The organism is Burkholderia sp. 4M9327F10, assembly GCF_005503145.1.
Classification (GTDB): Bacteria; Pseudomonadota; Gammaproteobacteria; order Burkholderiales; family Burkholderiaceae; genus Paraburkholderia.
In genome coordinates, this window is sequence record NZ_SCNV01000019.1 from 57,672 (window position 1) to 115,342 (window position 57,671).

Genomic DNA, 57,671 nt, shown 5'->3' on the forward strand with positions numbered 1-57,671 from the left:
GTCTCGCTCGACTGGCGCGGCGAAAAGCTGCGCCTGTACGGCGATTTCCTCTACCAGCGCCAGCGCGTCAACGACGGCCGTCCGACCGTGAACGTCACCGGCGACTTCGTTCCCGAACCGCCGTCGGCCACCTACAACTACGCGCAGACCTGGAGCTACAGCTCGCTCGAAGACACGATCGGCCTGCTGCGCGCCGAGTACGACTTCGCCCCGGGCTGGACCGCGTATGTCGCGGGCGGCGCCCGTCATACCGACGAGCACGGCGAATACTCTTCGCCCACCGTCAGCGATACCGGCACGACTGCGACGCGCCTGGGCGTACCGCACAAGGAAGACGCCACCTCGGCAGAAACAGGGGTGCGCGGCCACTTTACGACCGGACCGGTCACGCACTTCGTGACGGCGGGTGCGTCCATCGTGCGGGTCGACTCGCAATCCGCATACACCTTCAGCGGTTCGTACGACACGAGTCTCTACGACACGCCGCAAGCGCCCTTCCCGGCAACGGCGTTCTCAGGCGGCGACCTGGCCGATCCCAAGACCGTCTCGCTCTCGCTGATGCGCAGCGTCGCGGTCTCCGATACGCTAGGATTCCTGGGTGATCGCGTCCTGTTCACGGTGGGCGTGCGCCATCAAGGCATCCACTCGAACAACTTCGACTACAGCGGCAATCAGACCGAGGCCTACAACGACTCCATCACCACGCCGCTGTTCGGCCTCGTGATCAAGCCGTGGCAAAACGTGTCGTTCTTTGCCAACCGTAGCGAAGCGCTCGCCGTCGGCGCGCAGGCGCCTTCGACGGCGCTGAACAGCGGCGTGCTGCTGCCGCCCGAGCGCTCGAAGCAATACGAAGTGGGGGTGAAGTACGACAACCAGAGCTATGGCGCGTCGCTCGCAGCCTTCCAGATCGAAAAGCCTTCGACGTACACAAACTCCGCCAACTACTTTGTTGCCGATGGTGACGAGCGCCACCGCGGCATTGAAGCGTCGATCTACGGCGAGCCGTACAAGGGCGTGCGGCTGATCGCCGGTGCGACCTACATTAACGCGACCTTGCTGAACACCGGCAGCAGCACGACGGACGGCAACCGGCCCATTGGTGTGCCAACTTTCATGTTCAACCTGGGGGCCGAATACGATGTGCCGATGGTGAACGGCCTGACGCTGACCGCGCGCTGGATTCACACCGGCTCGCAGTATCTGAACGCTACCAACACGCTGTCGATCCCGTCGTGGGACCGCTTCGATCTGGGCACGCGTTACGCCACCGTGCTGTTCGGCCGGCCAACCACCTTCCGCGCCAGTGTGCTGAACGTCGCCAACAAGTCGTACTGGGCTTCGACGATCGGCGGTTATCTGACGCAAGGGGCGCCGCGTACCTTCCTGCTCTCCATGACGACGGACTTTTGAGTCGTGCCTGAGCGGCCTGGGTGGCCTGGGTGACTTGAGCGGCTCTGGTGGCCAATCAACCGCTCAGGTGGCGAAACGCTTGCAGCCGGGCCGTGGCGCGTGATGCTCCGCGGCCCGCGTCTGACACTTACTGCGTGACGACTACTGCGCGCCGAGCTTCTTGATCAGCACGTCCAGTTGCGCCAGTTCTTCAGCGGTCAGATCGGTCAGCGGAGCGCGCACCGGACCCGCGTCGTGGCCCACCAGCTTGGCGCCGGCCTTGACGATGCTCACCGCGTAACCTTGGCGGCGATTGCGGATCGCCAGATACGGCAGGAAAAACTCGTCGAGCAGCTTGCCCACCGTGGCGTGATCGTCGGCGGCAATCGCGAGGTAAAACTCCATCGCCGTCTTCGGAATGAAGTTGAACACCGCCGACGAGTACACCGGCACGCCCAATGCCTTATACGCAGCTGCATAAACTTCTGCCGTCGGCAAGCCGCCGAGATACGAGAAGCGGTCGCCGAGACGGCGGCGGATCGTCACCATTGCTTCAATCTCACCCACACCGTCCTTGAAGCCGATCAGGTTCGGGCAGCTATCCGCCAGACGTTCGAGCATGTCCGCATTGAGCTTCGAATTGGCGCGGTTGTAGACGATCACGCCCATGTTCTTGACCGACTTGCACACCTGTTCGACGTGTGCGGCAATGCCTTCCTGCGACGCTTCGGTCAGGTAGTGCGGCATCAGCAGCACACCCTTGGCGCCGAGGCGTTCGGCTTCCTGCGCATATTCGATGGCCACGCGGGTCGGGCCGCCGGCGCCGGCCAGAATCGGCACCTTGCCCTTGCAGGTTTCCGTAGCAGTGCGAATCACATTCGTATAGTCGCTCTTGGTCAGCGAAAAGAACTCGCCAGTGCCGCCCGCCGCGAACAGCGCCGTTGCGCCATACGGCGCGAGCCATTCGAGGCGTGCCGCGTAGGTGTCGGCGCGAAACTCGCCGTTCGCGTCGAAGTCGGTCACGGGGAAGGACAGCAGGCCTTCGGAAACAATCGCTTTGAGTTCTTGAGGGGTCGTCATGATCTGCTCAGGTTCAGGTTTGGCTAAAGTTGAATGGGGTGAACGGCCGCGTGGGGCCGTTGCCGGTTGTCAGGTCTGGGGGTTCGAAGGTTCGAAGGCTCGAAGCGCAATCAGCGCACGAGGCACGGACGCTTGTTGTCGAACTTCCAGTTCGGAATCAGGTACTGCATGGCAATGCCGTCGTCGCGCGCGCCCAGACCGTGCTGCTGATACAGCGCATGCGCCTTTTCCAGCGCGTCCATGTCGAGCTCGACGCCGAGACCCGCCACTTGCGGCACCTTGACCTTGCCGCCGACAATCTGCAGCGGATTGCGCGTCAAATGCTGGCCGTCCTGCCAGATCCAGTGCGTGTCGATGGCGGTAATCTTGCCGGGCGCGGCAGCGGCCACATGCGTGAACATCGCCAGCGAGATATCGAAGTGGTTGTTCGAGTGCGAACCCCAGGTCAGGCCCCAGTCGTTGCACATCTGCGCGACGCGCACCGAGCCTTGCATGGTCCAGAAGTGCGGATCGGCAAGCGGAATATCCACGGACTGCAGTTGAATGGCGTGGCCCATCTGGCGCCAGTCGGTGGCGATCATGTTGGTCGCCGTCGGCAAGCCGGTCGCGCGGCGGAATTCAGCCATCACCTCGCGTCCCGAGTAGCCGTTCTCCGCACCGCACGGGTCTTCCGCATAGGCGAGCACATGGTGCTGATCGCGGCACAGGCGCACGGCCTCCGCCAGCGACCATGCGCCGTTCGGGTCGAGCGTCACGCGTGCATGCGGAAAGCGCTCAGCGAGAGCCGTCACGGCTTCGATCTCGGCGTCGCCGGACAGCACGCCGCCCTTCAGCTTGAAGTCGTTAAAGCCGTAGCGCGCCTGCGCGGCCTCGGCCAAGCGCACCACCGCTTCCGGCGTCATCGCCTCTTCAGTGCGCAGGCGCTCCCACGCGTCGCGGCCTTCAGCGCCGCTCGCATACGGCAGGTCGGTCTTATTGCGGTCGCCGATGTAGAACAGGTAACCGAGCATCTCAACTTCGTCGCGCTGCTGGCCTTCGCCAAGCAAGGCGGCAACCGGTACGCCCAGGTGTTGGCCAAGCAGATCGAGCAGCGCCGCTTCGAGCGCGGTCACGGCGTGAATCGTCGTGCGCAGGTCGAAAGTCTGCAGGCCGCGGCCACCCGCGTCGCGATCCGCGAACTGCGTGCGGGCCCGGTTCAGGATCGCTTGCAGATTGCCGATCGACTGGCCGACGACGAGCGGCCGTGCGTCCTCGATGGTCTTGCGGATACTTTCGCCGCCAGGCACTTCACCGACGCCGGTATGACCGGCGCTGTCGCGCAGGATCACGACGTTGCGGGTGAAGAACGGCGCGTGCGCCCCGCTCAGGTTCAGCAGCATGCTGTCCTGGCCGGCGACCGGCACGACGCGCAGCTCGGTGACGCTCGGCGTGGCGTTCGACTGGATGGATTGCGTAGACATTAAGGTAAGACCCTTCAAGTGATAGAGCCGGCTGGCAAAGTGTGGGGAATGGCGCTTCGCATGCCTAATGGGCCTCGCGATGCAGCGGTTTCAGCAAGCCGTCGCGCGGCACACGGCGGTTGCGGGTCAGGAACGCGGCCGCGGCGGCGATCAGCGACGCCACACCGAGGCCATACAGGCCACCGCTAATCGAGCCGGTGTGCTGCTGCAGATAGCCAAAGGCCGCGGGCGCAAAGAATCCGCCCAGGTTGCCGACCGAGTTGATCAGCGCAATCACCGCGGCAGCCACCCGCGTGTCCAGATAGCCCTGCGGGATCGGCCAGAACAGCGACGAGGCGGCCTTGAAGCCGATCGCCGAAAAGCAGATTGCAACGAACGAGAACACCGGATTGCCCGACGTGGAGGCGAACAGCCCGCACGCCGCAATCACCAGCGCGCCGGCCAGCCACGCCTGCTGGAAGCGCCACCTGGCGGACAGCAGCGCGAAGCAGTACATGGCGACCATCGCGATCAGCCAGGGAATGGTGTTGTACATACCGACCTGGAAATCCGAGAGTCCGCCCATCTTGCGAATGATGGTCGGCAACCAGAAGGTAGCGGCGTAAATGGTCAACTGAATCGCGAAGTACAGAAAACAGAACAGCACGATTTGCGGATCTTTCAGCAGCTTCATGGGTGGCAGGTGGGCGCCGCCGAGTGCCTCGCGCTCCGCCTGCTCTCTCGCGATAGACGCGTGCAGAACCTGCTGTTCTTCGGCGCTCAGCCAGGCGGCGTCGCGAATGCGCGATTTCAGCAGCATCCAGCTCACGCCGCACAGCACGATCGAGAAACCGCCTTCGATCAGGAACATCCATTGCCAGCCTTGCAGGCCGAGTCCACGCACGGACAGCAGGCTGCCGGTGATCGGTCCGGACAGCACCGACGCAAACGCCGAGCCGGAGAGAAACACCGCCACCGCCTTGCCGCGCTCCTTCTGCGGCAGCCATTGCGTGAAGTAAAACACCACGCCCGGAAAGAAACCCGCCTCAGCCACGCCGAGCAGAAAACGCAGCACGTAGAACGAGGTGTCGTTCCACACGAACGCCATCGCGCCCGCCACCAGGCCCCACGTACCCATGATGCGCGTAAGCCATGCCCGCGCGCCGTACTTCTGCATCAGCACATTGGACGGCACTTCGAACAACGCGTAACCGACGAAGAACAGGCCGCTGCCCAGGCCGTAAGCCGCCGCACCGATCCCCAGATCCGACTGCATATGTGCATTGACGAACCCGATGTTCACGCGGTCGATGTAGTTCGCAATGAACATGATCAGGAAGAGCGGCAGGATGTGCCGCTTGACCTTCGAGACCGCGGACTCGAGCGGGTCGGTCGCCGAGGTGGATGCTGATGTCAAGGTTGTCTCCGGTCGAGGGGAGTGAGCGTTTTGAATACTCGCTCCTTCGAGATACGTTGTCTGACGACAGTCTACGTTTTTCATCTGGCGTTTCCAACCAAGTGTTTACCCTGGATTTTCTGTGTGAACGATTGATGAAGAAAGGCTTTCCGGATGCCAGCCAAAGGACAAACGGCACACAACTGCTCAGCCGGGAGGCCGGATTGCGCGATCACAAGGGCATGTTGTACGATGACGGATATCAAAACTGTCCTGATAGGAGACGTCATGCAGATCACCGGCGACATGCTGATAGGCCGCCAGGCTGTTCGTGGCAATGAACAGGCGCTGCGCGCATTCAATCCCGCGACCGGCGAGAATATCCCCTCACCGGTGTTCGGCAGCGGCTCCGAAACGCACGTCAGTCAAGCCTGTGCGCTGGCCGCAGCGGCTTTCGACTCATATCGCAGCCTGCCGCTCGACGTCCGCGCGGCATTCCTTGAACGGATTGCCGACGGCATCGCCGCGCTCGGCGACGCGCTGATCGAGCGCGCCCATGCGGAGTCAGGCTTGCCGAAAGCACGGCTCGAAGGCGAACGTGGTCGTACAACTGGTCAACTGAAGCTGTTCGCCCAGGTCGTCAGATCCGGTCAATGGCTCGCCCCGACGCTCGACTCGCCGCTCCCCGAACGCAAGCCGCTGCCGCGCGCCGATCTGCGCATGCAGAAAATCGCCATCGGACCGGTTGCCGTGTTCGGCGCGAGCAATTTACCGCTGGCGTTTTCGGTTGCCGGCGGCGATACCGCGGCCGCGCTGGCGGCCGGCTGCCCGGTGGTGGTGAAGGCCCATCGGGCCCACCTGGGCACCTCGGAAATGGTCGGCCGTGTGATCCAGCAGGCCGCTGCGGAAATGAACCTGCCTGAGGGCGTGTTCTCGCTGATCGTCGGCGCCGGCAATACGGTTGGCGAAGCGCTTGTCGCGCATCCTGCGATCAAGGCGGTCGGCTTCACGGGGTCGCGCGCTGGCGGAACCTCGCTCATGAAGGTGGCCGCGAATCGCCCCGAGCCGATTCCCGTTTACGCCGAAATGAGCAGCATCAACCCGGTGTTTCTGCTGCCCAACGCGCTTGCGGCACGCGGCGAAAGTATCGCGCGTGGCTTCGTCGATTCGCTTGTCCTGGGCGCGGGGCAGTTCTGTACCAACCCCGGCCTCGCCATTGCGGTAGACGGAGCCGATCTGCAAGCCTTCACAGCGGCAGCCGCGACGGCGCTTGGCAGCAAGCCGGCGCAAACCATGCTGACCTCAGGCATCCATGCGGCGTATCAGGAGGGTGAGACACGTCTTGCCGCCATTGAAGGCGTCGAAGCAGTAGCGCATGGGCTGGCGGCCAGCGGCCCAACCCAGGCCCGCGCCGCGCTGTTCGTCACCGATGCGTCGACCTTCCTTGCGCAACCCGAACTCGAGGACGAGGTGTTCGGTCCGGCATCGACCGTGATCCGCTGCAAGGACGAAGCCGAGCTCCTGGCCGTTGCCGAGCATTTCGCAGGCCAGCTCACGGCCACGATCCAGATGGACCGCGACGATATCGGCACGGCGAGAAAGCTGGTGCCGATTCTCGAACGCAAGGCCGGGCGCCTGCTGGTCAACGGCTTTCCGACCGGTGTGGAAGTGTGTCACGCGATGGTGCACGGCGGACCGTTCCCGGCCACGGCGGACAGCCGTGTGACCTCGGTGGGATCGACGTCGATCGAACGCTTCCTGCGTCCGGTCTGCTACCAGGACTTTCCGGCGGAGCTGCTGCCGCAGGCATTGGCCGACGCCAATCCGCTCGATTTGTGGCGCACGCGGGACGGGCAGATCGTGCGGGGTTGAGGGCGGTTAAGGGCGGTTGAGGGAACCTGAGAGCTGGGGCGCACACCGATGCGCCCCATTTCCCGATGAAGGATGAAAAAAGCGGCCCCAGCAGGGCCGCTTTTGCATGGCACAACGCAAGACGAAGCTTCAGGTTGTGCGTTCCACGCCCTCTTCCGCTGCGGCGCTCAACCGGCGCAGCCGTTCCCGGCTGCTCGAAAGATGCATGCGCATGGCCGCACGCGCGCCTTCGGGATCGCGCCGCACGATGGCGTCGAGAATGCCCTCATGTTCGGTATTGACGCGCGCCATATAAGCGACGGGATCGCTATGGGCGAGGCTCGGCGAGTCGACGCGATGGCGCGGAATCAGCGCCGTGCCCATCTGCGTGAGAATGTCCACGAAATAACGGTTGCCCGTGGCGCCCGCTACCGCGACGTGGAAACGCAAATCCGCCGCGGCGCTGTCGCCACCGGCGCGGCTGGTGGCCTCAATGGCGTCGAGCGCCGCACGAATATTGGCGATGTCGCGCTCGCTCGCGCGCTGCGCGGCAAGGCCTGCACATTCCGTTTCGAGGCTGATGCGCAGCTCCATCACCGACAGCAGATCCGCCAGCGTGGTAGCCGGCACCATCTCGAGTCCGAGCGGTTCGCGGCGCCGTTCGAGCACGAAACTGCCAATACCATGGCGCGTTTCGATCACGGCGTTCGCCTGCAGACGCGAGATGGCTTCGCGCACCACCGTGCGGCTGACGCCGAGCAGCGACATCAACGTGGTCTCGGTGGGCAGCTTGTCGCCGGGCTTCAGCGCATGCGAAGCGACCTGTTCGTTGACGTAGTTCACCACCCGGTCAGCAAGACTTCCGCGCGCGCGCAGCGGCGGCGTGGTGAGAGCGGGGGAAGCGGTCATCGAGGACCTCCTGTTGTATGCTGACCGGTCCATTATACGTTGTCCTACAACGCACAACGGCGCATTTGGGCAGCGGGCAAGGCCGCTCAGCACACATACAGAGCCCTTCACCGGTGGTATGCCGGCGGTAATGCCGGCACCCTTTTAAAGGCCGCTGCGCTCCAGTTCAGGTGGATGACCTGTCTTTCACCGGCACCCAGACTTCCACCGTCCCCGTGCCGGCGAGAGGATCGAAGTCTTCGCTATAGCGCTCGAACTCGGGCGCTTCCGCGGACTCCAGGGGCGAAGCCGGCAACCAGTGGTTGAAGATGTTGTAGAAAGTCTGATGCAGGGTCGAGACATGCCCCTTGTGCTCGAACACGGCATAGCGGTGAGGTTCGACCCTGATCGAGCGGAATGAACTGGGCAGGCCCTCGCCTGTTCTCACTTCCACGCCGGCGATGTATTCGAAACTGCAGTCTTCGCCCGGGTTGCAGCACACACCATAGGTCACGCCGCCCACTTGACCCGGGACGTAACCAATATGCGGACCGAAGGACTGCCACAGTGCGGGGATGCCTTCATTGGTTCCGGGCGTAAAGCGCCCGCTGAAACCCGCGATCACAAACGCGTCGCGAGTCTCGAAGCGCGGCGAAGGCAGATCGACATCTTTTAGCTCTTTCATACGTATAGGCTCCACAAGTGGCAGGTCAGTGAGCACACGTCGGCTTCGCACTTCGTCGGGCGTGACGCCGAACAGATCGTGGAAGGCACGTGTGAACGCCTCGTGAGAACCATAGCCGTTGTCGAGCGCCACGCTGAGGATATCCGGCGCGCCCTCGGCGAGCATCTGCGCCGCCCGGGTCAGGCGGCGCGCCCGAACGTAGCGCATCACCGGCCAGCCCGTGCCGATGGCGAACATGCGCGAAAGTCCAAAGCGTGACAGCTCACAGGTGGCGGCAATCCGATCGAGTGTCAGTTCGCCGCACAACTCGATCTCGATGAACCAGAGCGCTTTCCCAATAGGGTCCATGGTGTTCCTGAAGACGTCGTGCCGGCAATATATGACATCGGCGAAGCGGTCATTTGATCGTTCTTGCGCGGCAGAGTTGGGGGCACGCCGCTCTTCCTGTACGTTTTTGCCCGAGTGTACGAAAAAAACGTACGCCACTCGAAAAACGCACAGGGTCACTTACGCTACCCCCTCACCGCGCCCCGCTATACACTGCTGCCTGACGCAACCCGCATGCAATTATCGGCGCATGCAAATCGCCAGACAAACGAAAGGATCCGGAAAGAATGAGCTTCTCCGCCGCTATTCTTGTTTTCATCTGCGCAGCTTGCTGGGTTGCTGTGGTGTTGGCGCGTTCGGGCGGATTGCGCTCGAAAGGTGGCGCGCAGGAACCGCAAGGGAGGCGGGTGCTGCGCGCAGCGCTGGAGAAACGCGGCGATATACCCGACGTCCGCGACGTGCGAAGCGTGCGGGACGTCCGCAAAGTGAGAAAAATCATCGGCCTGCGAGGCCGGAACCGGCGGGGCTGAGCGCCTCGCCCCAGGAGTGTCTGCGTCTTCGCTAGCAGACAGACACCCCCAGAATTCCCATCAGCCGCTCGTCAAGCGTCCCGGTTCGCGTCGATCACTGTCAACGCCGCCATATTGATGATCCGGCGCACCGTGGAACTCGACGTCAGAATGTGCACCGGCGCATTGGCGCCCAACAGGAACGGCCCCACTGCCACGTTGCTGCCGGCCGCGGTCTTCAGCAGGTTGTAGGCAATGTTGCCCGAGTCGACATTCGGGCACACCAGCAGGTTCGCCGCCCCCTTCAATCGCGACATCGGCAGGATGCGCGAGCGCAGCGCCTCGTCGAGCGCGCAGTCACCGTGCATTTCGCCGTCCACTTCCAGCGTGGGCGCCTGCTGCGTGACCAGTTCGAGCGCACGCCGCATCTTCGCCCCGGAGGCCGAACTGCCCGAGCCGAAGTTCGAGCGCGACAGCAATGCCACCTTCGGCACCAGGTTCAGGCCCTCCATGCTCCGCGCGGCGGCAATCGTGAATTCGGCAATCTGCTCGGCGCTCGGATCGTCGTTCACATGGGTGTCGACCAGCGCGATGGTACGGTCGTCGAGCAGCAGGATGTTCATGGCCGCATAGGTCTGCGCGCCTGCCTTCTTGCCGATCACCTGGTCGACAAAGCGCAGGTGATCGTGGTACGCACCCACGGTGCCGCACACCATGCCGTCCGCGTCGCCGAGCTTCACCATCATTGCGCCGATCAGCGTCAGGCGGCGGCGCATTTCCACGCGCGCCATCTCCTTCGTGATGCCGTCACGGCACATCAGCTCCCAATAGGTCGTCCAGTATTGATGGAACCGCTCGTCATACTCAGGATTGGTCACCTCGACATCCTGGCCGAGGCGCAAGCGCAGGCCGTACTTTTCGATCCGCGCCATCAGCACTTCGGGACGGCCAACCAGAATCGGACGGGCCAACTTTTCATCGACGATCACCTGCACCGCCCGCAATACCCGTTCTTCCTCGCCTTCGGTAAACACGATGCGCGACTTGCCGCCCTCGCGGACAATCTGCCGCGCCGCTGCGAACAGCGGTTTCATGAACGCGCCTGAGCGGTAGACGAACTGCTGCAACTGTTCGGTATAGGCCTCCAGGTCCTGCAGCGGGCGTGTGGCGACGCCGCTTTCCATCGCGGCCTTGGCGACCGCCGGAGCGATACGCACAATCAGGCGCGGATCGAACGGCTTCGGGATGAAGTAGTCGGGGCCGAACGCGACGCCATATGCGCCGTATGCCGCCGCGACCATTTCGTTCTGCTCCTCTTCGGCCAGCGCGGCAATCGCGTAGACCGCCGCCTTTTCCATTTCGGGCGTAATCGTGGTTGCGCCTACATCCAGCGCGCCGCGGAAAATATACGGGAAGCACAGGACGTTGTTGACCTGGTTCGGATAGTCGGAGCGGCCCGTCGCAATCACCGCATCGTCACGCACGGCCTGCACCTCGGCCGGCGAGATTTCCGGCGTGGGGTTGGCGAGCGCGAGAATCAGCGGACGCGCCGCCATGCGCTTCACCATCTCGGGCTTGAGCACGCCGCCCGCGGACAGGCCGAGGAACACGTCGGCCCCCTCGATCACCTCCGCCAGCGTGCGCGCCGCCGTGTTCTGCGCGAAGCGCGCCTTCTGCGGGTCCATCAACGTGGTGCGGCCTTCGTACACCACGCCTTCGATGTCCGTCGCCCAGATATTTTCGATCGGCAAGCCGAGTTCCACCATCAGTTCGAGGCACGCCAGCGCCGCGGCACCCGCGCCCGAGGTCACAACCTTGACCTCCTTGATGCTCTTGCCCACCACCTTCAGGCCATTGATGAAAGCCGCGCTGACGGTGATCGCCGTACCGTGCTGGTCGTCATGGAAAACCGGGATCTTCATCCGCTCGCGCAGTTTGCGCTCGACCGTGAAGCATTCCGGCGCCTTGATGTCCTCCAGATTGATGCCGCCGAAGGTTGCCTCAAGACCGGCGATGATGTCGACCAGCTTGTCCGGATCGGTCTCGTTGATCTCGATGTCGAACACGTCGATGCCGGCGAACTTCTTGAACAGCACCGCTTTGCCTTCCATCACCGGCTTGGAAGCCAGCGCACCAATATTGCCCAGTCCCAGCACCGCGGTGCCGTTCGTGATGACGCCCACCAGATTGCCGCGCCCGGTAAAGCGGAACGCGTTGATCGGATCCGCGGCGATCTCCTCGCAAGCCGCCGCGACGCCAGGCGTGTATGCGAGCGCGAGGTCTCGCTGCGTCACCAGCGGCTTGGTGGCGATCACCGCCGTTTTTCCTGGAACCGGGAATTCGTGGTAGTCGAGTGCGGCCTGGCGATCCGTCGTGTTCATATTCTCAGCTCTATGGTTAGGCGCCTTGCCGGCGCGAATCAGGTGTCAGGCCATTTTATGGACGAGCCATAAGGACAATATTTGGAGTTAATATGCCCCCATCATATTTTTCTAATGACTCGACATCTTCATGGCGGCTTTCGATCCGAATACGGTGGTCCGCAAGCTGGCCTCGCGGCTCAAAATGCGGCACCTCACGTTGCTGCTGCAGATTCAGCAGCACGGCTCGCTGACGCGCGCCGCCGAACACCTGGCAAGCAGCCAGCCGGCCGTCACCAATGCGCTGGCGGAGCTGGAGGACATGTTCGGCGCGCCGCTGTTCGACCGCTCGGCCCGCGGCATGGCGCCCACCGCGCTGGGCCGCGTGGTGCTGGCGAGAGCGCGGGCGATGACCGAAGATCTCGACCATCTGGTGCGGGAAATGGAGGCCGTGGCTTCCGGGCACGCGGCGCATCTGCATATCGGCGTGATCCCGTTTATTCCCGGCCAGATGATGTCGACGGCGATTCAGCGCACCCGCCCGGAAGGCGATCGGCGCTTGACCGTCACGATTCACGAGGGCACGAGCGAACAGTTGCTCGTACAGTTGCGCGAGCACACGGTAGACATCGTGATTGGACGCGCTTCGGCGTCCCTCGATCTGCAGCAGGTCAGCGTCGAAGTGTTGTACCGCCAGCAACCTCGGCTGATCGCCAGCCGCCGCCTCGCGGCCCGTCTTGCGCGCGGCCGGCTGGACTGGCAAAAACTCGTGGAGCTCGACTGGATCCTCGGCGCGCCGAACACACCCATGCGCGAGCAGGTCGCCGATATCTTTCTCAGCGCCGGCTTGACACCGCCGACGCCGATCGTCGAAAGCTATTCGTCCAAGCTGATCGGCGAGATGATCGTTGCGGGCGAGCAAGCGGTTTCCATCGTGCCGGCGGATATTGCAGAGGAACTGGTGCGCATCGCGGGCGTTGCCATCGTGCCTTACTCGTTCGAATGGACTCTGTCGCCGATTGCGCTATTCACTCGCCTGAACGAAGTGCAGCGAATGCCGGCGCAGTTGTTCGCTGCTTCGCTTCGTCAGGTCTGCCAGGAGATTTACTCACGGCCTGTGGCGTCCTAGTGGCGTCCTGAGCGCAACACCTGCACAAGGCAGATCAGCACGGCGTCAAGACGCGAGCACCACAGTGTGAAATAATCCGCACTCGATAAATAATAAGGTGGCCTCTTGAGACGACCCCACATCGTCATACTCATCACGGTGCTTCTGGATGCAATCGGCTTCGGGCTCATCATGCCCATTCTGCCGGGACTGCTGCACAGCCTGAGTACCTCCGACACCGACGTCAGCAGAAACTATGGCGCGCTGCTCGCCGTCTACGCACTGATGCAGTTCCTGTTCTCGCCGGTGCTCGGCGCCCTGAGCGACCGCTTTGGGCGCCGTCCCGTGCTGCTGGCCTCGCTCGCCGGGGCGGCGGCCGACTATCTGCTGATGGCCGCGGCGCCGAATCTTTCCTGGCTCTATGTGGGCCGCGTGCTGGCCGGCATCACCGGTGCAAACATGGCCGTCGCGACCGCCTATCTGACCGACGTTACCCCGGAGCCGGAGCGCGCGGGACGCTTTGGCCAGATGGGCGCCGCGCTTGGCGTGGGCTTCATTGCGGGGCCACTGATCGGCGGCCTGCTCGGTGCATGGCATCTGCGCGCGCCATTCCTCGCGGCGGCGGCAATGAACGGACTGAACCTGCTGCTCGCGTATTACGTCTTGCCGGAGTCGCGCCAGGCGCAAAGCGCAGCATCACCCAGGACCAGCATGAACGCGTTTGCCGCGCTGCATCGTTTGAGCGGCATGCCGAACCTGCTGCCGCTGGTGGGCGTGTATGCGGTGGTCATGCTGGCGTCGCAGGCGCCCGCCACGCTATGGATCATTTACGGCGAAGACCGCTTCGCATGGTCGACCACTATTGCCGGCGTTTCGCTGGCCGCTTATGGCGCATGCCACGCCGTTTCGCAGGCGTTCGCCATCGGGCCACTGGTGGCACGTCTGGGCGAACGCGTGGCGGTGCTGATCGGGCTGGCGGCGGACAGTCTCGGCCTCGCGCTGATGGCTGTTGCCACCCGAGGCTGGATGCCGTTCGCCATCTTGCCGCTGTTCGCGGCGGGCAGCATCACGATACCTGCGCTACAGGCGATGATGGCCCGGCAGGTCGACGATAACCGGCAAGGCGAACTGCAAGGCACGCTCACGAGTATCGCGAGTCTGATCGGCGTGGGTGGACCGCTGGCGGTCAGCGCGCTGTATGCGGCCACTCAGCACACGTGGCCGGGCGTGGTGTGGGGCGCGGGCGTCACGCTTTACCTGCTCGCGCTGCCGATGCTGTTCAATGGGCGGCTCAGGTCGCAGCAACCGGGCGCGGTAGAGACAAGCAGCAGCGAGTAAGGGACGGCGGCGAGCGCGGCCGTTCCGGACAAGTCAGTTCGCGCGCTTGCCGACGATCACCAGCCCGCGCGAAAGACCGCTAACGCTATCGACCGCTTGCGACCCTGCGTACAGTTGCGTAACAGGCACCCACACTGCCGGGTACTTGTACCTTGCAACGTCCAGTACAAGCGCGCTGTCACTAGCCGCGTCGTAGGCGGCTAGCGGCGACCAGTGTCCGCCGCCGGTCTCGCCAATCTCCACGCGTCTGAAGTTCAGCAAGGCGAAGCGGTCGTCATGCTCAGTCGTCTCGCGGATCAGATCGCGGAACTGCGCGAGCGTCAGGTCACCGGAGTGGTATTTCATCACCGCGACCGGGAATCCGCTCAAGACCGCGCCAAGCTGATCGAGCGTCATGCCCTCGCGCGAAACGCGGGCGGCATCCGCAACCTGCGGGTCGACACTGCGGAAAAAGTCCTGCTGGGAGAAGTACGGGAAGTCCGGGTATTGACTCGACTCAGGACGCTTGATACCCAGCGCATTTAACGCCATCACCGAACTCGCCACCGAACAGTACGCTTCGTTTCTCTGCGTTTCGAAGTACTGGGACAGCGGCCAATAGGATTGATTGTCGCCACTGGAGAAAAGGCGCTTCTGCCCTTCCGGCTGCATCAGCGCCACGAGGTTGGGCGGAACGGGTAACGGGCCATCGGCGGAGCGGGCTGCAACTGGCGCAGCCGCATGATTCTCAGTGGCTGGCGATGCACAGCCGGACAACGCACCCGCAACCGCCAATGCAGCGATGGTCCAGGCGAGTACGCTCTTCAATCGGGCAAAACGAAACAATGAGCAGTGGGGCATCGTGACCTTCTCTCGCGAAGAGTTTCGAACGACTGCCGCCCGATGCTGCACGAACATCCCACGGGCGAGCTTCGATTTTTAACACGAAACGAATCGCAGTGCGTGAGAGACGCCCATAGCCTACGGAAGAACGAATTGGAAGCATACGATGGTATGCCCCTGCGTACTCTGTTGCATCCCTGGCCTACGATTACCCGATGCGTATCCGATCGCGCAAAAGTCTTACGAGGCGCGAGCAGGACGTTGTAGACTTGATCTTCGCGGGTCTGCTCGACAAGCAGATTGCGTGGAAACTCCCCATATCGGCGAGGCCACCGTGAAGAAAGATCGGCGGCAGGCTATGCAGAAGCTATCCACCGAATTCTGAGCCACTCCGGGACGGCGCAGTACGTCTATTCCGCTGTGGATAACGCTTCGCTGTCGGCCGCTGCTGCAACGCTCCATCCTGTTGCCTCTGCCCTGGAACAATGGCTACTCACGATTACGGCGAGATGTGCAACGGTCTCCAAACCTTGTGGGAGGATGGCGAGCGCGTCTTCGGCCGGACCCGAAGGCCAGTCAATGGCGGCGGCGAGACGTTACTCATTGCACGGCTCGCCGTCGAGCAGCCCTCAACTGCCAGCCTCGACAGGCTCGCGCACGAATTCCAGCTGAAGGAGGTCATTGATGGCGCGTGGGCGGTGCGGCCGCTGGAGCTGGTGCGCGAAGGCGGGGAAACGCTGCTGCTGCTCGAGGATCCGGGTGGTGAGCCGCTCGAACGGCTGATGGGCGCGCCCATGGCGTTGGGCAGGGCTTTGCGCCTTGCCGTCGGCATTGCCGCGGCGCTGGGCAAGCTTCACCAGCGTGGCCTCGTCCATAAAGACCTGAAGCCTGGGCATATCCTCGTGAACTGCACGGACGGGCGGCCCCGGCTGACCGGCTTTGGCATCTCCTCGCAGCTACGACGCGAGCGGCAGGCGCCTGAACCGCCGGAGACCCTCGCCGGCACGCTTGCCTACATGGCCCCGGAACAGACTGGGCGCATGAACCGCTCGATCGACGCGCGCAGCGACCTCTATGCATTCGGCGTCACGCTCTACCAGATGCTCACGGGTTCGCTGCCGTTCACCGCGACCGATCCGATGGAGTGGGTGCACTGCCATATCGCGCGAAAGCCGCTGCTGCTTGGCGAGCGCTTGAAGGGCGTTCCTGCCCCGGTGTCGGCCATCATCAAGAAGCTGATGGCCAAGACGGCCGAAGAGCGCTACCAGACCGCCGGTGGCGTCGAACGCGATCTGCGGCGCTGCCTCGCCGAGTGGGAAAGCCATGGCTACATCGCCGACTTTGCGCTCGGTCAGCAGGATACGCCCGATCGGCTGCTGATCCCGGAAAGGCTCTACGGACGAGCAACCGAGATCGAGACCTTGCTGGCCACCTTCGATCGCATCGTCAAGAACGGAACGCCGGAGCTGGTGCTGGTTTCCGGCTATTCGGGCATTGGCAAGTCCGCGGTCGTCAACGAATTGCACAGGGTACTGGTGCCGCCGCGGGGACTCTTCGCCGCGGGTAAGTTCGACCAGTACAAGCGTGACATCCCTTATTCGACGCTCGCTCAGGCCTTTCAAAGCCTCGTGCGACCGCTTCTTGGCAAGAGCGACACCGAGCTTGCCGCCTGGCGTGACGACCTTCTGGAGGCCTTGGCCCCGAACGGCCGGCTGATGGTCGATGTCGTCCCCGAACTGAAGCTCATCATCGGAGACCAGCCACCGGTCCCCGAGCTCCCCCCGCAAGACGCGCAACGGCGCTTTCAGCTGGTGTTTCGGCGGTTTATCGGCGTTTTTGCCCGGGAGGAACATCCGTTGGCGCTGTTCCTCGACGATCTGCAGTGGCTCGACGCGGCGACGCTCGATCTCATTGAGGATCTGCTGACGCGCTCGGATCTGCATCATCTGATGCTGATCGGTGCCTATCGCGACAACGAAGTCACTGCCACCCACCCGCTGACACGCATGCTCGACGCCATCAAGGCCGGCGCCGGAAACGTCGCCGAGATCAAGCTTGCGCCGCTCGCCCGCGAACATCTCGGGCAGTTGATTGCGGACGCGCTTCGCTGCGATGGGACGCGCGCCGCACCGCTCGCGCAACTGGTGCACGAAAAAACCGGTGGCAATCCGTTTTTCGCGATTCAGTTCATTTCCGCGCTAGACGAAGAGGGCATGCTCACCTTCGATCATGACGCGGCGTGCTGGTCCTGGGATCTCGAGCGCATTCACGCCAAGGGATACGCCGACAACGTGGTGGACCTGATGGTCGGCAAGCTCAGCCGCCTGCCTGCCGATACGCAGGCGGCGGTACAGCAACTGGCCTGTATCGGCAACGCCGCCGAGATCGCCACACTTTCGATTGCCTTCGGCACGCCGGAGGAGCGAGTCCACGACGCCCTGTCGGAGGCGGTCCTGCTGGAGCTGGTTGAGCGCAGTCAGGGCTCGTACAGGTTTGTCCACGACCGAGTCCAGGAGGCTGCCTATTCACTGACTCCTGAAGCATCGCGTGCCCCGGTGCATCTGCGGATCGGCCGGTTGCTCGCGGCACAGACGCCACCTGAACAGCGCCAGGAAATGATCTTCGAGATCGTCAACCAGCTGAACCGCGGCGCGGCCCTGATCACCGGACAGGATGAGCGTGAACAGCTCGCGGAACTCAACCTGATTGCCGGAAGGCGCGCCAAGGCGTCGACGGCGTACGCATCGGCGCGCACCTATCTTTGCGCCGGGATGGCCGTACTCGGAAGCGAGGGGTGGACAACCCGCTACGAACTCGCTTTCGGCTTGTGGCTCGAACGCGCGGAGTGCGAGTACCTGAACGGGAATTTTGACGAGGCCGAGCAGCTCCTCTCGGACCTGCTGTCGAGAGGCGCGTCGAAGATCGACAAGGCGGCGGCTTACCGTATCAAGATCGACCTCCATCACGTGAAGGCGGAGTATCCGAAAGCCATCGAGAGCGCGCTGGAGTGCCTGCGCCTCTTCGGTATCGAGATACCGCCGCATCCGACGCGCGAAGAGGTTCAGGCCGAATACGAGAACGTGTGGGCCCAACTGGGCGAGCGGCCGATTGGAAGCCTGATCGAGCTGCCACTGAGCTCCGATCCCGAGGTCCATGCCGCGACGGGCATTCTCTCGCTGCTCTATGCCCCATCGCTTTTCACGGATCGCAACCTGTTCCTCCTGCACCTGTGCAAGATGGTGAGCCTTAGCCTGTGCGGCGGCAGCACCGACGCCGCGTCCACCGGGTACGTCTGGTTCGGTGTCGTCCTCGGTCCGGTGTTCCACCGGTATTCGGAGGGCTATGAGTTTGCAAAACTCGCGTGCGATTTTGTCGAAAAGCACGATTTCACCGCTTACAAGGCCAAGGCTTACCTCGCCATGGAAATCGCGGGCCTATGGACGCAGCCCATCGCAAACGGACTTCGCTATCTCGACGCTGCCTTCCGCGCCGGAAGCGAGACCGGCGACCTTACCGTGGCGTGCTACACGCGCAACCACATCGTCACGGACCTTCTTCTCAACGGCAAAGCGCTTGACGACGTGTGGTCGCAATCGGAAGGGTGCCTGGAATTCGTAAGCAAAGCGAAGTTTCGCGATGTGGTCGACATCATCGTGAGCCAGCAGCGCTTCATATTGAACATGCGAGGACAGACGTCGCACTTTTCGAGCTTCAGCGGCGGCGATTTCGATGAAACAGCCTTTGAGGCCGGACTGAACGACGACCGAATGAGCACCATGGTCTGCTGGTACTGGATTCTAAAAATCCAGGCCCGCTTCATTTCCGGTGACTATGACGCAGCTCTCGCGGCCGGCCAAAAGGCAAAGGATCTGCTCTGGGCTTCTATCGGCCATATCCAGGTGCTCGATTATTACTTCTACCTGGCGCTCGCTGCTGCGGCGCTGCTGGAGGATGGCGCCGCACCGGAAACAGAAGCCGCGCTGCGTGACCTGTTGGCGACACATGTCGAGCAGTTGCGCGAATGGGCAGAGAATGGCTCGGCCACGTTCCGCGACAAGTTTGCGCTAGTGGCCGCCGAGTTCGCCCGAATCGAGCGCCGCGACCTCGATGCCATGCACCACTACGAGGACGCTATTCGCTTCGCGGGCGAGAACCGCTTCTCCCAGAACGAAGCGATCGGCAACGAACTCGCCGCACAGTTCTATGCGTCGCGCGGTTTCGAGAAGACGGCTCGCGTATATTTACGGGACGCCCGGCATTGCTATCTGCGCTGGGGAGCCCACGGCAAGGTGCGGCAGCTCGATGAGCTGTACCCGCACCTGCGAGAGGACGAGCCGGTTCGCGGCTCCACGGGGACGATTGGGGCGCCGGTCGAATACCTAGACCTTGTTACGGTAATCAAGGTGTCGCAAGCCGTCTCGAGCGAGATCGTTCTGGACAAACTGCTCGACACACTCATGCGCACGGCGATGGCGCAGGCCGGCGCCGAGCGGGTTCTGTTAATTCTTGCGCGCGGGAGTGCGCTGCGAATCGCCGCAGAGGCCGCGACGAGCGGCGACAGGGTAAGCGTGCACCTGCGCGACGAGGCCGTGGTCGAGACCGCGCTGCCGGAGGCCGTACTCCACTATGTTCTGCGCACCGGGGAAAGCGTCATTCTCGATGATGCCGCGGCCCAGTCTTCGTTTGCCGCCGATCCCTACGTCAAGGAGCGGCAGGCGCGCTCCATACTCTGCCTGCCTCTGCTTGCTCAGGCAAAGCTGATTGGCGCGCTGTATCTCGAGAACAGCCTGGCTGCCGGCGTCTTTGCACCCGCTCACGTCGCGGTACTGAAGCTGCTCGCCTCACAGGCTGCCATCGCGCTGGAGAACGCCAGTTTGTATCGTGACCTCGCTGAACGTGAGGCGAAGATCCGGCGCCTCGTCGACGCGAACATCGTCGGAATCCTGATCTGGGATATCGAAGGCCGCATTCTCGAAGCCAACGACGCGTTTCTCCGTATTGTGGGATACGATCGTAACGACCTTTTATCAGGAGGGTTGCGGTGGACGGACCTTACGCCACCGGAGTGGCTCGAGCGTCACACCCGGGAGTGGATGCCGGAGCTAAGGGCAGCGGGGACCGTGCCGCCCTACGAGAAGGAGTACTTCAGGAAGGACGGTAGCCGCGTGCCGGTACTGGCTGCCAGCGCAATGCTCGAACAGAGTGGGAACCAGGGCGTGGGTTTCGTGCTCGATCTGAGCGAGCGAAAACGGGCGGAAGCGGATCTGCGCAAGGTGCAGATGGAGCTTGCGCACGCGAACCGCGTTACGGCGCTTGGGCAACTCACGGCCTCGATCAGCCACGAAATCAGGCAGCCGATCGAGGCGATCGGAGTCAATGCGTCGGCGGGCCTGCGCTGGCTTGCCCGTGACCCGTCCGATCTGGGAGAAGTTAGCGAAGCGCTTGAGCGCATCGTCCGTGACACCCGGCGTGCAGGCGAGGTAATAAAGCGTATTCATGGTTTTGTAGTGAAGGCCCCGACGTACAATGAGATGCTGCAGATCAACGAGGCCATTAGCGAGGTCATTACCCTAACGTGCAGTGAGGCCGACAGGAACGGCGTTTCTGTACGGATGCAGCTTGCGGAAGACTTGCCGCTCGTTCAAGGCGACCGCGTGCAACTCCAGCAAGTGATGTTGAACCTCTCCATCAACGCCATTGATGCGATGGGCGCAGTTGACGACGGGGCGCGGGAATTGACGATCAGCACGACGATGAATGAACCGGGTGTTGTCCTTGTAACGGTGTGCGATTCTGGGCCAGGCATCCCTTCCGCGGACATTGAGCGCCTCTTTGAGCCGTTTTATACGACAAAGGCTAGCGGCATGGGTATGGGGCTGTCGATCTGCCGCTCAATCGTCGAAGCACACGGTGGCCGGCTGTGGGCGAGCGCAAACGTACCCCGCGGCGCTATCTTTCAGTTCACGGTGCCGGCCCATCCGACCGCTTCATCATAGGCCGGCCTTGGATTGCGCACCGCAAAGACCCAATTCCCGAATGACTTCAATCTGCGAGGCGCAATTCCCGCAACACCTCGAAGCGGTTCGCGCCATCTTTCGCGAGTACGCGGCAAGCCTTGGAATCGACCTGAGCTTCCAGGATTTCGCTGCCGAACTCGCAGACCTGCCCGGAAAATATACGCCACCGCGAGGCTGTGTCCTGCTCGCCTGGCGCGACGCGAACGTGATCGGCTGCGTGGCGATGCGTGCACTCGATGAGACAGTATGCGAAATGAAGCGTCTTTACGTACGTCCCGCGGGGCGAGGTGAACAACTCGGCAAGCGCCTGGCTGAACATGTCTTGCGGTTCGCAAAAGAGACCGGTTACACCAGAATCCGCCTCGATACGCTTCCAACCATGCAGACGGCCCAACATCTCTACGCGTCGCTCGGTTTCGTCGATATTCCGGCCTACGTCTTCAATCCCGTCGAGGGTACGCGGTTTCTCGAACTGGACCTGACGGCGACATAGGACCGCCCGGGCTCGCCACGCGGAGGGCGGATCTGATCCGCCTCGCGCGGCCAGCGTTGCGCAACTCGAACCCTCTCTACCAAGGAAATGGCATGCTGACCGTCCACCATCTCGGAAAATCGCAGTCTGAGCGAATCGTATGGCTTTGCGAAGAACTTGGCATTCCGTACGAACTCAAGCTTTACGCCCGCGACCCCGTCACCCGGCTCGGCCCCCCTGAATACAAGGCGCTGCATCCGTTAGGCACGGCGCCGATCATCACCGACGGCAATCTCGTGCTCGCCGAATCCACGGCAATCATGGAATACATCATGACGAAGTACGGCAACGGCGGCCTCGTCCCAGCCACAACCGATCCCACGTTCGCCGACTATCTGTACTGGTTCCACTTTGCGAACGGCTCGTTGCAGCCCAATCTGGGGCGCAGCATGATCTTGGGCCGGGTCGATCTGCCGGCGGACAATCCGCTGCTGAAGTGGGTCACAGGTCGCCTCGATCTGGCGATGGGGCTCGTCGAGAAGCGCCTGGGTGAGAAAGACTATCTGGCGGGCGATGTGTTTACGGCGGCGGATATTGTCACCGTGTTTTCGCTTACGACGATGCGGCTGTTCCTGCCTATGGATATATCGCCCTTTGCCAACATTCTGGCGTATTTGCAGCGTATCGGCGCCCGTGAGGGTTATCGCCGCGCGATGCAAAAGGGAGATCCTGATCTGACGCCGATGCTGAGTTGAGTGGGTCCGGGGTTGGGGAAAGAGACTTCGATGCCAAATCATATGAGATAGAAAGTTAATAATGTGACAACAGGCAACAATTACTTCATGAACGAAAATTAATCGGAAATTTATCCCCCTCTATCTTTCGCACGCTAACAGCAAGCCAGCCGCAAACCTATCTCTATCTATCTGGCATGAGATATATGCCATAAACGACTGCCCACGGATTCATGTCGAAAATTGATGGGATTCGGTCGTTTTCAGGTATGCGACTGGTATTTCGTATTGGACGATTGCCTAAACGGCCGTATCACTGATAACGGACCGTCAAACAGGCGGTAGAATCGCGCTGGAAAGCCCATGTCACATTGATGACAATAAATATGCAAAAGTAATAAAGGGGTGGGAAATGAGCGCGCAGGACATCGTGAGGGCAATCCAGGGCGGACTGATCCAGCAAGACCGGCTGCTGAAACTCGACACGCCACTGGGAAGCAACACTTTGCTGCCGCAGTGCGCGGTGGGTCGGTCGCGCATTGGCCGGCATTTCGATTTCACTCTCGACGTGCTGTCGATTAACGGCAACATCAAGCTGAAAAAACTGCTCGGCCAGCCCGTTACACTCTGGGTCCTGCAGGCGAATAAATCCTACCTCCCCCATCACGGTTATGTTTATGCGGTTCGGAGACTGGGATCAGAAGGCGGACTGACCAGTTACCAGATCAGCTTCGCGTCGTGGATGAATTTCCTTAAATTCCGCCGCGACCAGCGCATCTGGCAAGACACGCCTGTCGACGAAATCCTGAGCGACGTATTTAACGAACATGCCCAGGCGAAAGGCCAGTTCCGATTTGCACTCTCGAAACCGCTGCCACCACGCTCGTATTGCGTGCAATACGAAGATGACTGGAACTACGTCCACCGGCTGATGGAAGAAGAAGGCCTGTTCGGCATCTGGAGCCAAGGTGCAGATGGCAGATCGCACATGCTGACCGTCACGGATCGCCTGGACACGTGCGAGCCGCTCACCACACAGACGGTTCAGTTTTCCCGCTACGGCACAAACAGCGAAGTCGATGCGCTGGTTCACTGGTCGAGCGTGCGCTCCCTGCATAGCACCGTCCTTGCAACACGAACCTTCGACTATAAGAGCCCCTCGACTGTAGCAAATCCGAAGAGCACCAACGTCCCGACGTTATCGCAGGAGATGCCCGAGCAACTGGAGGTGTACGAGTACACCGGACCCTACACGTACCTTAAGCAGGACCGTGGCGACCATCTGACGAAAATCCGCATGGAGGAATGGGAGTCGCGCGGCAAACGGTTTTATGGTGTCGGCGGTGTACGTGGAATCGATGCAGGCCGGTGGTTCGAATTGGCAGGACACCCGGAGCATGACCGTGATTCCGCCGACAGGCGGCAGTTCGCGGTGATAGAAACAGTGTGGCTGATCGAGAACAACATTCCGGTATCGAATCACCATTCGAACTTTCCGTACAGTCTGCAAGAGCAGGTAGCCGAAGCCCGGGCAGCTCACGAAGGCGATACGAAATTCAAGGTGCTGCATCAGGACGGCTCCGAAGGTTTTTTCCGGGTCGAGATCGAGGCACAGCGCAAGTCAGTGCCCTATCGCAGCCCGTTTGAACACCACAAGCCCGACATGCGCATGCAGACGGCGACCGTCGTCGGGCCGAAAGGCCAGGAGATCTACACGGACGAACTCGGCCGGGTGAAAGTGCAGTTTCACTGGGACCGGATCGGTCAGCGCAACGAGCGTAGCTCGTGCTGGGTACGCGTTGCGCAGCCATGGGCCAGCGGAGGCTTTGGCGGCATTCAGCTACCGAGAATCGGGGATGAAGTGGTCGTGCCGTTCCTCAACGGCGATCCCGACAGGCCACTCATCACGGCCCGCGTAGGCAACGGCACGAACCAGCCGCAGTGGAACCTTCCGGCACAGCAGGCGCTGTCGGGCTTCGTCAGCAAGGAATTCGGCGGGGAGCAAAACAATGTCTGGTTGAAAGACGATACCCAGGGGCAGGTGCAGACGCAGATTCGCAGCGACCACCTCGAATCCGGTTTGCACATGGGGTATATCACGCGCGTGAGCGAGCCGGCCGGCCGAGGCGAGAAACGGGGCGAAGGCGCAGAGCTGCGCACGGACGGCATTGCCGCGGTACGCGGTGCGCGCGGCCTGCTGTTGACGACCCACCCACGCTCAGGCGCAACCGGTGACGCATTCAGCGTTGACGAGGTCAACCTGCAGTTGGCCAACGCCCAGGACACTGCGGCGAGTCTTGCCCAGTCCGCGCAGTCGGCGGGCGCACAGGACGGTGAACAGAAGGCTGTGGCCAGCACCTTGAAAGCCCAGGCGAAAGGCATTCAGGGCGGCGGCACGTTGAAGCAGTTCGAGCAACCCCATCTGGTGCTGTCGAGTCCCTCAGGTGTTGCGGTGAACACGCCGGAACTGATCCACCTTAGCAGCGGCAAGACGACCGCGGTCACGGCCGGCGAGCACGTATCGGTGAGCACAGGCGGCGGTTTCTTCGCCAGCGCGCGCAACGCGCTGCGCCTGTTCGTCTACCAGGCCGGTATGCGACTGATCGCGGCCAGCGGCGACATCGATATCAAGGCGCTCAAGGACAACATCAACCTGCTGGCAAAGCTGAACGTCACGGTGACTGCCAGCAAGATCACGATCAGCGCGCAGCAGGAGGTTGAGATCAACGGTGGCGGCAGCTATACCCGCTGGACTTCGGGGCAAATCAGGAGCGGCACGTCGGGTGGCTTCGAGGTGCATTCGGCAAGCCGGACGTTCACTGGGCCTGACAGTGTCGGTACGCCGAACATTCCGGCACTGCCGCCGGAGAAGGAACAACTGCACTTTGCGCTCCAGCAGTTGCCGGGCGAAGGGCAGCAGGTCGTTAGCGAACCATACGATCTGTATAAGGGCGGCACAAAGATCGGTGAGGGTGTCACGGACGAATTTGGCCGGATAGTTGTGAAGGACCACCAGGCGGGTACTCCAGCCTACACGGCACGACTGAGCAACGGCGCGGAATATAACCTGAACGTGAAAGACGCGCTCGAACCTGATCCCGAGCATGTCGACCAGCTTAGCAATGCGGGCGAGCGGTACATCTGATCGCGATGCTCTCCGCTATTTATCAATGAGGACGCAAACGTGGCAGGCTTCCCACTCAAAACTCACAGGCATGCAAAGGTCGCTATCGATGAGCAGACCAGGCAGGCGAAAAATGCGCTTCAGTTTCTCCTTGAGCATAGAGACATCAAGGAAAGAGGCGGAGACGATACGTGCCCGATTACCAGGGGTAACACCCTGAGCTTTATGATCTGCGGCGAAGACGGGTTTGGGCACATCGCGAAAGACCTGAGGGAAGCCAAGGCCACGGTCGATATAGTCTGCTGGGGGTTTGATCCGGGCATGGAACTGGAGCGCGCAGGCGACACATGGCCGCGCGGCATCCGTTACGGAGAACTGCTCGACGAAATCACGACGCGCAAGGAGAACCCTGTCACCGTTCGATTGCTGATCTGGTATGACGACGACGGGTCCAAGGTCCAGAACAACATGCCCGGACTTACTGACGTTCCAGTTTCCGGCCTGGGACACCCAATTCAACGCTACAAGTTGCAGCAGAACCCACCGTATAAGGATTCGAGTCGCAATCAATACTGCATTGACTGGTGGAAAGCGAATTTACCAGGCGGCCAGAGCGGTAGGAGTGGCGGTGGAACGAACCCACAGTTGCAGGTTGTCCTTCGCAGTGTGTCGAAGGCTGATGCGACGGCCTTGCGGGCAGTCACGCCCGCTGAAGAGGATCAACCCGTCAGTCAGACAGGCTTCACCGATGAAAAAAGCCAGGAGGAAAAATACGGAACGCACCACCAGAAACCGATCCTCATCGACTATGACTGGGACAGCGGCAGCAAGGCGGTGGGCTACGTCATGGGTCTGAATTCAGTAACGGACTACTGGGACCGCACCGCGCATGCGGTCGATGACCCGAAGCGTGAAGTGCTGTCGGACAAACTGATCGGTGACGAACTGGACCACGAGTTGTCAACGCAGCAAGCCCCGAACAATGACAACCTGGCAACCCGGCTCTACCAAGGCGCAAAAGACAGATTTTCGAAGCCAGCAGCACAACACGGCGAAGGTCACGAACACTATGTGCACGGCCGCCCCTATCAGGACTATGCATGCCGGGTCCAAGGGCCAGCGCTTGCGCAACTGCACTTCAATTTCGAGAACGGATGGGCCGATGCACTCGGTCACGAGCTCCCGTACACGACGCCGCCGGAGCCGCCCGCGAAGATTCCAAAGGTGGCGGGAAGTCCAGCGCATCTTGTCCAGATCGTGCGCACGCAGGCCCGCGAGAAGGAAAAATCCATCAAGGAAGTTTATTTCCAGGCAACCAGTAGTGCGCGCAACTATATCTATATCGAAAACCAGTACTTCTTCTACCCGGAGTTTGTGCGGCATCTGATACATCACCGCCAGACGCACGTGAGCGAGTGGACCAGCAAGTCGCAGAAGGGCATCGCAGAGATGCAGAGACTGTATATGTTCATCGTGATTCCGCACCCGGAGCGAGCGGAGATGATGCCGCGTACGTATGATTCGCTAGCCTTACTTGGGGATGGCACATCAACGCCTGAACAGGCGGGTCTGGCCGATCAGGGTAAACTCGATTTTGTCTATGACCAAGGTAAAAGAGGCGATGGCCAGGTACTTGATCGTCCCAGTGCGGATGACCTTGAACGAACCGCGGGTCTGGAAGTGAGCATCGCGCGGTTACGCACGAGCGGGCCTGATGCGGACCACAACATGGCCTATCGCGAAATCTACATTCACTCCAAGTTGATGATCATTGATGACGCCTTCATCACCGTGGGCAGTGCCAATCTCAGTCAGCGCAGCATGTCAGTTGACAGCGAAATCAATATTGCGGCGACGGGATCACTCTATGCCAGCGACCTGCGTCAGCGTGTGTTCGCCTTACATTACGGTGGTGACATCAAATACAGTGGCGATCCGAAAGATCTGCCGGACGCATTCAGCAGTTGGAACCGCCGGATGAGCAAGAACCAGGACATCCAGCAAGCGGGCACGCAAGCGATGACTGGATTCCTCCTGCCTTTCGAAGATCACCGCTCCACCACGACACTGTACGGTTCGATCTCCGTACCATCGACAAGCGATACTGCTGTCTAACCGGACCCTGCATGAAAGCACTCTTCAATGTGTTACGTATTGCTACCACTGCCTTGCTGCTGATAGCTTCAGCTCATGCAGGCGCCCTGACCTCACTGGGTAACAAATTGACCATTGCCATGTCTGACCAGCCACGTTACGAAAAACTGCCGCTCTTTGACCCGCATCGCAAGGACTTCACGTGCATATATGAGGCTCAACAGATACCGTCGCCCGATCCGGAGTCCGAGATGTGGTTTCAGCAGGCATTGACGATGGATGATCCCAATGTACCAATCGATAAGATCGACTATGCGAAGGTGTATCAACTTTACCTGCAGGCAGCAGATCGAAACAACTGGAAAGCAATGCTGAATCTTGCGTCGCTGATTCTGAGTAACCGCGCCGGTGTGCCGGAACATGATCCTGAGGCTGCAATCCAATGGGTCGAGAAGGCGATGAAGCTCGGTATCCCCGATGCATATGACCGGATGGGGGTATATCACCTCAATGGATTGGTCAAAGGTGGGGGGGCCACGAGTGCTTATGCATTTTTCCAGCGAGCAGCGGATATGGGCAGCCCCGCCGCAATGACCTTCTTGGGATACAAGCTGGCAGCAACGTACGACAACCCCAGTGAGGGTTTCTGGGGCAACTTGCCTGTTGGCACGAAGATGCTTGAATGTGCCTTTGCTCAAGGGTACGGAGATGCTGCGGAAAAACTTGGCTTGATTTATGCAAGACCTAATACAAACGAGGCCAAACTCCGGGCGCTTAAAACCTTGCACGAGGGCGTGAAACTCGGAAGTGCAAAGTGCGCCGATAGCCTTGTTCCAGAATTTGATGGCATGGACCTCGACAACGGGACTAACCTGGTTGGCCACATCGACAAGGCGCGTGCGCAACGATATGGCAAGATCCGCGATATCCTGAAGCTCTATGACGGACGCCTCAAACTACCGAACCTGGACAAGGTTCTGCCGCTACCGCCAGCACCGCTACCGAAGTGGGACGGCAACGTGCAGACGTTGATCGATGGTGCGAAGGCAGTGACGTCCCCGCCCAAAGCGAAGCAGAGCGCGGCGCTGCAAGGGCGCGAATTCATCCCGCCAGGCTACGCCGTACCCTCCCTGAACCAAAGCTCGATTGTAGTAACAGGCGACCAGAACGTGCCGCGAGATGGCTACTGGCTCACGATGTATGGCTCGACCACTCCTCCTGGAACCCAACTGATTCCCGCTCGCCGGAACATGCCCGAGCGATATCAGGCAGGCGAGCGCTTCGAGGCGTCGTCATTCGAATGGCTCAGCGCCGATCAGGTGCAGTGGCATTACCTCGGGGAGGCGTTCGCCGTGCCACCGCAGCGGGACGATTTCCTCAGGCATCTGATCGATGTCGGGCTGCTGCGCGAGATTCCTGGATCGGAATCGTCGATACGGCGCAGTGGTCAGCAGCGCTGCCCACAAACCGGGATATGGGAAGGCTGTGTAGCCGAGAATCATCCGTTGGCCCTGCTGTACAACCGCTGGGAGCAGCAGGCATTCGTCGAAGAAGGACATGCCTTCCCGTCCCCCAGTGAACGCCTCATCGACATCACGGTCAGCGATGTACAGTGGACGTATCTAGGCAGTCCAAACGCGGAAACCGGCATGCCCGGCATCTATGCTATCGGCCTGTGAGCGGGTGCTCTGGCACGATGCCGCATTCGACAGGGAGAAATCGATGGTTCGTCAGGTCATAGTAACAGGCGACACACTGACCCCACACGGCGGTACTGTCACGACGGGTTCGAGCGCGGACCTCGTGGATGGCAAACAGATCGCTCGCAAGGGCGACACGGTCGAGTGCAAGGAGCATGGCACGCAGACCATCTCGGAGGGCGACGAGGCCGGCATGGTCGGCGGCAGCCCCGTAGCGTTGCACGGGCATCATGCGAGTTGCGGCTGTACGCTGGTGAGCCGGGCGGCGACGTTGTCCATGCCTTGAGGTGTTCGAGCACGCGTCACCCCCGCCCGGCGCATCCAGAACGCCAGGCGAGCGTTCCCGTCACCACCCCAGGCTCAGTCCGCCTGATACAGCTTGATCACAGCCGAAAAATCCAACCGGCCAGCGCCCTTGGTACTCATCGCCTGATACAGCTGCTGCGCGAGCGCACCGAGATAAACCGGCTGGTGGGCCTGCTTCGCTGCGTCGGTGGCCAGACCGAGATCCTTCAGCATCAGATCCGTGCCAAAACCGCCCGTATAACCACGCGACGACGGCGCCGTTGCAATCACGCCAGGGAACGGATTGTAGGTATCCGAACTCCAGCAGCGTCCTGTGGACGTGTTGATGATCCCACCCAGCACCTTCGGATCGATTCCGAGCGCCGCACCCAGCGACATGGCTTCCGCGACGCCGGCCATCGTGATGCCAAGCACGAGGTTGTTGCAGATCTTGGCCACCTGCCCCGTGCCGGTATCCCCGCAATGGACGATGTTCTTGCCCATCGCCGAAAGCACCGGCTTGACCTGCTCGTACACCTCGGCACCGCCGCCCACCATGAACGTCAGCGTGCCTGCCGCCGCCCCGCCCGTGCCGCCCGATACCGGTGCATCGACAAACGCATTGCCGTGCTGGGCGGCGAGCTCAGCGAACGACTTGACGCTCGCCGGGTCGATGGTGCTCGAATCGATGATCGTCACGCCTTTCGCAATGCCCGCCAGCACGCCGTCGTCCGCGGTGAGCACGCTGCGCACATGAGCCGCCGCGGGCAGCATGGTGATGACGTATTCGACATCCGTCACCGCCGCCTTCGGCGAACTCGCTGCCTTGGCGCCCGCATCGACGAGCGCCTGCACCGCCTGGGCGTTCAGGTCGAATACGTTCACCGTATGGCCGGCTTTCAGCAGGTTGTGCGCCATCGGCGCGCCCATGTTGCCGAGTCCGATAAAACCGATCTTCATGATTGCGTCTCCCCTTCTTGTTCCAGGATTCCTCGCGCTGCCGGCTTAGCGCAGGCTGATGGTCGTATTGACGCCGTCGTTGACGGTTGCGTCGTCGAACCAGCGTGCAGTGACCGTCTTGGTCTGCGTGTAGAACTGCACGACCTGCTTGCCATAGGGGCCGAGATCGCCCAGCTTAGAACCGCGCGAACCGGTGAAGCTGAAGAACGGCACCGGCACCGGAATAGGAATATTGATCCCAACCTGGCCCACGTCGATATCGCTCTGGAACTTGCGCGCCGCAGCGCCGCTCTGCGTGAAGAGCCCCACGCCGTTGCCCATCGGATTGCGGTTGACGAGTGCAATTGCTTCATCGAGCGTCGGCACGCTCAGCACCACCAGCACCGGCCCGAAAATTTCGGTGCGGTAGATTTCCATTTCGGTCGTGACGTTCGTGAAGATCGTCGGGCCGATAAAGTTGCCGTCCTCATAGCCCGGCACCTTGACATCGCGGCCGTCGAGCGCAAGCGTTGCGCCCTCTTTCACACCCGCTTCGATCAGGCCGAGGATGCGCTGCTTGGCTGCGCGCGACACTACCGGGCCAATATCCGTGCCCGCTTCATTGCCCGCGTTGACCTTGAGCGTCTTCGCCTTCTCGACCAGATCCGGCAGCCACTGCTGCGACGCGCCCACCAGCACGACCACCGAAGTCGCCATACAGCGCTGGCCGGCCGCGCCAAACCCGGCGCCGGCGAGCGCATTCAGCGTCTGCTCGCGGTTGGCATCGGGCAGCACCACGGCGTGATTCTTCGCGCCCATCATCGATTGCACGCGCTTGCCGTGTTCACTGCCGAGGCGATAAACGTGCGTCCCCACTGCCGTCGAGCCGACGAACGAGACCGCCTTCACCAGTTCATGCGTGCACAGCGCATCCACGACTTCCTTGCCGCCATGCACCACGTTCAGCACGCCCTTCGGCACGCCGGCTTCGAGCGCCAGTTCGACTAGCTGCATGGTCGACAACGGATCCTGCTCCGAGGGCTTGAGCACGAAGGTGTTACCGCACACAATCGCCATCGGGAACATCCACAGCGGAATCATGGCGGGGAAGTTGAACGGCGTGATGCCGGCGCACACGCCAATCGGCTGACGCAGCGTGTAGGTATCGACGGTGCCCGCGACGTTCTCAGCGAACTCGCCCTGTTGCAGCGTGCCGATCGAGCAGGCGTGCTCGACCACTTCGAGGCCGCGGAAGATGTCGCCTTCGGCATCGGGAATCGTCTTGCCCTGCTCTGCCGACAGCGTCTTTGCAATGCGCGGCATATGCTCGCGGATCAGCGCCTGGTACTTCAGCATGATGCGCATGCGGGCGCCGATCGGCGTGTTCTTCCACGTAGCAAACGCGGCGTGCGCGGCACGAATCGCAGCGTCCACTTCAGCAACCGTCGCAAACGGCACGCGCGCCAGGACTTCCTGGGTGGCCGGGTTCACGATATCGCGCCACTCGCGCGTGCTCGATTCGACGAACTCGCCGTTAATCAACAGCTTGACCGTGCTGACGTTCACGTTGGACGCCTGGGTAACAGCATTCATGATCGACTCTCCTGATTGGGTTCGAATGGATTGGCTTCGTATGGATAAGTAAGGTCAGTGGGCTAGAGCGGCCTAGTCATTCACGCGCGGCCGCATCAACAACGTGCAGATCAACGCGACGACGCCCAGCGCCACCATATAGACGACCACGTAGTGCGGCCGGCCGGCGCCCACCGCGAGCAGCGCGGTGGCAATCATCGGGGCGATGCCGCCGCCCAGCACGCCGGCAATCTGCACCGACAGCGAGATGCCGCTATAGCGAATCTCAGCCGGAAACTGCGAAGCGAACAACTGCGATTCGGGGGCATACAGAATCGGGAATACAACGCCCACGCCCAGCACCATCGCCCACCAGACGGTAAGCGGATCGCGAGTGCCGAGCATCGCAAAGAACGGCGCTGCGAACAGGCACATGATGACGAGGCCGATCAGGAACAGACGCCGCTGGCCGACGCGGTCGCTCAGGTAGCCGCAAAACGGCATCGTGAACAGCGACAGCACGGCGCCCGCGGTAATCGCATGCAGGATGCTCGCCTTGGGGATCTTCAACTGATTGGCGGCATAGGCCAGCGCGAATGCGACGACCAGATAGAACCAGGTGTTCTCCGCGGCCCGTGCGCCGATGATGATGAGCAGTTCGCGCGGATGGCGGCGCATGGCGTCGAGAATAGGCGCCTTGACTGGTTTGCCGAGCGCTTTCACCCGTTCGAAATCCGGCGATTCCGGCACGCGCACGCGGATCACCCAGCCGATCACGACCAGCGCGATGCTGGCGAGAAACGGAATGCGCCAGCCCCATGCAAGCAGATCCGCTTCCGGCAAGGCGGTGACGGCGGCCATGGCGAGAGACGAGAGGATCAGCCCGAAGCCCACGCCGGTTTGCGGCAGGCTGCCAAAAAATCCTTTGCGTCCGGGCGGCGCGTGCTCCACCGCCATCAGCACGGCGCCGCCCCACTCGCCGCCAACCGCCATGCCTTGCAGAAAGCGCATTGCCACCAGCAACGCAGCGGCCCAGTAGCCGATGCTCTGATACGACGGAATCAGGCCGATCACCATGCTCGGGATACCCATGAGCAACAGCGTGACCAGCAGCATCGACTTGCGGCCGATGCGGTCGCCGAAGTGGCCGAACACGATGCCGCCCATTGGACGGCCGATAAAGCCCACACCATAGGTCGCAAACGCGGCCAACGTGCCGAGGATCGGATCGAGCGTGGGAAAGAAGATCTTGTTGAATACGAGCGCGGCGGCGGTGCCGTACAGGAAGAAGTCATACCATTCGATCGTGGTGCCGGCCATGCTGGCCCACCCTGCGATCAGGTAATCCCTGGCGCTCCTCTGAAGCGGTGCGGCAACTGCCGCCCGGTCGGGGGTCGATTGCATCTGCATCCTGTTGTCTCCGATATTTATCAGGCTTGCCTGTCACGCGGATGGCGCGGGCCGCCTGTGCCGTGGTTGTTCCAGCGGCTCGTCTCCGAGTATAGTTATTCGAATATCCACGGTATAGAGACGAAAAAGCCCATCCGATATGCGAAAAAACACAACAAGGAGACTGGATGCAAAGCGTGAACTGGGATGACCTGCGCTACTTCCTCGAGGTGGCGCGGACCCAACGGGCAAGCGGCGCGGCGCGGCGTCTGGGGGTGGACCACACCACCGTCGCGCGCCGTGTGCGGGAGCTGGAGGCCGCCCTCGGCACCGTGCTGTTCGACAAGTCACGGGCCGACGGCTTCGTGCTGACCACGGATGGGCAGCGCCTGCTCGCCTATGCCGACGCCGTGGAGACCACGGTTCAATCCGCGGCGGAACAGTTCACGGGTGGTGCCCACTCGCTATCGGGACACGTACGGATCGGCTCCACCGAAGGCTTCGGCTGCTTCTTTTTGTCGCCGCAACTGGCGCGCTTTACGGGCCAGCATCCGGATATTTCGATCGACCTGCTGCCCGTTCCGCATTTCGTGAGTCTCTCCAAGCGCGAGGCCGATCTGGCCATCATGCTGGAGCGGCCCGAGCGCGGCCAGTATGTCTACACCAAACTGTGCGACTACCGTCTCAAGCTATATGGCACGCGCGACTATCTGCAGCGCCATCCGGCCGTCAATACGGTTGCGGACCTGCGCGACCATGCCTTTATCAGCTACGTGGCGGATCTCGCCTTTAGCCGCGAGCTGCTTTATCTGGACCGGACCATTCCGAACACGACCGCCAATCTGTGCAGCACCAGTGTGATCGCCCAATATCATGCTGCACTGCAAGGCAACGCGCTCGCCATACTGCCCTGTTTTATGGCGGAGCCGCATCCGCTGCTCGAGCCCATCTTGCCCGACGAGATCACGGTGACGCGGCATTTCTGGCTCTGCTGCCGTGAGGACCTGCGCAAGCTGCGGCGCATCACTTCGTTGTGGGACTATCTGCGCGCCGCGGCGGATGCGAACCGGGCGCTTCTCATGGGCGAATCCCCCCATATGCAATACGTCGAGGCTTGAAAGCAGATGACCGGCACAATTGAAGTTACTGCTCACGTAGTCCGGGAATTCTGGCGGCTCATGGCTACCAATGACTTTCATGCCGCGACGTCGGTCATGGCCGACGATTTCGTGCTCGAATGGCCGCAGTCCAACGAGCGGATCAGAGGCGCCACGAATTTCGCGTTGCTCAATACTGCCTATCCGGCACACGGCCCGTGGACGTTCACGCTCAACCGTCTCGTCTGTGGCGAGCAAGACGCGGTATCGGACGTGTCGATTACCGACGGGGTGCAAGTCGCGCGAGCTATTTCCTTCTTTACAGTGACGCACGGCAAGATCGCGAGGATGGTTGAATTCTGGCCCGAACCTTACGAAGCGCCGTTCGACCGCCAGCAATTCGTCGAACCGCTGGTCTAGGCCCGCGCCGCGGGCGGCACGCTCGTGAGATGGGGCATATGACCAATGCAACAAAGTGCAGCATAAATGGGGCTTAAGCTTTTGGCTGAGAGGCCGTTATTGCATCTGCCAATCCTTAACGACCCCGCTCATGGCCAAGACAATTCCGTTTTCCGGCAACACCCAGGCCGCTCGCGCACGCGCTGCCAAGGCTATGCTGCTGCCGCTTCCGAGGGGCACCGCGGACGGGCTTGCCCTTCAGGTCCACCTCGCGCTCGATGCGCTGCGGCGCGCCAAAGGCAGCGTCAGCGCCGCCCAGACGGTAACCCAGGCGATGCTGCTGGTCGCCTTTATTGTCGAGGCGGGTTACGGAACGCTAACGTCCGAGGCGCTGCGCACAGCAGACGCATATAGCGCGGCCTGCTTCGAGCGCGGCCGCACGACGGGCGAATGGGTACTCGATAAAGGCGGTTACGACGTATTCGCGGCGATCGTGACGGTGTATGACTATCAGTTGCAGAAGGCGCCAATGTGGGCCATTACCGAGGCCAGCGACCGGCTCGACCGGTTCACCGCCGGTGAGCCGTATCACGCCGTCAACCGCAAGCGGGCCTGAAGCTCAGCCGGCGGCGAATCTCTGGCAAAACGCTTCATACGTGCGGGCCGCGGGTGTCATTACCGACGACATCCAGGCGTCAGGTAGACTGCGAGGGCGACGACTACCGCCCTGATCATGGACACCCAGCTACTGATTATTTGCGCGCTCACCTTCGTCATTCATGTCATCGCCACGCTGGCCTATGCAGTACGCATTGCGGGCGTTCGCACCAGGCGGATTGCCGTCTCGTTTGCACTCTTCGGCATCATCGCCCTCGTTTCCCGCACTGCGAATTCGTTTCAAGGCCCATTTCTGGCGAAGCGCGTCGAAGATGATCTTGCGCATCATATCGAGCAGGGCATGCTCGGCGATTTTCGTCTGCTGCTGCTTGCCGCAACGCTCGCCACAATTGTCGGCGCGCTCCTCATTCCCACTTTTCAGCGCTATTTCAGCCGCGCCGTAGTCCACTTCCAGGCCCACCGCTCTGTCCCCCGTCTCGCGCTGCATGCGTTCAGCCGCGGTGGAATTGCTTACATTCGCCATGGTGCGCGCCTTCCCTCGCGAACCAATGTCACGCAACTGGCGAGCGGATCCGGTGTCTCATGCAAGGTGATCGTATTGAATGTGCTGGCGATGGCGCTGTGGACGGTGGGCGTGTTCGCCTCGCTCTACGCCGGATTTCTGAAACCCGAGTTGCGCGTGACCTGCGCGAATCTGTCGTCGGTCACTAACGGGTTTGCGACCATCGTGCTGACGGTTATCATCGATCCGCAGATTTCGGTCATGACCGACGATGTGATTGAAGGGCGTGTAACCGAGAACCGGTTCCGCCGCGCAATCACGACGCTGATTGGCGCTCGCGTGGCGGGCACGGTGCTCGCGCAGGCGATGCTGATTCCCGCAGCGCTATTGATCGTCAGGGTGGCAGAAGCGATCTAGCTCCGCGACGACCAAGCGAATACTGGAGAGAGTATGAACTGGCTCGACAAGGTATTGCCACCGCAGATCAAGCAAACCGATCCGCAGCGCCGCAAGGTCATGCCGGAAGGTTTATGGCTGAAGTGCCCCGCTTGCGAAACCGTACTGTATCGGAACGACCTGGAGGCCAATCTTCGTGTGTGTCCGAAATGCAGCCATCACATGCCTATCGGCGCCCGGGAACGTCTTGATCATTTACTGGACGCCGAGGGCCGCCGCGAAATTGGCCGCGAGATCCTTCCCGTCGACCCGTTGAAGTTCAAAGACAACCGGACCTATCCGGACCGCTTGAGTGAAGCGCTGGAAAACACGGGCGAAACCGACGCTCTTGTGGTGATGAGCGGCGCGATGCACTCGATTCCCGTGGTCGCCGCATGTTTCGATTTTTCCTTTATGGCCGGTTCAATGGGCTCGGCCGTCGGCGAGCGTTTCGTGCGCGGGGTTCGGGAGGCGCTGGAGCAGCGCATGCCGTTTGTCTGCATCGCGGCGTCGGGTGGGGCGCGCATGCAGGAAAGCGTCTATTCCCTGATGCAAATGGCCAAGACGACGGCGATCTTGACCAGGCTGGCGGACGCGCGGCTGCCCTTCATCTCGGTGCTCACGGACCCGACCACGGGCGGCGTCTCGGCAAGCTTCGCGTTTCTGGGCGACGTCGTGATCGCCGAACCCAAGGCCCTGATCGCTTTCACGGGCGAACGCGTCATCGAGCAGACCGTGCGCGAGACGTTGCCCGAGGGCTATCAACGTCCCGAGTTTTTGCTGGAGCGAGGGGCTATCGATATGATCGTCGACCGCCGCGAGATGCGCGCCGAAATCGCGCGCCTCATCGCACTGCTGATGCTGCTACCGGCTGAGGACTAAGCCACATCCTTTCAGACCCTTCTCACGCCCTTCTCACGCAATACGCAACGCCTGCAAGACCGGCAGATGAACCTCGGCAAAGCGGCAGGCTTTCACGGTCAGTTCGGCCAACGAGGGCTCTGCCGCCGAACTGGCATCGGCCGCTGTGTTTTTTGCCGGGATCCTCTGCTCAGCCTCACGCAACACGCTTGCCGCAAATTCAGCCCATTGCGCCGGTTGCTGCACACCATTTCGCCTCGCCAGCAGAAACAGTTGAGCGACCCGCGGCATGAAAATTCCAGATCCCGAAACCGGACTCACCAGAAACTGCACGGCATCACGATCGCGCGCCTGTTCGCAGATCGCCGCATTTAGCTGCGCTGCCGACGGTTGAGCCGCGATGGTTTGCGCGTCATCCTGCGCGTTTAGCAATGCGCCCATGCTGACCAGCAACATCGCCGCTTCGACAATCTGTGCAAGGGTGATGCCGTGTGTGCTAACACGGCTCTCGATCTCGGACAGCGTGGCCGGCAAATGATTGGACAGCGCATCGAGAATCGGAGCGTACAGCGCTTGCGGCAGCACCGCCTCGCCGAGCGCACCGCGCACCTTGAGCACAACGGCCGCCCGCGGCAACGCAAGGATCACGCGATGCGCGCGCAGTGCCGCCTCACGATCACCGTCACCGAGTGTGCGGGGATTCTTGACCCAGTAATCGCGCCGCAACGAGCGGTTCAAGCAGAAGTCGCGCGTCGTCTCGCGCAAACCCGTGTCGGCAATCCCCGCCAACAATGTGCGCTGCGCCGCGGTGAGGTTGAGCTCGTCGACATGATCGCGATAGTCGGCTGAGCCCCCATAAGTCAGACCCGCTGCCATCAGCGATGACGCCGCCTGCGAGTACGGCATGGGATGCCAGTCACGATTGAAGTACTCATGCGCGAGGTAGGTTGCGCTTTCGCGCGACAACGCCTCCACGCGTTCCGCCAGCAACGGGTTGACCACCGCATAGCCGGGTTGTGTCGCAAATACAGCCTGCGCGAAACCGACCGCGGATTGAATGCGGGCCTGTATGCGCTCGTCGGCAGGTGCGCCGCCTTGCGATTCGGAGCGCGCTGCGAGCTGATAATGCTGATGCATCAATTCGCGCACAGGGAGCATCGCTGTCCAACCCGGCTGGGTGTTGTAACTCAGGTAGAGCACGCCACCGGTTTTGAGCTTGCGCTCGATGAAATCGGTAAGCAGCGCGCGGTTTTCGTCGGAGGCCCAGCTCCAGACGCCGTGCATGCCGATGAAATCGAAATCCGGCAGATCGTCGCGCGCACAAAACTCCGAAAAGCGTTCCCCAAACAACTGAGCCTGCGACCCGGCGTTGTCCGCGAGTTGCTGCGCGAAGTTCGCATGGGGCGTGTGGAAGTCCGTGCCATACCATCGCGCGCTCGAACCGGCTGCATGAATATTGACGCTCACGCCATGGCCGAAGCCCAGCTCGCATGCTGTGTGCACGGTCGGCGCGGCCAGTCCTGCATGCAGCAAGGGAAGTCTCAGCCGTAACGGATTCAGTTCATCGCAATAGCCGAACGTGTATGCAATCTCATCAACATAACCGGTGTCCCACTCGCCCACGTCCTGGCTCTCGCTCGTTGCGCGGCGGCCGGTATTGGCTCCGCAGATGGTCGGCGCAGCGGCGCCGACGAAGCCCCATACGATACCGGTGTGAAGGGTGGAATGCAAAGGCAATGGGGGCTGGGTTCAAGTCCACGTGCTCACATCGCAAGTCAAAAAATTGGTTTGACTCAGAATACTCTGTGTAATAGAGTATTCTGCAAATGCCAGACAACACCTGACGTTTACGGCTGGTCCGCACAATAGGCCGGCATCTCATGTTTTCGAGGAGTTTGCGATGAAGCATATGGATTCGATTCAGCCCGGCCAGCAACAGAGCCGGATGGTGTTCAGTGCAGCCGGAACCGCCTGGATGATTGGCTGGTGCTTGCAGAAGAACGCTCACGACCTGTCGACGCTATTGCTGGTCCTGCTCAGCGGCACCGTGATTTTCCTGTGGACGTTGTGTGACTACCGCGCTGGACACGGCGATCAAATGGCCAATGCTTCAATCAGCGCGCGCCGGTTGATGAGCTTTGGGAGCGCTGCAAGCTGTGGCATGCTCATGGAAGCCCTACTGTGCGTCGCCGGACTGTTGTTCAATCTCGTTTTTATACTCGACTTAATTGGTTATCCTGACTGGTTTCCGGAATCCGCCATGCTGCTGATGGCGGCAGCTTGCCTCTCAATGGGCAAAATGCTGCGGCACCGGCCGCATTATCTGACCGGCAGCGCGCTGATTGTGGCGGTCCTCGTGTATTCGTCTATCGCAGCCGGCCGGCCTGATCATGCCGCTTCCTGCTTTGCCGCTGGGGCTGTCCTTTGGATCAGCGCGCTGTACGGCCTGTGCATCGAGCATTTTTATTCGCGCAGGGCGTTGCCGGTACGGCGCCAACCGCTCATCCTGTCCTTGCATTGAGAGCGCTTGACGAAAGCGAATGTGAGTTCAGCGCTTAGGTGCAGTACGGCGGCGAATCCATTCGGCGAAGGCTTCATCTTCGACACGGTAGTCCCCTAGCGCGAGGCGCGTCACCATGTTCTCCGACTGCAGGCGTCGCAGCGCATGGCCAGCGGTGTTTCTCGTCGCGGGCTTACCGAGCATTGCCGACAGCTTCGCCATACCTTCCCTCGCGTGCAGATCGGATTGCCCCTGGGATAGCATCGTAATCACAGCCTGGTCTGCCGGATTCATTTCGGTCCACTGCTTCAGGAAGTGCTCGTCGGAGAACACCGAGGCTTTTGTGTGAGTCAGCGCCGCCTCATCACCCTGCGGCTGGTAGAGCATGTACCGCTCGATGAAGCGCTTGAAAAACTCGGGCGTGCGATGCAACTCATCGAACGCACGCCTGCCTTGCACCAGCGTAAGCTTGTGCCGGGCCATGCTGTTCATCAGCTTGATGGTGAAGGCGACGAACTCGTCGCCAAGCAACGGGAAAGCCTCCAGCGGAGCCCAGTTATAGAACGGCTCCGATGCGCGGGCGAACATCTCGCGCAGCGTGGTTTCGGAGCTGCCGGCGAAAATGACCTTGATGCTTTCCTTGCGGATGTCCAGCGCGGCGCGCAGCGCATGCGCGAAATCGCTGTGCTGTGCGCGAGCGAGCACCTGTGCCTCGTCGATCACCAGCAGGAGAGGCTTTTTCTGGCGGTCCAGTTGCTTGAGAACCTCACGCAAGGCTTCCGCCTTGTCGACGCTCGCCTGGGCGAGTTCAGCCTCCAGCGCGGCCCCCATACCGCCGGGAACCGACGCACTGGCTTTGAGTTTCTTCACCGGCTGGCGGAGCCTCGCGAGCACCGACTTCACGCCCTGCGGCTCCAGCGCATCGGTCAAGGCAGCCACGAGCGCGATATCCGGCGCGGAACGGTTGTCCCAAAGGTTCGTGTAGGCTATGAGATAGCCTGCCGAGACGGCCGCGGGTAAAAGATCGCGGCGCAGGAACTCGGTCTTGCCCATGCGCCGGCGCGCGAACAGACCGCGGGCCGACGAGAGTTTCAGATGAAAAGCCTTCAGATAGCTCTCTGCCAGCTCGGGCCGGGGAAAATGCCACGGGTCCGGATCGATTGTCTCAGGCTTTCTCATTGATCTTGAGAATTCTCATATTTGATGAGAAAACATGATACAACTCGCCATACCCGAAGTAAACGGACAGTCCTGACAGCGCTTTGGCCTCACGCCCCCTGCGCCTCATTTCACCAACGCGAGAATTGAATGGCCACTTACGCTTTCCGCCTGCTTAACGTATTTGCCGAGTCGACCTTCAGCGGTAACGGGCTTTGCGTGTTCGAAGACGCACGCGGCATGGACGACTCGACCATGCAGGCGCTCACTGCCCAGTTCAACCTCTCCGAGACGACATTTATCTTGCCGTCCGAGCACGCCCATGCACGAGTGCGCATTTTCACGCCCGGCTACGAAATGCCGTTTGCCGGGCATCCCACGCTTGGCACCGCACAGGTAGTACGGAACCTCTTCAAGACCGGCGACGACCTCAAACTCGAGTTCAAGGCCGGAGTTGTGCCCGTGCACGCAGACGGCGACGTGTGGACATTCGCCGCACCGCACGCGGGACAACCGAAGACCGCCGCCTGCGAACTGTCGGGTGCCGATGCGGCCGCCCTGCTCGGTCTGCATGAAGACGACGTGCTTGCCGCACCCGTATGGATCGATACCGGTGCGCATCAGTTGCTCATCGCGCTCAAAAGCATCGACGCCGTGCGGCGGGTACGCCCCGACGGCACACGTCTGAATAGCTGGCCGCAAAGCAATCTCGGCCGCAAGACGGCCTACGTGTTTGCGTTCGACCCGGAAAATCCAGGCAAGGTGATATCCCGCTACTTCTTCGTGAAGCAAGGCGCCGTCCTCGAAGACCCGGGCACCGGCTCGGCGTGCGCGAACCTGGGTGGCTGGCTGATCGTCAACCGGCACGCATTGCCAGCCACTTTTCGGGTGGAGCAAGGTGAAGCCACCGGCCGCCCTTCGTTGCTGCACCTTTCGGTGAGCGCCAGCGGCGAAATACGGGTTGGCGGTCGTGTGATCGAGCTCGGACACGGCGTCGTCACGGTGTAGGGGCATACGCGCTACCCGAGCGTTTCCTGAAGAAATTCGATAAAGCTCACCAGTTTGGGCGGCATGCGTGAATCGGGCAGATGCACGACATGGATCGGCCAGACCGGTGCTGGCCAGTCGGGGAAGAGACGGACAAGCCGCCCTGCGTCCAGATCCTCCTGAAGCATCATCTGGGGTTGATAGATGACCCCGAGGCCGGCAAGCGCGGCCTCGCGCAATGCGAGGCCGCCATTCACATCCAGCCGGCCGAATACTGCAATATGCTCCGCGCCACGGCCGTCAGGCCGAGTAAAGCGCCACTCGCGCTCTGGCCCGCCGGCGAACATGAAGGCGAGACAGTGGTGCCGCGCCAGTTCACCCGGTGTCTGCGGATGCCCATGGCGCGCGAGGTAAGCCGGCGACGCACAGGCGATACGCGCTGAAGGACGTAGAGGCCGCGCAATCAAACCTGAGTCGGGCAATACGCCAACACGGACCGCCACGTCAAAACCCTCCCCCGCAAGATCGACAATGCGGTCGTTGAGCGACAGATCCACCTCGACCTCGGGATAGCGGTCCAGGTAGAGGGCCAGCGCCGGAACGAGCACCTTTGTGCCATAGATAACGGGACCACTGACCCGCAACCGGCCGCGCGGGCTGTTCTGCATCTCACGCGCGTCCAGCTCGGCGGCGTCGACCAGCGTGAGGATTTCCAGACATCGCGCGTGGTAGCGCTTGCCGAGTTCGGTGAGGCTCTGGCGCCGCGTGGTGCGGTTCAGCAAGCGTCCCTTGAGGCGTCGTTCCAGCTCACGAATGTGATTGCCGATCATCGTGGGCGTCATGCCGCTGCCTTCGGCCGCAGCGGCAAAGCTGCCGCGTTCAACCACGCGAGCAAAAATGCTCATGCTGGTGAATCGATCCATTCGCAAATCCTGCTAAGGAGTGTCTGAAGAACTGCCGCATTTATCAAGCTGGCGTTACGAATGATACTCGGGTCAGTGCTTCAGTCGCACTCCACTTCAGGGACTCCCCATGACTCTCGCCAGCACCAATCTCCAGCATCAACGCGTCGTCCTCGTAGGCGGCACCTCCGGCATTGGCCTTGCCACCGCCCATGCCGCACTCGCGGCGGGCGCCTCGGTCGTCGTGGTTTCGTCGCGCAGCGAACGTGTCGCGCAAGCCGTCGCATCGCTCGGCGAGCGGGCCGAAGGCTACACCGTCGATCTCAACGACGAAGCAGCCGTGCGCGGCCTGTTCGAACAATTGGGTGCGTTCGACCATCTCGTCTACAGCGCGGGGGATTCGCTGCAAATCGGACCGTTCGCCGACATGGACCTCGACACGGTCCGTCGCTCCTTCGCAGTGCGTGTATTCGGAGCGATTGCGGCCGTCAAGCATGCCGCGCCGTATCTGCGTACGGGCGGCTCCGTGGTGCTCACCAGCGGCGTGGCCAGCCAAAGGCCGCATAAAGGTTGGGTCGCCCTCGCGGGCGTGTGCAGCGCCATGGAAGGCATCACGCGCGCCCTGGCGGTGGAGCTGGCGCCTATCCGCGTCAATCTGGTGAGTCCGGGCCTGGTGCGCACGCCGCTCTGGGCCGGTATGTCCGAAGCCGAGCGGGCATCGCTCTACGCGGCGAGTGAAGCGGCCTTACCGGTGGGCCGTGTAGGCGAAGCAGAGGACCTCGCACAGACCTACCTCTATCTGATGACGAACCGCTATGCCACGGGCCAAACCTTTACCGTGGACGGCGGCGGTGTGCTGGTCTGATTGAAGTGCCTGGGGTGCCGGCAATTTTCTTTCGAAGTTCTTAGCCGGCACCTTAGGGCTTCATCAAGCCGAAGACCTACGGTACGCGCGATACAGGAAGCGGTTTGCCCGTTGCGCTGTTCGCAAATCCTCAGGCCGCGGCGTACTCGATGCTCGGCTCGCAGACAATCGGAAAATTGAGCGAGTTCGCGATATAGCATTTCTCGTGCGCCGTATGGTGCAGACGCTCGGCCAGCTCGCGGTCATCCCCTGCGCGGATCGTCACATGCGGGTGCAGCACGATCTGCGTAAACTGGCCGTGCTGCGCGCCGTCGACCATCGTGCCTTCCGCATGATCGCGGTAGTCCAGCACCACGATGCCGGCGTCCGAGCACAAGTGCAGATACCAAAGCTTGTGACACGCCGATGCAGAAGCAACCAGCAGATCTTCGGGATTCCAGCGCCTGGCGTCGCCGAGAAAGGCCGGGTCCGACGAGCCCGGAATGTCCGGTTTGCTGCCGGAGCTAATCGTGTGATCGCGTCCGTAGTCGCGATAACCCGATGTGCCGCTACCGCGATTGCCGGTCCACTGTACTGAGACCTGGTACTTGTGCTCGCCATGCGCCATGCCGTTCTCCTTCAGGTTGGACGCATTATCTCGTAGATCCCGTGGCGCGGGGCATAAAGCGGCGGCCTGGCAAGCAACGCCGCGAATCTCAACACCGAGCGCATCGAGCGCTCAGAACCTGTGCCGCATCCCCACTCCCACCACCACCTGCTGATCCGTCGACGACATGGCCTGCCCGCTCACGTCGGCCGTCAGCCCGGAACCATCGCTAGCAATATGCTGATAGCTCGCCTGAACATACAGGTCGGTGCGCTTGGAGAGGAAGTAGTCGGTCTGGACCGACACCTCATGCCACTTCGGATGATGCTCGCCGCTTGCCGTGGAAAGCGACGCGTCCGTGTATGTGTATTCACCGGTTAGCAGAAGCGCCGGGCTTAGCGCGTAACTCGCGTTCACCTCATAGTTATTGAAGCTTGCCCCTTGACCGTTTTGCGTCAGGCCGAGACTGTTCGCTCCGTTGATCGTATCGAGCCCGCCCAGTTGGGTACGTGTCCAGACAAAACCAAACTTCGCTGCGCCGAGCGTGTAATGGGCGCCTGCGCCATAGGTGCGCTGCTGTGCTGCGATGAACGTGCGATCGGTCGAGGTCAGCGCGCCGTTCGTGTTGCTGCTGCCGCCATTGTTCGCCTGCAGATAGCCTGCCCCAAGGCTCAACGGACCCGCATTGTAGGCAGCGCCGAAGCTATACAAGCGGTTGTCGTCGAAGCCGCCCGCTTCGTTCGAAAAGCCGTACAGCGCGCCAAACTGCAGCCCCTCGTACGAGTTACTGGCAAACTTCACCGAGTTGTTGACGCGGAACGAGTTATTCAGGTTGTCGTTATCGAACGGATGCGCGGACAGATTGTTGCCGCCCGGATGAACACCAGTAAAGCTAAGCGGCGCAACATAGTCCACCACTGAATCATATTGGCGCCCCAAGGTCACGGTGCCAAGGCTGTTGTTCGAAAGACCCGCATATGCCTGATAGCCAAACTCGCGGCCGCCCTGGCGGGCCGTACCGTTCATCACGCTAAAGCCATTTTCAAGCTTGAAAATCGCCTTCGTGCCGCCGCCAAGATCCTCGTTCCCGGCGACACCCCAATGGCTGCCGGTCACATCGCCGCTGCCCGCTTGCCACGCGCTGTGGCCCTTCTGATTGCTGGTATACGAAAGCCCAGCGTCGATCACACCGTAGAGCGTGACGCTCGACTGTGCCTGCGCCCCGCAGGCGTACCCCGCCGCACACACGGCAATAACAAGAGTCTTCTTCATTTGTGTCCTGAAGTTTTAATGGTGCAGCCGATGCACGCGAGCACGCAACGCCCCCGTTCGAGGGCGTCGTGCGACACGTATCAGAAGCTGCTTGAAAAGAAGGCTGGCTGGGCCGTGCGGCAGATGCGGCTAACGGCTGGCGATGCCCGTCTGAACGGCGAGACCGTCGATCAGAACCTGATGGTGGCCGCGCGAGCAAGGCTCGATACGCGCGGCAACACCGAATACCTGGCCAAGCGTCGCAGACGTGATGACTTCGGGCGGCGGCCCGAAGCGCACGATGCGCCCCTCGTGCAGCAACATCGCGCGTTCGCACGCCCGCATTGCCGCGTTGATGTCATGCAGCACCACCACGGTGACGATGCGGCTTTCGCGCGTGACCTCGCGCAACACCTGCATCACGTGGAACTGGTGATTCAGATCGAGCGCCGAGAGCGGCTCGTCGAGCAGCAGCACCTGCGGGTCGCGCACCAATGCCTGAGCAATGCCGACGAGCTGCCGCTGGCCGCCCGACAACTCGTCAAGCGAGCGCGCAGCGAGGTCTTCGATACCGAGCCGGCGCAAAATCGCGTGAGCGTGTGTGAGATCGTCCGCGTACGCAGAGGAGCGCGCCAGCGCGCTCGCATATCCGCGTGTTGCGCGACACGCTACCAGCACCGATTCCAGCACTTGCAGGCGCACCCCGGCAGGCAGCGCCTGCGGCAGATACACCACGCTATGCGAGCGGGCGCTTGCCGCAGACAGGGCCAGCGTTTCACCGTCGAGCGACAGCGAGCCGCCATGAACCCGCGTGAGACCGGCCAACGCGCGCAACAAGGTCGACTTGCCGCTGCCGTTCGGCCCGAGCAGCGCGGTGATCTGGCCACGCGGCAGCGGACCGGCTTCGAGCGAGGTCAGCACCTGACGTTTGTCATAACGCACGCTCAGGTCGTGAATGCAAAGACCGCTCATCCGAGTTGCCCCTGCGAGCGCACCACAATGCCGAGAAAGAGCGGTATGCCCACCAGTGCGGTAACGATGCCGACCGGGATCAGCACCCCCGGAATGATCAGCTTCGACGCAATGGAGGCGAGCGAAAGCGTCAGCGCCCCGATCAACATGCTGCCGGGCAGATAGAAACGGTGGTCCTCGCCGAACACGGTGCGTGCGATATGCGGCGCAATCAGCCCGACAAAGCCGATCGTGCCCACAAACGACACCGCAAGCGCGGATAGCACCGACACGCGCAACAGCGTCGAGAGGCGCAGACGCCTGACGTCGATGCCGAAACTGGCCGCGCGGTCTTCGCCGAGGCGCAGCGCGGTCAGCGTCCAGGCGTTGCGCATCGACAGCGGCAAGGCCAGCGCCAACGCGATCGCCAGCACCGCGATCTTGGGCCAGTCGGCGCGTGCGAGCGAGCCGAGCGTCCAGAACACCAGGCCCTGCAGCGCATCGGCTGAGGCGATGAACTGCATCAGCGAGACGAGCGCATGAAAGGCGAATACGAGCGCGATGCCAAGCAGCACGACGCCAGCGGTATTCATGCCGCGCCAGCGCGCAACGGAGTCGAGCAGCAACGCGGAGAGCAGCGCGAAAACGAATGCGTTGGCCGAGACAATCCAGGTCTGTGACACGCCGGGAATCGCTACGTCCAGCACAATCGCAAGCGACGCGCCGAACGCAGCCGCGGCCGATACGCCAAGTGTGTAAGGGCTCGCCAGCGGATTGTTGAGGATGGTCTGCATCTCCGCGCCGGACAGGCCCAGCGAGGCCCCGACCAGCAGCGCCATCACCGCGTACGGCAGGCGAATCTGCCAGACGATCACACGGGTCGCCGGATCGGCTGAAGCATGCTCGAAGACCGTGTGCAGCAGCGCCGTCAAGGGCAACCCGGACGGCCCGGTGCGCAGATCGAACAGCAACGAGCCAACGCAAAGCGCCATGACGGCGAAGAGCCACAAGACGCGTTGCTGCGTGAGACGCCGGTAGCGGCGCACACTCGAACCGTGCGCCACAGCCTGATGCTGAAGAGTCGACATGAATCGCCCGCTCAATGCGACGCCAGCGGTGCGGTCCGGCCTACCCCGTCTACCCAATATGCCCCGTCAGGCGGCACTGCAAGGAAACGGCGATACAGTTCGTCCTGCGTCGCGTTGACGTTCAGATCCTTGAACTGTGGCGGATAGAACCACTTTGCGAACGCCTCGATCGCCACGATGTTGTACGGCGAGTCGTAGTAGTTGTGCGAGATGCCGTGTACACGGCCGTCGTGAATCGCCTTGATGGTGTCAAAACCAGGCCGCGAAACCAGCGCGGCGAGACTCGCTTGCGCGTCCTGCTCGCTGGTCAGAGCGCCGACGCGCAGCGAGGCAAGCCCCGGCTTGGTCCGGCTGCCGGTAGCGATATACACGTCGGGCTGCGCGGCGATGATCTGCTCCATGCTGATGTCGCCGAGCACGCCGGGCACAAGACCAGCTGCAATGTTGCGCCCGCCGGCAGCCTGAATGAACTCGCCGAAGTTGCCGTTGCCTGCCGTGTGGCAACAACCCGCATCCCACACACCGGCCAGCAGATCGATAAAGACCTTGGGCCGCTGCTGCTCGGGAATCTGATTGACCACGGCCTGTACCCGCGCCAGATGCTGCTGATAGAACTGCACGTACGCATTGGCCTCCTGCTCGCGATGCATTACCTTGCCGAGCAGTTCGATACTGGGCAGCGTGTTTTGCATCGGGTGCAGCCGGAAGTCGACGAATACGACGGTCGTACCGGTTGCCTCGAGTTGCTTGACGAGCGCGCTATGGCGGCTCGGACCGTGACCCGCGAGGCTGAAAATGGCAAGATCGGGCTTGAGGCTCAGCGCCTTCTCGTCGCTGATGCTGTCTTCCGTCGCTTTACCGATCAACGGAATCTGTTTGATACCCGGAAATTTTTCCGCGTAGGCATCGAAGGTCTGCGGGTCCATGGCCGGCAGATCGCCCTGCCAGCCAACGATGCGGGCCAGCGGCTGTTTGCCCTCCAGCAGCGCCACCGCCATCAGCAAGCGGCTCTCGCCGAGCAGGATACGATGCGGATCCGCTGGAATACGGACGGTGCGGCCGGCCAGGTCGGTCACGGTCTGAGCCGATGCGGTGGCTGCGGTGGCCGCGGTGGCCACGACCGGCGGCGTCGCGGCGCTCGCCACCTCACTTGCGCAGAGCGTCGCCGCACTGAAGGCAACCCAGGCCGCCAGGGCGCACGTGGCGGCGCCAAACCCGCGGGCGAGCGGCTGAAACCGGAAAGTCAACATGATATAGTTCGTAAATGAGAATGATTGCCATTTGCGGACTACACTGTAGCGGCGCAATGTAATGGCGATGTGTTGAAACAAGGCCGTTTTGTAATGGAATGTGTTGGCGCGGACGCGATCGCAAGAATCGCGCTGCGGTTGGCAGGCGAGCCGCAAACAAGAACCCCACGATGGACCACATACTCGTTGTCGACGACGACCCGAACATCCGCCAGTTGCTGCAGGACTACCTGCGCAGCATGGGTTACGGGGCCACCGCTGTCGGAAGCGGCGTGCAGATGAAGCAGATCATCAACACGTCGCAGGTCGATCTCGTCGTACTCGATCTGATACTCGAGGGCGAGGACGGTCTGGATATCACGCGTGACCTGCGGCGCGAACGCGACGTGCCGATCATTATCCTGAGCGCGCGAGGCGGTCTGCTCGACCGCATCCTCGGCCTGGAAATGGGCGCCGACGACTACTTGCCCAAGCCCTTCGATCCACGCGAGCTGGTTGCCAAGATCAAGGTAGTGCTGCGCCGCACGCGCAGCGTGCCCGGCGAACGGCTCGCGGATTCATCTGCGTTCGTCAACTTCGCCGGCTGGAAACTCGACACGCGCATGAAGCAGATGCTCTCGCCCGATGGCGTGATCGTGTCGCTCGGCGGCTCCGACTACCGTGCTTTGCGCACGCTGCTCGATCACCCGAACCGGCCGTTGTCGCGCGAGTTTTTGCTGGACCGCGTATTCGGCAAGGAACGCACGCCGCTCGACCGCTCGATCGACGTGTGCATCAGCCGCCTGCGGCAGCATCTCAAGGACTCGGCGCGCGGCACCGGGCTGATACGCACCGTGCGCAACGAAGGCTATATGCTGGTGGCCGATGTCACGCACGAAGCGTGAACGGCCTGACGATCCACTCACACCCATACCGATGAAACTGCGCCTTTGGCCCAGCACCCTGTACGGACGGCTCGTGCTGATTCTTGTCGTCGGCATGTTTGCGGGGCAGCTCTTTACCAGCACGATCTGGTTCGAGACGCACGACAACCGCACGCTCGAAATCCCCGCGCGGCTCTTCGCCAGCCGCCTCGCCGATACGGTCCGGCTGTTGCAGCAGGCGCCTGACGACGCTGCGCGCCACGCGATCGCCGGGCAACTCGCCGACCCGCGCTACCGCCTGCAATGGATCGACACCCCCGCGGCCGCTACCGGAGGCTCGCTTGCACAGCACGCCGTCGCCGACCTGATAGCAGGCGTGATCCGGCGGCGTCTCGGCGAACCGGTCGAGGTACGCCTGCTCGACGTGGAGTTGCGTGACGAGACGGGACGCCATCACGGCATCCTCAGCCTGTTCAACTCGCGCATGCCTTCGGGAGATTTTCATCTGCAACTGAAGCTGCCGCAGGGTCAGTGGCTCGACGTACACGCCAACGAAGGACAGGCGGGCATGCAAACCGAGCCGGGCTCGCTCGTGATCGACTATCTACTGCGGATCTATCTGGTGCGCCTGACTGCGGTGCTGCTGCTCGCGCTGGTGGCCGTGCGTTTCGCGGTGAAGCCGTTAAAGGAACTGGCAAAGGCCGCCGAGGCACTGGGACGCAACATCTACCGGCCGCCCCTGCCGGTGACTGGACCGCTGGAAGTACGCAGCGCAGCGACGTCGTTCAATTCGATGCAGGAGCAACTTACCCACAGTCTGGCTGAACGCACACGCTTTCTGAGCGCGGTGTCGCATGATTTGCGCTCGCCGCTCACCCGGCTGCGGCTGCGCGTGGAAATGCTCCCCGAGAGCGAGCCGCGCGAGCGTTTGCGCGGCGATCTCGACGAAATGGAGGCGATGGTGAGCGCCACGCTCGACGCCGTGCAAGGCGTGGAGATTACCGAAGCGCGTCATGAGATCGAGATCAATTCGATGCTGGAAGGACTCGCGGAGGATGCGCGCGAAGCGGGGCATGACGTCAAGGTGGAAGGACGCACACTATGTGCTCTTTCAGGGTATCCGCGCAATCTGAAGCGCTGCCTGCAGAATCTGCTCGACAATGCGATCCGTTATGGCGAATCGGCAAGAATCAGCGTGTACGACAGCGACGCGATGCTGCGCATCGTCGTCAGCGACAACGGCCCAGGTATCGCTGACGAGGCCTTGCTCGAGCGGGTGTTCGAGCCGTACTTCCGGGTGTCGGGTTCGCGTAACAGCGCGAGCGGCGGCACCGGACTCGGGCTGACGATTGCGCGCAGCGTAGCCGCCGCGCACGGCGGCACGCTCACGCTGCGTAACGGCGCAGACAAAGGCCTGGAAGCCACGCTCACGTTGCCGCGCGACGGCCGCCGTTAAAGCTAGAGTTCGTACCCGGGATTGCGCCGCGCAAGCCGGCGCAACAAACCCGGCCACACCAGATTCGCGCCCTGCCCTTTGCTGACCTGACGGGCCTGCTCGCCCATCGTGTCGATAATCGATTGCGGCACTTCAGTCAGCTTGCCGCCGCCCTGCGCAAACACCTGAATCCGGCAAGCCGCTTCGAACAGGTACATCGCCTGAAACGCTTCAGGCACCGAACGCCCGCACGTCAGCAAGCCGTGGTTACGCAAGATCATGTAGTTGGCGTTGCCGAGATCCGCCACGAGCCGCGCCTTCTCGGCCTCGCGCAACGCCACGCCTTCATAGGCGTGATAGGCGAGCCCCGTCAGCACAAAACCCGCTTGCTGCGAAAGCGGTAACAAGCCTTCCTGCTGCGCCGCCACCGCCACGCCGTGAAGCGTATGGGTGTGCAGCACGCAATTCACCTCGTGCCGCGCCTCATGCACCGCGCTATGAATCACGAAACCCGCAGGGTTGACATCGAACGGCGTCGGCATCACGGGCTGGCCGTGGTGGTCCACCTTGACGAGACTCGAAGCGGTGATTTCCTCGAAGAAAAAGCCATAGGGGTTGATCAGAAACTGATCGTCGTGCCCCGGCACCCGCGCGGAAATATGCGTGAACACCAGGTCGTCCCAACCAAACAGGGCGACCAGCCGGTACGCCGCGGCCAGATCGAGGCGCACCTGCCATTCTTCGGGCGAAACCAGGTGTCGAACGTCAGGAATGTCGAGTGCGGTATTCATCATAGGTGTCCTCGGATAAACAGCCCTACCTCAACGATACCGGCAAACAAACCGGTCAATACCGGCGTGGCGCACATTACGTCTGGTCGCCGGAAGCAGCGGCCGGCACAGCCCCTCGCGCGGCATCTTCCTCCTGCAGTTTGCGCCACAATATCTTGCCACTGCCGGACTTGGGCAGCGACGTCACGAATTCGACTATCCGCGGCGCCTTGTACGGCGCCATATGCTCATGCGCCCAGGCGATGACCTCGCTTTCGGTCAGCGTACCGGCGTGGCCGGCAGCGGGTACCACCAGCGCCTTCACGGTCTCGCCGCGACGCGCGTCCTGTACGCCGATCACACACACTTCGTGAATACCCGGGTGCCGGTACATCAGTGTCTCCACCTCCGCCGGCCAGACCTTATAACCCGATGCGTTGATCATCCGTTTGAGGCGATCGGTCATGAAGAAATAACCGTCTTCGTCGACGTGCCCCAGGTCGCCGGTGCGCAAAAAGCGCTTGCCGTCGAGTTCGATGAACGCTTCGGCGGTCCCCTTGGGATTGCGCCAGTAACCCTGCATGATCTGCGGACCGTTGACGACGATCTCGCCGGTCTCGCCTTGCGCCACTTCCTGCAACGTAGCCGGATCGATCACCCGCGCGTCGAGATCGAACACCGGAATGCCAAGGCACTGTGGCTTCGGGCGCTGCGGCGGGTTGATATGCGTAGCCGCGATCGTCTCGGACATGCCGTAGCCTTCCACGTAGTCGAGACCCGTCAACGTCTTGAGCTTGCGGGCTATCGCCTCGGGCATCGCCGCGCCGCCTCCGCGCGTACCGCTGAGGCTGGACAGATCGTATTCGGCAAGCTTCGGGTTCGACAGAAAATCGACCATCATGGTCGCAATAGACTGCCACGACGTTACGCGATAACGCTGCATGCATTGCGCTGCCGCATCACGATCCCAGCGCGGCAGCAAGATGATCGTTGCGCCCACATATAACGGCGCGTTCATGCCGCCCTGCATCCCGGTGACATGAAACATCGGCAGGACGGACAGGTGCGTGCTGTCCTGTGATCCCGCAAACCAGACGTTGCAGCCCACCACCGTACTCATCACGCTGCGATGCGTGTGCATGCAACCCTTCGGCTTCCCGGTCGTGCCTGATGTGTATGGCATGACGCACAGATCGTCCGGCCCCGCTGTCAGCGGGCCCGGCGCCAGACGCCGCTCGATTACCGTGCTCCATGCAGTCACGCCGGGATGTTCGATCGTCTTCCTTGGCGCGCTAACAAATTCCGGGGGTGTGATCGACGGTGCCTGCTTCAGGTAATCGCTATAGGTTGCGACGATCGCATGCTTGAGCCCCTGCCCGGGGCCATCGCCCAGCAAAGGCTCGATTTGCGCGTACAGGCACTGCGGCACGACAACGGTAGTCGCACCGCTGTCCTGCACATAGTGGCGCACCTCGTCGGTCAGGTTCATCGGATTGACCGGCACCACTACCGCGTTGGCCCGCAAGATACCGTAGTAGGCAAGCACCCATTGCGGGCTGTTCTGCATGTACAGCAACACCCGGTCACCCGCCTTGACAGCACACTCCTGCTGCAGAAAACCTGCAATCCGCTCGGCTTCCTCCTTGAACTGCGCGAAGCTCAGCGGCGTGTCGTAGAAGATGATGAACGGCTTGTCCGGAAAGCGTGCCGCCGAAACCTCGGCGTTATAAAACAGGTTGGTTTGCGGCAGGCTCAAATGGTGCGGTATGCTGGCCGGCCAATGTGAGTGGTGAAGGGTGTTCATGGGTGTCTCCTGTCGATCCGGGTTGGCGCTTTGGCGTACCGCTTTTTACCTACCGCTTCTACGTACCGCTTTTGCGCACTGACGCGCCGTCACACGATGCTTGAGCCGCCATCCACCGCGAGATACTGCCCGGTGATATGGCGCGACGCCTCGCTGGCGAGAAACACAACCGAACCCTTCAGGTCCTCTTCGCCGCCGAGCCGATGCAGCGGCGAATGGGCGATGATCGACTGTTCCATCGTGGCGAGCAGTCCCGCCGACATCTTCGAAGGAAAGAACCCCGGGCAGATCGCATTCACGTTGATATTGTGGCGCCCCCATTCCGATGCCAGCGCCCGCGTAAAATTAATCGCAGCGGCCTTCGACGTGTTGTAGGCAATCGTGTTCATCCCCGCGGGCGCACCCTTCAGGCCCGCGATGGAAGCGATGTTGATGATCTTGCCGGAACGGCGCGCAATCATGCTGCGCTTGCCCACTTCGCGCGCCAGAAAAAACGGCGCGTTGATATTCAGGTTCATCACCTTGTGCCAGGCTTCGTCCGGATAGTCCTCCGCCGGAGCACCCCAAGTCGCACCCGCGTTGTTGACCAGGACGTCGATATGGCCATACGCCTCCAGCACCTCACCGACAAGATCAGGAATCCTCTCCAATCTGGCCAGATCGTTGACCAGCGTTTTGACTTCGATACCTTGCCCTTCCAGATGCGCTTTCGCTTCCGCCAGTTCATCGGCCTTGCGCGCGGTAATCGCGACACGACAGCCCATCTCGCCCAGCGCCTCGGCCATCTGCAAACCGAGGCCGCGCGAGCCGCCGGTAATCAGCGCCACCTTGCCTTCCAGTTGAAACAGGTCTTTCACATGCATCCGGCGTCTCCTTGATGAGAATTCTGCGAAGCAGATTGGAATGATTGTTTGACCCATCATACGTGCGAGGATTGGCCGTGTAAATAAAAGCATGCTCGTGCCATTTTCTCGATAAGCCGCCCTGGATCGTCTGTTATCGGTACTTACCCGACTGTCGATGCGGCCCCATCGCGCGGCACATGGTTCGGGTGAACTACGCCGCATCGCCGCGCCTTGCCGGTAAAATCGCCCCCTACTGAATCGACCTCGCGGCGCGCTCGCCTCACCATCGTGACTACCACCCTCGACCAACTGCGTGCCGGACAATTGGCCGGTACACAACGCCTCAAGCTAGCCTGCGGACTCAGCGAATTTCCGCGCGAAATTTTCGCTCTGGCAGATACGCTGGAAATTCTCGACCTGTCGGGCAATGCGCTTGCCACGTTGCCCGACGACTTGCCGCGTCTGCATAAGCTGCGCATTATTTTCTGCTCGGACAACGCGTTCACCGAACTGCCTGAAGTGCTCGGCCAATGCCAGCACCTGAGCATGGTGGGCTTCAAGGCCAACCGCATTCGCACGCTATCGGGCCGGGCCTTGCCGCCCGCACTGCGCTGGCTGATCCTCACTGACAACCAGCTTGAAGCACTGCCGCCGGAGATCGGCAACTGCCCTGAGCTACAGAAACTCATGCTGGCAGGTAACCGTCTGCGGACACTGCCGCCACAACTGGCCGCCTGCTCGCGTCTCGAACTGATCCGTCTCGCCGCCAACCGGCTGACCGGACTGCCCGCCTGGCTGCTCCGGCTGCCACGGCTCTCGTGGCTCGCCTATGCGGGCAATCCGTTCACCGCAGCACTGGAAGCAGCGGCATTGGAGGACACGCCTATCGCGGAGACGCCTTGGGACGAGCTGGATCTGCACGATCCACTTGGCGAGGGAGCTTCGGGTGTCATCTACCGCGCGGCGCATCGCCGCCCCGGCGCCGGCTCGCGCGAGGTTGCGCTCAAGCTGTTCAAAGGCGCGGTGACGAGCGACGGCTTGCCTCACTGCGAAATGGCCGCCTGCATCAACGCGGGCGCCCATGCCAATCTGATTCCCGTACTGGGCAAAGTAAAGGACCACCCTGACGAGAGCCACGCTCTGGTGATGGAGTTGATCGATCCGCAATTCCGGAACCTGGCCGGGCCACCCAGCCTGGCGTCGTGCACGCGAGACATTTATCCCGAAGGAACCCGTTTCACGCTGGCCGCGGCGTTGCGCATTTCACATGGCATTGCTGCGGCGGCCAGTCATCTGCATGAGCAAGGCATCATGCATGGCGACCTGTACGCCCACAATATCTTGCATTGCGGCGAGGGGCGCGCCCTGCTCGGCGATTTTGGCGCCGCATCATTCTATGAGGCGGAGGATCCGACCCTGGCATCTCTGCTGCAGCGCATCGAAGTGCGCGCATTCGCCTGTTTATTGGAAGAATTAATCGAGCGATGTGACCCGCATAACGCCTCGACGGGCGCAATCGATGCACTGCTGCAACTGAAAAACGCATGCTTAAACGAAGATGTTTTCGCCAGGCCATCGTTCGAGCAGATCAAACGCACACTATCTGCTTTGGCTAAATCGAATGGAAGTGCTACAGATATGACAAACGCCTGACGCGTGATGCATCAGGCGCTCAATACAGCTCGCAAGGTGTGGATACTAGTCGCGCGCGACCAGATTATTGATGCGCCCCTCGCCCGTTACGAGGCAGCTCGACAGGAAGTTTTGTCCCTGCCCGCTGGAGGCCGCTTCTGAGAAGCCTTTATCCATGGCCCCCAACCTGACCATCTCGGCTCCCTTTTCGCATGAAATAGCGCCTTCTTCGCCGGCTTGCGCATGAGTGAGCGCACGGCCCACGGTCAGATACGCAAGGAGCATCAGTACAGCAATATTAAATACGCGTCTCATGGTTTGCCTCCTCTGCGAGCAAGACTAACGCGGAACCATGATCACGGGATGTTAGGGGTTTCCCGATTAGGGCGGTCTATGACACGGGTCAATCAGGAGGCCAGAATTTACCGTCTGCGGGTTTCCCCTTTGTCAAAATAGCATGCTGCGTTGCGGCGAAATTGCATCATGCGGCGCAGCAATTTCATTCAATATCACTGTTAGGAAAACAGATTACTTGCCTCGGCAACCTCAGAACATGAGCCGCCAAGTGTCGCCGGGAGTTCCTCGCGCAGGAACTCGACGTAGGAGCGAATCTTCGCGTCCAGATACAGACGTGAAGGGTAGACCGCGTAAATGTTCAGGTGCTGGGAGGTGTATTCCGGCAGAATCCGCACCAGTTCGCCGCTGCGCAAACCTTCAATAGCCGAGTAGAGCGGCAGCACACTGATGCCCATGCCCTCGGCCACGGCCACCGCCAACGCATCGGCCATATTGACCCTGAATTTCGTCGCGCCGAGTACGAAGGTTTCACGCCCGCCCGGTCCTTGAAAAGCCCATTCGTCGACGGGAAAAGCGGGCGTCACCGTTTGCAGACAGGTATGCGTGCCGAGATCGGCTGGCACGGCCGGCGCGCCGTGACGCTCGAGATAGGCCGGCGACGCGCAGGCCACGCTGAACGTGCTGCCAATGCGCTGCGAGATCAGCCCTGAGTCCGGCAGCTCGCCGGCCAGCACAAGCGCGATGTCATAGCCTTCGTCGAGCAGGTCCGGCACACGCTGTGCGAGCGTCAGTTCGACCTTCACATCCGGATAGCGCTGCCGGTAGCGGCCCACCAGCGGCACTACGCAATGCTGGCCGATACCGGTCATCGCATGCACCCTCAGCTTGCCCGACGGGTACGTGACCGTATCGCTCGCTTCGGCTTCGGCCTCATCGACATAGGCGAGAATCTGCTCGCAATGGTGCAGGTAGCGTTCGCCCGCCTCGGTGAGCGCGAGGCGGCGCGTCGTGCGGTTCAGGAGCCGGGTGCGCAGATGTGTCTCGAGGTCGGAGACCG

Annotated in this window: 46 protein-coding genes (2 of these 46 cut by a window edge); 23 read left to right on the top strand and 23 right to left on the bottom strand. The window is 61.8% G+C overall.

Annotated elements, in window-relative coordinates:
* On the top strand, window positions 1-1,410 hold the 3' portion of the coding sequence (locus FFS45_RS18620; protein ID WP_137956100.1) for a TonB-dependent siderophore receptor. The gene continues 798 nt to the left of window position 1, outside the view; the window shows 1,410 of its 2,208 coding nt (coding positions 799-2,208); the start codon falls outside the window, past its left edge; its stop codon occupies window positions 1,408-1,410.
* 141 nt (window positions 1,411-1,551) lie between these two features.
* Here the strand turns inward: FFS45_RS18620 and kdgD are convergent, their stop codons facing one another.
* From kdgD to FFS45_RS18635, 3 genes are all read right to left on the bottom strand, one after another.
* Window positions 1,552-2,469: a 5-dehydro-4-deoxyglucarate dehydratase gene (gene kdgD, locus FFS45_RS18625; protein WP_137956101.1), complete on the bottom strand. Its 918-nt coding sequence runs from the start codon at window positions 2,467-2,469 to the stop codon at window positions 1,552-1,554.
* A 110-nt stretch (window positions 2,470-2,579) separates the two neighbouring features.
* Complete coding sequence (gene gudD / locus FFS45_RS18630; RefSeq protein ID WP_137956102.1) at window positions 2,580-3,929, bottom strand: glucarate dehydratase; 1,350 nt, start codon at window positions 3,927-3,929, stop codon at window positions 2,580-2,582.
* A 64-nt stretch (window positions 3,930-3,993) separates the two neighbouring features.
* Entirely contained in the window at window positions 3,994-5,325 is a 1,332-nt protein-coding gene (locus tag FFS45_RS18635; protein WP_137956103.1) for an MFS transporter, read from the bottom strand.
* Between the two features lie 267 nt (window positions 5,326-5,592).
* Between FFS45_RS18635 and FFS45_RS18640 the strand changes: the two genes are divergently transcribed.
* On the top strand, window positions 5,593-7,176 hold the full coding sequence (locus tag FFS45_RS18640; RefSeq protein WP_137956104.1) for an aldehyde dehydrogenase (NADP(+)): 1,584 nt from the start codon (window positions 5,593-5,595) through the stop codon (window positions 7,174-7,176).
* A 129-nt stretch (window positions 7,177-7,305) separates the two neighbouring features.
* On the opposite strand, the gene FFS45_RS18645 is transcribed toward FFS45_RS18640, so the two are convergent.
* Both FFS45_RS18645 and FFS45_RS18650 read right to left on the bottom strand, forming a co-directional pair.
* Entirely contained in the window at window positions 7,306-8,064 is a 759-nt protein-coding gene (locus tag FFS45_RS18645) for a FadR/GntR family transcriptional regulator (RefSeq protein ID WP_137956105.1), read from the bottom strand.
* A gap of 166 nt (window positions 8,065-8,230) precedes the next feature.
* A complete protein-coding gene (locus tag FFS45_RS18650) occupies window positions 8,231-9,076 on the bottom strand; it encodes an AraC family transcriptional regulator (protein ID WP_137956106.1) in 846 nt (281 codons plus the stop codon).
* Between the two features lie 266 nt (window positions 9,077-9,342).
* On the opposite strand from FFS45_RS18650, the gene FFS45_RS18655 reads away from it, so the two are divergent.
* Window positions 9,343-9,585, top strand: coding sequence for a hypothetical protein (locus FFS45_RS18655; RefSeq protein WP_137956107.1), 243 nt, complete (start codon window positions 9,343-9,345; stop codon window positions 9,583-9,585).
* A 71-nt stretch (window positions 9,586-9,656) separates the two neighbouring features.
* Here the strand turns inward: FFS45_RS18655 and FFS45_RS18660 are convergent, their stop codons facing one another.
* A complete protein-coding gene (locus FFS45_RS18660) occupies window positions 9,657-11,945 on the bottom strand; it encodes an NADP-dependent malic enzyme (RefSeq protein WP_137956108.1) in 2,289 nt (762 codons plus the stop codon).
* Window positions 11,946-12,075: 130 nt separating this feature from the next.
* On the opposite strand from FFS45_RS18660, the gene FFS45_RS18665 reads away from it, so the two are divergent.
* Together FFS45_RS18665 and tet are read left to right on the top strand one after the other, a co-directional pair.
* Entirely contained in the window at window positions 12,076-13,053 is a 978-nt protein-coding gene (locus tag FFS45_RS18665; protein WP_137956109.1) for a LysR substrate-binding domain-containing protein, read from the top strand.
* A gap of 105 nt (window positions 13,054-13,158) precedes the next feature.
* A complete protein-coding gene (gene tet, locus FFS45_RS18670; RefSeq protein ID WP_137956110.1) occupies window positions 13,159-14,370 on the top strand; it encodes a Tet(A)/Tet(B)/Tet(C) family tetracycline efflux MFS transporter in 1,212 nt (403 codons plus the stop codon).
* Window positions 14,371-14,403: 33 nt separating this feature from the next.
* Here tet and FFS45_RS18675 read toward each other — a convergent pair whose 3' ends face one another.
* Window positions 14,404-15,210: a phytochelatin synthase family protein gene (locus FFS45_RS18675; protein WP_137956111.1), complete on the bottom strand. Its 807-nt coding sequence runs from the start codon at window positions 15,208-15,210 to the stop codon at window positions 14,404-14,406.
* A 467-nt stretch (window positions 15,211-15,677) separates the two neighbouring features.
* Here FFS45_RS18675 and FFS45_RS18685 point away from each other — a divergent pair, with 467 nt between their 5' ends.
* From FFS45_RS18685 to FFS45_RS18715, 7 genes are all read left to right on the top strand, one after another.
* Window positions 15,678-21,188 carry an ATP-binding sensor histidine kinase gene (locus tag FFS45_RS18685; protein ID WP_137956113.1) on the top strand — a complete coding sequence of 1,837 codons (5,511 nt, stop codon included), beginning with the start codon at window positions 15,678-15,680 and terminating at the stop codon, window positions 21,186-21,188.
* Window positions 21,189-21,228: 40 nt separating this feature from the next.
* On the top strand, window positions 21,229-21,702 hold the full coding sequence (locus tag FFS45_RS18690; protein ID WP_137956114.1) for a GNAT family N-acetyltransferase: 474 nt from the start codon (window positions 21,229-21,231) through the stop codon (window positions 21,700-21,702).
* 92 nt (window positions 21,703-21,794) lie between these two features.
* Window positions 21,795-22,436 (top strand): glutathione S-transferase family protein, encoded by a 642-nt coding sequence (locus FFS45_RS18695; protein WP_137956115.1) that lies wholly within the window; start codon window positions 21,795-21,797, stop codon window positions 22,434-22,436.
* A 391-nt stretch (window positions 22,437-22,827) separates the two neighbouring features.
* Window positions 22,828-25,560, top strand: coding sequence for a type VI secretion system Vgr family protein (tssI, locus tag FFS45_RS18700; RefSeq protein WP_137956116.1), 2,733 nt, complete (start codon window positions 22,828-22,830; stop codon window positions 25,558-25,560).
* A 39-nt stretch (window positions 25,561-25,599) separates the two neighbouring features.
* Entirely contained in the window at window positions 25,600-27,654 is a 2,055-nt protein-coding gene (locus tag FFS45_RS18705) for a phospholipase D-like domain-containing protein (RefSeq protein ID WP_137956117.1), read from the top strand.
* An 11-nt stretch (window positions 27,655-27,665) separates the two neighbouring features.
* A complete protein-coding gene (locus FFS45_RS18710; RefSeq protein WP_249362845.1) occupies window positions 27,666-29,312 on the top strand; it encodes a DUF6396 domain-containing protein in 1,647 nt (548 codons plus the stop codon).
* A gap of 43 nt (window positions 29,313-29,355) precedes the next feature.
* Window positions 29,356-29,619: a PAAR domain-containing protein gene (locus FFS45_RS18715; RefSeq protein WP_137956118.1), complete on the top strand. Its 264-nt coding sequence runs from the start codon at window positions 29,356-29,358 to the stop codon at window positions 29,617-29,619.
* A gap of 74 nt (window positions 29,620-29,693) precedes the next feature.
* Here FFS45_RS18715 and mmsB read toward each other — a convergent pair whose 3' ends face one another.
* The 3 genes from mmsB to FFS45_RS18730 all read right to left on the bottom strand — a co-directional run bounded on the left by mmsB (window position 29,694) and on the right by FFS45_RS18730 (window position 33,539).
* Window positions 29,694-30,578, bottom strand: a complete 885-nt coding sequence (mmsB, locus tag FFS45_RS18720) for a 3-hydroxyisobutyrate dehydrogenase (protein ID WP_137956119.1) — start codon at window positions 30,576-30,578, stop codon at window positions 29,694-29,696.
* A 45-nt stretch (window positions 30,579-30,623) separates the two neighbouring features.
* Window positions 30,624-32,150, bottom strand: a complete 1,527-nt coding sequence (locus tag FFS45_RS18725; protein ID WP_137956120.1) for a CoA-acylating methylmalonate-semialdehyde dehydrogenase — start codon at window positions 32,148-32,150, stop codon at window positions 30,624-30,626.
* Window positions 32,151-32,222: 72 nt separating this feature from the next.
* A complete protein-coding gene (locus FFS45_RS18730; protein ID WP_137956121.1) occupies window positions 32,223-33,539 on the bottom strand; it encodes an MFS transporter in 1,317 nt (438 codons plus the stop codon).
* A 167-nt stretch (window positions 33,540-33,706) separates the two neighbouring features.
* Here FFS45_RS18730 and FFS45_RS18735 point away from each other — a divergent pair, with 167 nt between their 5' ends.
* The 5 genes from FFS45_RS18735 (at window position 33,707) to accD (ending at window position 37,451) form a co-directional block, all read left to right on the top strand.
* Window positions 33,707-34,636 carry a LysR family transcriptional regulator gene (locus FFS45_RS18735; protein WP_137956122.1) on the top strand — a complete coding sequence of 310 codons (930 nt, stop codon included), beginning with the start codon at window positions 33,707-33,709 and terminating at the stop codon, window positions 34,634-34,636.
* 6 nt (window positions 34,637-34,642) lie between these two features.
* Window positions 34,643-35,035, top strand: a complete 393-nt coding sequence (locus FFS45_RS18740; RefSeq protein WP_137956123.1) for a nuclear transport factor 2 family protein — start codon at window positions 34,643-34,645, stop codon at window positions 35,033-35,035.
* 130 nt (window positions 35,036-35,165) lie between these two features.
* On the top strand, window positions 35,166-35,630 hold the full coding sequence (locus FFS45_RS18745) for a hypothetical protein (RefSeq protein WP_137956124.1): 465 nt from the start codon (window positions 35,166-35,168) through the stop codon (window positions 35,628-35,630).
* Window positions 35,631-35,747: 117 nt separating this feature from the next.
* Window positions 35,748-36,551: a lipid II flippase Amj family protein gene (locus tag FFS45_RS18750; RefSeq protein WP_137956125.1), complete on the top strand. Its 804-nt coding sequence runs from the start codon at window positions 35,748-35,750 to the stop codon at window positions 36,549-36,551.
* Between the two features lie 33 nt (window positions 36,552-36,584).
* A complete protein-coding gene (gene accD / locus FFS45_RS18755; protein ID WP_137956126.1) occupies window positions 36,585-37,451 on the top strand; it encodes an acetyl-CoA carboxylase, carboxyltransferase subunit beta in 867 nt (288 codons plus the stop codon).
* 33 nt (window positions 37,452-37,484) lie between these two features.
* Here the strand turns inward: accD and FFS45_RS18760 are convergent, their stop codons facing one another.
* Entirely contained in the window at window positions 37,485-39,161 is a 1,677-nt protein-coding gene (locus tag FFS45_RS18760; protein ID WP_249362846.1) for a methyltransferase regulatory domain-containing protein, read from the bottom strand.
* Window positions 39,162-39,330: 169 nt separating this feature from the next.
* Between FFS45_RS18760 and FFS45_RS18765 the strand changes: the two genes are divergently transcribed.
* Window positions 39,331-39,951 (top strand): hypothetical protein, encoded by a 621-nt coding sequence (locus FFS45_RS18765; protein ID WP_137956127.1) that lies wholly within the window; start codon window positions 39,331-39,333, stop codon window positions 39,949-39,951.
* A 27-nt stretch (window positions 39,952-39,978) separates the two neighbouring features.
* Here the strand turns inward: FFS45_RS18765 and FFS45_RS18770 are convergent, their stop codons facing one another.
* Entirely contained in the window at window positions 39,979-41,109 is a 1,131-nt protein-coding gene (locus FFS45_RS18770) for a hypothetical protein (RefSeq protein WP_137956128.1), read from the bottom strand.
* Window positions 41,110-41,238: 129 nt separating this feature from the next.
* Here FFS45_RS18770 and FFS45_RS18775 point away from each other — a divergent pair, with 129 nt between their 5' ends.
* Complete coding sequence (locus FFS45_RS18775) at window positions 41,239-42,096, top strand: PhzF family phenazine biosynthesis protein (RefSeq protein WP_137956129.1); 858 nt, start codon at window positions 41,239-41,241, stop codon at window positions 42,094-42,096.
* 11 nt (window positions 42,097-42,107) lie between these two features.
* On the opposite strand, the gene FFS45_RS18780 is transcribed toward FFS45_RS18775, so the two are convergent.
* Window positions 42,108-42,998, bottom strand: coding sequence for a LysR family transcriptional regulator (locus FFS45_RS18780; RefSeq protein ID WP_137956130.1), 891 nt, complete (start codon window positions 42,996-42,998; stop codon window positions 42,108-42,110).
* Between the two features lie 109 nt (window positions 42,999-43,107).
* Here FFS45_RS18780 and FFS45_RS18785 point away from each other — a divergent pair, with 109 nt between their 5' ends.
* Window positions 43,108-43,842 (top strand): SDR family oxidoreductase, encoded by a 735-nt coding sequence (locus FFS45_RS18785; RefSeq protein ID WP_137956131.1) that lies wholly within the window; start codon window positions 43,108-43,110, stop codon window positions 43,840-43,842.
* A gap of 130 nt (window positions 43,843-43,972) precedes the next feature.
* On the opposite strand, the gene FFS45_RS18790 is transcribed toward FFS45_RS18785, so the two are convergent.
* The 5 genes from FFS45_RS18790 to FFS45_RS18810 form a co-directional block, all read right to left on the bottom strand.
* The gene (locus FFS45_RS18790; RefSeq protein WP_137956132.1) at window positions 43,973-44,449 is read right to left on the bottom strand and encodes an OsmC family protein; all 477 of its coding nucleotides are present in this window, start codon (window positions 44,447-44,449) and stop codon (window positions 43,973-43,975) included.
* 111 nt (window positions 44,450-44,560) lie between these two features.
* Window positions 44,561-45,700, bottom strand: coding sequence for a porin (locus FFS45_RS18795; RefSeq protein ID WP_137956133.1), 1,140 nt, complete (start codon window positions 45,698-45,700; stop codon window positions 44,561-44,563).
* A 129-nt stretch (window positions 45,701-45,829) separates the two neighbouring features.
* Complete coding sequence (locus FFS45_RS18800) at window positions 45,830-46,651, bottom strand: ABC transporter ATP-binding protein (protein WP_137956134.1); 822 nt, start codon at window positions 46,649-46,651, stop codon at window positions 45,830-45,832.
* The gene (locus FFS45_RS18805) at window positions 46,648-47,718 is read right to left on the bottom strand and encodes an iron ABC transporter permease (RefSeq protein WP_137956135.1); all 1,071 of its coding nucleotides are present in this window, start codon (window positions 47,716-47,718) and stop codon (window positions 46,648-46,650) included. Before FFS45_RS18805 ends, FFS45_RS18800 begins: the two co-directional genes overlap by 4 nt.
* Window positions 47,719-47,729: 11 nt before the next feature.
* Window positions 47,730-48,968, bottom strand: coding sequence for an ABC transporter substrate-binding protein (locus FFS45_RS18810; RefSeq protein WP_137956136.1), 1,239 nt, complete (start codon window positions 48,966-48,968; stop codon window positions 47,730-47,732).
* A 170-nt stretch (window positions 48,969-49,138) separates the two neighbouring features.
* Between FFS45_RS18810 and FFS45_RS18815 the strand changes: the two genes are divergently transcribed.
* Complete coding sequence (locus FFS45_RS18815) at window positions 49,139-49,852, top strand: response regulator (RefSeq protein WP_137956137.1); 714 nt, start codon at window positions 49,139-49,141, stop codon at window positions 49,850-49,852.
* Window positions 49,833-51,287 (top strand): ATP-binding protein, encoded by a 1,455-nt coding sequence (locus tag FFS45_RS18820; RefSeq protein WP_249362847.1) that lies wholly within the window; start codon window positions 49,833-49,835, stop codon window positions 51,285-51,287. The genes FFS45_RS18815 and FFS45_RS18820 overlap by 20 nt, the downstream gene beginning before the upstream one ends.
* Before the next feature lie 2 nt (window positions 51,288-51,289).
* Here FFS45_RS18820 and FFS45_RS18825 read toward each other — a convergent pair whose 3' ends face one another.
* The 3 genes from FFS45_RS18825 to FFS45_RS18835 form a co-directional block, all read right to left on the bottom strand.
* Entirely contained in the window at window positions 51,290-52,057 is a 768-nt protein-coding gene (locus FFS45_RS18825) for a class II aldolase/adducin family protein (RefSeq protein ID WP_137956161.1), read from the bottom strand.
* A gap of 76 nt (window positions 52,058-52,133) precedes the next feature.
* Entirely contained in the window at window positions 52,134-53,840 is a 1,707-nt protein-coding gene (locus FFS45_RS18830) for a long-chain fatty acid--CoA ligase (protein ID WP_137956138.1), read from the bottom strand.
* Between the two features lie 89 nt (window positions 53,841-53,929).
* Complete coding sequence (locus FFS45_RS18835; protein ID WP_137956139.1) at window positions 53,930-54,703, bottom strand: SDR family oxidoreductase; 774 nt, start codon at window positions 54,701-54,703, stop codon at window positions 53,930-53,932.
* Between the two features lie 270 nt (window positions 54,704-54,973).
* On the opposite strand from FFS45_RS18835, the gene FFS45_RS18840 reads away from it, so the two are divergent.
* The gene (locus tag FFS45_RS18840) at window positions 54,974-56,338 is read left to right on the top strand and encodes a leucine-rich repeat-containing protein kinase family protein (protein ID WP_137956140.1); all 1,365 of its coding nucleotides are present in this window, start codon (window positions 54,974-54,976) and stop codon (window positions 56,336-56,338) included.
* Between the two features lie 45 nt (window positions 56,339-56,383).
* On the opposite strand, the gene FFS45_RS18845 is transcribed toward FFS45_RS18840, so the two are convergent.
* Together FFS45_RS18845 and FFS45_RS18850 are read right to left on the bottom strand one after the other, a co-directional pair.
* Entirely contained in the window at window positions 56,384-56,632 is a 249-nt protein-coding gene (locus FFS45_RS18845) for a hypothetical protein (protein ID WP_137956141.1), read from the bottom strand.
* 200 nt (window positions 56,633-56,832) lie between these two features.
* On the bottom strand, window positions 56,833-57,671 hold the 3' portion of the coding sequence (locus tag FFS45_RS18850; protein ID WP_137956142.1) for a LysR family transcriptional regulator. It continues 106 nt past the right edge of the window; the window shows 839 of its 945 coding nt (coding positions 107-945); its start codon lies beyond the right edge, outside the window — the gene reads right to left on this strand; it ends in the stop codon at window positions 56,833-56,835.

What these genes read in the sequence shown, in the direction of transcription:
- kdgD (WP_137956101.1), bottom strand. Translation starts at nt 2,469, where the DNA reads ATGACGACCCCTCAAGAACTCAAAGCGATTGTTTCCGAAGGCCTGCTG.
- gudD (WP_137956102.1), bottom strand. Translation starts at nt 3,929, where the DNA reads ATGTCTACGCAATCCATCCAGTCGAACGCCACGCCGAGCGTCACCGAG.
- FFS45_RS18640 (WP_137956104.1), top strand. Translation starts at nt 5,593, where the DNA reads ATGCAGATCACCGGCGACATGCTGATAGGCCGCCAGGCTGTTCGTGGC.
- FFS45_RS18645 (WP_137956105.1), bottom strand. Translation starts at nt 8,064, where the DNA reads ATGACCGCTTCCCCCGCTCTCACCACGCCGCCGCTGCGCGCGCGCGGA.
- FFS45_RS18650 (WP_137956106.1), bottom strand. Translation starts at nt 9,076, where the DNA reads ATGGACCCTATTGGGAAAGCGCTCTGGTTCATCGAGATCGAGTTGTGC.
- FFS45_RS18655 (WP_137956107.1), top strand. Translation starts at nt 9,343, where the DNA reads ATGAGCTTCTCCGCCGCTATTCTTGTTTTCATCTGCGCAGCTTGCTGG.
- FFS45_RS18660 (WP_137956108.1), bottom strand. Translation starts at nt 11,945, where the DNA reads ATGAACACGACGGATCGCCAGGCCGCACTCGACTACCACGAATTCCCG.
- FFS45_RS18665 (WP_137956109.1), top strand. Translation starts at nt 12,076, where the DNA reads ATGGCGGCTTTCGATCCGAATACGGTGGTCCGCAAGCTGGCCTCGCGG.
- FFS45_RS18675 (WP_137956111.1), bottom strand. Translation starts at nt 15,210, where the DNA reads ATGCCCCACTGCTCATTGTTTCGTTTTGCCCGATTGAAGAGCGTACTC.
- FFS45_RS18685 (WP_137956113.1), top strand. Translation starts at nt 15,678, where the DNA reads ATGGCTACTCACGATTACGGCGAGATGTGCAACGGTCTCCAAACCTTG.
- FFS45_RS18690 (WP_137956114.1), top strand. Translation starts at nt 21,229, where the DNA reads ATGACTTCAATCTGCGAGGCGCAATTCCCGCAACACCTCGAAGCGGTT.
- FFS45_RS18695 (WP_137956115.1), top strand. Translation starts at nt 21,795, where the DNA reads ATGCTGACCGTCCACCATCTCGGAAAATCGCAGTCTGAGCGAATCGTA.
- tssI (WP_137956116.1), top strand. Translation starts at nt 22,828, where the DNA reads ATGAGCGCGCAGGACATCGTGAGGGCAATCCAGGGCGGACTGATCCAG.
- FFS45_RS18710 (WP_249362845.1), top strand. Translation starts at nt 27,666, where the DNA reads ATGAAAGCACTCTTCAATGTGTTACGTATTGCTACCACTGCCTTGCTG.
- FFS45_RS18715 (WP_137956118.1), top strand. Translation starts at nt 29,356, where the DNA reads ATGGTTCGTCAGGTCATAGTAACAGGCGACACACTGACCCCACACGGC.
- mmsB (WP_137956119.1), bottom strand. Translation starts at nt 30,578, where the DNA reads ATGAAGATCGGTTTTATCGGACTCGGCAACATGGGCGCGCCGATGGCG.
- FFS45_RS18725 (WP_137956120.1), bottom strand. Translation starts at nt 32,150, where the DNA reads ATGAATGCTGTTACCCAGGCGTCCAACGTGAACGTCAGCACGGTCAAG.
- FFS45_RS18730 (WP_137956121.1), bottom strand. Translation starts at nt 33,539, where the DNA reads ATGCAGATGCAATCGACCCCCGACCGGGCGGCAGTTGCCGCACCGCTT.
- FFS45_RS18735 (WP_137956122.1), top strand. Translation starts at nt 33,707, where the DNA reads ATGCAAAGCGTGAACTGGGATGACCTGCGCTACTTCCTCGAGGTGGCG.
- FFS45_RS18740 (WP_137956123.1), top strand. Translation starts at nt 34,643, where the DNA reads ATGACCGGCACAATTGAAGTTACTGCTCACGTAGTCCGGGAATTCTGG.
- FFS45_RS18745 (WP_137956124.1), top strand. Translation starts at nt 35,166, where the DNA reads ATGGCCAAGACAATTCCGTTTTCCGGCAACACCCAGGCCGCTCGCGCA.
- FFS45_RS18750 (WP_137956125.1), top strand. Translation starts at nt 35,748, where the DNA reads ATGGACACCCAGCTACTGATTATTTGCGCGCTCACCTTCGTCATTCAT.
- accD (WP_137956126.1), top strand. Translation starts at nt 36,585, where the DNA reads ATGAACTGGCTCGACAAGGTATTGCCACCGCAGATCAAGCAAACCGAT.
- FFS45_RS18765 (WP_137956127.1), top strand. Translation starts at nt 39,331, where the DNA reads ATGAAGCATATGGATTCGATTCAGCCCGGCCAGCAACAGAGCCGGATG.
- FFS45_RS18770 (WP_137956128.1), bottom strand. Translation starts at nt 41,109, where the DNA reads ATGAGAAAGCCTGAGACAATCGATCCGGACCCGTGGCATTTTCCCCGG.
- FFS45_RS18775 (WP_137956129.1), top strand. Translation starts at nt 41,239, where the DNA reads ATGGCCACTTACGCTTTCCGCCTGCTTAACGTATTTGCCGAGTCGACC.
- FFS45_RS18780 (WP_137956130.1), bottom strand. Translation starts at nt 42,998, where the DNA reads ATGGATCGATTCACCAGCATGAGCATTTTTGCTCGCGTGGTTGAACGC.
- FFS45_RS18785 (WP_137956131.1), top strand. Translation starts at nt 43,108, where the DNA reads ATGACTCTCGCCAGCACCAATCTCCAGCATCAACGCGTCGTCCTCGTA.
- FFS45_RS18790 (WP_137956132.1), bottom strand. Translation starts at nt 44,449, where the DNA reads ATGGCGCATGGCGAGCACAAGTACCAGGTCTCAGTACAGTGGACCGGC.
- FFS45_RS18795 (WP_137956133.1), bottom strand. Translation starts at nt 45,700, where the DNA reads ATGAAGAAGACTCTTGTTATTGCCGTGTGTGCGGCGGGGTACGCCTGC.
- FFS45_RS18800 (WP_137956134.1), bottom strand. Translation starts at nt 46,651, where the DNA reads ATGAGCGGTCTTTGCATTCACGACCTGAGCGTGCGTTATGACAAACGT.
- FFS45_RS18805 (WP_137956135.1), bottom strand. Translation starts at nt 47,718, where the DNA reads ATGTCGACTCTTCAGCATCAGGCTGTGGCGCACGGTTCGAGTGTGCGC.
- FFS45_RS18810 (WP_137956136.1), bottom strand. Translation starts at nt 48,968, where the DNA reads ATGTTGACTTTCCGGTTTCAGCCGCTCGCCCGCGGGTTTGGCGCCGCC.
- FFS45_RS18815 (WP_137956137.1), top strand. Translation starts at nt 49,139, where the DNA reads ATGGACCACATACTCGTTGTCGACGACGACCCGAACATCCGCCAGTTG.
- FFS45_RS18820 (WP_249362847.1), top strand. Translation starts at nt 49,833, where the DNA reads ATGTCACGCACGAAGCGTGAACGGCCTGACGATCCACTCACACCCATA.
- FFS45_RS18825 (WP_137956161.1), bottom strand. Translation starts at nt 52,057, where the DNA reads ATGAATACCGCACTCGACATTCCTGACGTTCGACACCTGGTTTCGCCC.
- FFS45_RS18830 (WP_137956138.1), bottom strand. Translation starts at nt 53,840, where the DNA reads ATGAACACCCTTCACCACTCACATTGGCCGGCCAGCATACCGCACCAT.
- FFS45_RS18835 (WP_137956139.1), bottom strand. Translation starts at nt 54,703, where the DNA reads ATGCATGTGAAAGACCTGTTTCAACTGGAAGGCAAGGTGGCGCTGATT.
- FFS45_RS18845 (WP_137956141.1), bottom strand. Translation starts at nt 56,632, where the DNA reads ATGAGACGCGTATTTAATATTGCTGTACTGATGCTCCTTGCGTATCTG.